This window comes from Pseudomonas sp. Eth.TT006 (assembly GCF_054456575.1).
The window spans coordinates 111,129-157,053 of record NZ_JBTJEN010000015.1 but is presented as its reverse complement, the minus strand read 5'-3'; the positions used below and the strand labels follow the sequence as shown (position 1 = coordinate 157,053).

45 protein-coding genes (1 of these 45 running past the window's edge) are annotated in these 45,925 nt (G+C 61.0%); all 45 read left to right on the top strand.

What is annotated here, in order from left to right:
- On the top strand, positions 1-1,419 hold a 1,419-nt coding region (locus ACXR0M_RS22275; RefSeq protein WP_458833878.1), incomplete at its 5' end, for a calcium-binding protein.
- A gap of 111 nt (positions 1,420-1,530) precedes the next feature.
- Complete coding sequence (locus tag ACXR0M_RS22270) at positions 1,531-3,519, top strand: calcium-binding protein (RefSeq protein WP_458833877.1); 1,989 nt, start codon at positions 1,531-1,533, stop codon at positions 3,517-3,519.
- A 255-nt stretch (positions 3,520-3,774) separates the two neighbouring features.
- Positions 3,775-4,548 (top strand): glucose-1-phosphate cytidylyltransferase, encoded by a 774-nt coding sequence (rfbF, locus tag ACXR0M_RS22265; protein WP_458833876.1) that lies wholly within the window; start codon positions 3,775-3,777, stop codon positions 4,546-4,548.
- The gene (gene rfbG / locus ACXR0M_RS22260) at positions 4,530-5,612 is read left to right on the top strand and encodes a CDP-glucose 4,6-dehydratase (protein ID WP_458833875.1); all 1,083 of its coding nucleotides are present in this window, start codon (positions 4,530-4,532) and stop codon (positions 5,610-5,612) included. Before rfbF ends, rfbG begins: the two co-directional genes overlap by 19 nt.
- Entirely contained in the window at positions 5,609-6,169 is a 561-nt protein-coding gene (gene rfbC / locus ACXR0M_RS22255; protein WP_458833874.1) for a dTDP-4-dehydrorhamnose 3,5-epimerase, read from the top strand. Before rfbG ends, rfbC begins: the two co-directional genes overlap by 4 nt.
- Positions 6,166-7,392 (top strand): methyltransferase domain-containing protein, encoded by a 1,227-nt coding sequence (locus ACXR0M_RS22250; RefSeq protein ID WP_458833873.1) that lies wholly within the window; start codon positions 6,166-6,168, stop codon positions 7,390-7,392. The genes rfbC and ACXR0M_RS22250 overlap by 4 nt, the downstream gene beginning before the upstream one ends.
- Complete coding sequence (locus ACXR0M_RS22245; RefSeq protein ID WP_458833872.1) at positions 7,389-8,240, top strand: NAD-dependent epimerase/dehydratase family protein; 852 nt, start codon at positions 7,389-7,391, stop codon at positions 8,238-8,240. Before ACXR0M_RS22250 ends, ACXR0M_RS22245 begins: the two co-directional genes overlap by 4 nt.
- Positions 8,237-9,310, top strand: a complete 1,074-nt coding sequence (locus ACXR0M_RS22240) for a class I SAM-dependent methyltransferase (protein WP_458833871.1) — start codon at positions 8,237-8,239, stop codon at positions 9,308-9,310. Before ACXR0M_RS22245 ends, ACXR0M_RS22240 begins: the two co-directional genes overlap by 4 nt.
- Positions 9,311-9,327: 17 nt before the next feature.
- On the top strand, positions 9,328-10,065 hold the full coding sequence (locus ACXR0M_RS22235) for a cephalosporin hydroxylase family protein (RefSeq protein WP_458833870.1): 738 nt from the start codon (positions 9,328-9,330) through the stop codon (positions 10,063-10,065).
- 55 nt (positions 10,066-10,120) lie between these two features.
- The gene (locus ACXR0M_RS22230) at positions 10,121-13,036 is read left to right on the top strand and encodes a glycosyltransferase family 2 protein (protein WP_458833869.1); all 2,916 of its coding nucleotides are present in this window, start codon (positions 10,121-10,123) and stop codon (positions 13,034-13,036) included.
- 30 nt (positions 13,037-13,066) lie between these two features.
- Entirely contained in the window at positions 13,067-14,068 is a 1,002-nt protein-coding gene (pseB, locus tag ACXR0M_RS22225; RefSeq protein WP_458833868.1) for a UDP-N-acetylglucosamine 4,6-dehydratase (inverting), read from the top strand.
- The gene (gene pseC, locus ACXR0M_RS22220) at positions 14,065-15,222 is read left to right on the top strand and encodes a UDP-4-amino-4,6-dideoxy-N-acetyl-beta-L-altrosamine transaminase (RefSeq protein ID WP_458833866.1); all 1,158 of its coding nucleotides are present in this window, start codon (positions 14,065-14,067) and stop codon (positions 15,220-15,222) included. Before pseB ends, pseC begins: the two co-directional genes overlap by 4 nt.
- 31 nt (positions 15,223-15,253) lie before the next feature.
- Complete coding sequence (locus tag ACXR0M_RS22215) at positions 15,254-15,874, top strand: pseudaminic acid biosynthesis-associated methylase (protein ID WP_458833865.1); 621 nt, start codon at positions 15,254-15,256, stop codon at positions 15,872-15,874.
- Complete coding sequence (gene pseF, locus ACXR0M_RS22210) at positions 15,871-16,566, top strand: pseudaminic acid cytidylyltransferase (protein WP_458833864.1); 696 nt, start codon at positions 15,871-15,873, stop codon at positions 16,564-16,566. The genes ACXR0M_RS22215 and pseF overlap by 4 nt, the downstream gene beginning before the upstream one ends.
- Positions 16,563-18,068, top strand: coding sequence for a UDP-2,4-diacetamido-2,4,6-trideoxy-beta-L-altropyranose hydrolase (gene pseG / locus ACXR0M_RS22205; RefSeq protein ID WP_458833863.1), 1,506 nt, complete (start codon positions 16,563-16,565; stop codon positions 18,066-18,068). Before pseF ends, pseG begins: the two co-directional genes overlap by 4 nt.
- Positions 18,061-19,113 carry a pseudaminic acid synthase gene (gene pseI / locus ACXR0M_RS22200; RefSeq protein ID WP_458833862.1) on the top strand — a complete coding sequence of 351 codons (1,053 nt, stop codon included), beginning with the start codon at positions 18,061-18,063 and terminating at the stop codon, positions 19,111-19,113. Before pseG ends, pseI begins: the two co-directional genes overlap by 8 nt.
- A 227-nt stretch (positions 19,114-19,340) precedes the next feature.
- A complete protein-coding gene (locus ACXR0M_RS22195; protein ID WP_458833861.1) occupies positions 19,341-20,267 on the top strand; it encodes a ketoacyl-ACP synthase III in 927 nt (308 codons plus the stop codon).
- Positions 20,268-20,352: 85 nt separating this feature from the next.
- Positions 20,353-21,642: a motility associated factor glycosyltransferase family protein gene (locus ACXR0M_RS22190; protein WP_458833860.1), complete on the top strand. Its 1,290-nt coding sequence runs from the start codon at positions 20,353-20,355 to the stop codon at positions 21,640-21,642.
- Positions 21,639-21,911: a hypothetical protein gene (locus tag ACXR0M_RS22185; RefSeq protein ID WP_458833859.1), complete on the top strand. Its 273-nt coding sequence runs from the start codon at positions 21,639-21,641 to the stop codon at positions 21,909-21,911. Before ACXR0M_RS22190 ends, ACXR0M_RS22185 begins: the two co-directional genes overlap by 4 nt.
- A gap of 237 nt (positions 21,912-22,148) precedes the next feature.
- On the top strand, positions 22,149-23,009 hold the full coding sequence (locus ACXR0M_RS22180; protein ID WP_007958307.1) for a flagellin domain-containing protein: 861 nt from the start codon (positions 22,149-22,151) through the stop codon (positions 23,007-23,009).
- A 73-nt stretch (positions 23,010-23,082) separates the two neighbouring features.
- Positions 23,083-23,439, top strand: a complete 357-nt coding sequence (locus ACXR0M_RS22175; protein WP_458833858.1) for a flagellar protein FlaG — start codon at positions 23,083-23,085, stop codon at positions 23,437-23,439.
- Between the two features lie 83 nt (positions 23,440-23,522).
- On the top strand, positions 23,523-24,995 hold the full coding sequence (gene fliD / locus ACXR0M_RS22170; RefSeq protein WP_458833883.1) for a flagellar filament capping protein FliD: 1,473 nt from the start codon (positions 23,523-23,525) through the stop codon (positions 24,993-24,995).
- A 129-nt stretch (positions 24,996-25,124) separates the two neighbouring features.
- Positions 25,125-25,523 carry a flagellar export chaperone FliS gene (fliS, locus tag ACXR0M_RS22165; RefSeq protein WP_458833857.1) on the top strand — a complete coding sequence of 133 codons (399 nt, stop codon included), beginning with the start codon at positions 25,125-25,127 and terminating at the stop codon, positions 25,521-25,523.
- A gap of 11 nt (positions 25,524-25,534) precedes the next feature.
- Complete coding sequence (gene fliT / locus ACXR0M_RS22160; protein ID WP_102355258.1) at positions 25,535-25,831, top strand: flagellar protein FliT; 297 nt, start codon at positions 25,535-25,537, stop codon at positions 25,829-25,831.
- Between the two features lie 172 nt (positions 25,832-26,003).
- Positions 26,004-27,479, top strand: a complete 1,476-nt coding sequence (locus tag ACXR0M_RS22155; protein WP_003222863.1) for a sigma-54 dependent transcriptional regulator — start codon at positions 26,004-26,006, stop codon at positions 27,477-27,479.
- 109 nt (positions 27,480-27,588) lie between these two features.
- A complete protein-coding gene (locus ACXR0M_RS22150; protein WP_458833856.1) occupies positions 27,589-28,797 on the top strand; it encodes a sensor histidine kinase in 1,209 nt (402 codons plus the stop codon).
- 5 nt (positions 28,798-28,802) lie between these two features.
- Entirely contained in the window at positions 28,803-30,194 is a 1,392-nt protein-coding gene (locus tag ACXR0M_RS22145) for a sigma-54-dependent transcriptional regulator (protein WP_458833882.1), read from the top strand.
- A gap of 248 nt (positions 30,195-30,442) precedes the next feature.
- Positions 30,443-30,772 carry a flagellar hook-basal body complex protein FliE gene (fliE, locus tag ACXR0M_RS22140; protein WP_458833855.1) on the top strand — a complete coding sequence of 110 codons (330 nt, stop codon included), beginning with the start codon at positions 30,443-30,445 and terminating at the stop codon, positions 30,770-30,772.
- 15 nt (positions 30,773-30,787) lie between these two features.
- The gene (gene fliF, locus ACXR0M_RS22135; RefSeq protein ID WP_458833854.1) at positions 30,788-32,575 is read left to right on the top strand and encodes a flagellar basal-body MS-ring/collar protein FliF; all 1,788 of its coding nucleotides are present in this window, start codon (positions 30,788-30,790) and stop codon (positions 32,573-32,575) included.
- Complete coding sequence (gene fliG / locus ACXR0M_RS22130) at positions 32,568-33,587, top strand: flagellar motor switch protein FliG (protein WP_007958288.1); 1,020 nt, start codon at positions 32,568-32,570, stop codon at positions 33,585-33,587. The genes fliF and fliG overlap by 8 nt, the downstream gene beginning before the upstream one ends.
- A 4-nt stretch (positions 33,588-33,591) precedes the next feature.
- Entirely contained in the window at positions 33,592-34,398 is an 807-nt protein-coding gene (gene fliH / locus ACXR0M_RS22125; protein WP_458833853.1) for a flagellar assembly protein FliH, read from the top strand.
- A complete protein-coding gene (fliI, locus tag ACXR0M_RS22120) occupies positions 34,388-35,746 on the top strand; it encodes a flagellar protein export ATPase FliI (protein WP_127651611.1) in 1,359 nt (452 codons plus the stop codon). The genes fliH and fliI overlap by 11 nt, the downstream gene beginning before the upstream one ends.
- A gap of 6 nt (positions 35,747-35,752) precedes the next feature.
- A complete protein-coding gene (gene fliJ / locus ACXR0M_RS22115) occupies positions 35,753-36,202 on the top strand; it encodes a flagellar export protein FliJ (RefSeq protein WP_458833852.1) in 450 nt (149 codons plus the stop codon).
- A gap of 190 nt (positions 36,203-36,392) precedes the next feature.
- Positions 36,393-36,698 (top strand): STAS domain-containing protein, encoded by a 306-nt coding sequence (locus ACXR0M_RS22110; RefSeq protein ID WP_458833851.1) that lies wholly within the window; start codon positions 36,393-36,395, stop codon positions 36,696-36,698.
- A gap of 5 nt (positions 36,699-36,703) precedes the next feature.
- A complete protein-coding gene (locus ACXR0M_RS22105; RefSeq protein WP_458833850.1) occupies positions 36,704-38,407 on the top strand; it encodes an ATP-binding SpoIIE family protein phosphatase in 1,704 nt (567 codons plus the stop codon).
- Between the two features lie 31 nt (positions 38,408-38,438).
- On the top strand, positions 38,439-38,786 hold the full coding sequence (locus tag ACXR0M_RS22100) for an Hpt domain-containing protein (RefSeq protein WP_458833849.1): 348 nt from the start codon (positions 38,439-38,441) through the stop codon (positions 38,784-38,786).
- A gap of 105 nt (positions 38,787-38,891) precedes the next feature.
- Entirely contained in the window at positions 38,892-40,274 is a 1,383-nt protein-coding gene (locus tag ACXR0M_RS22095) for a flagellar hook-length control protein FliK (RefSeq protein WP_458833848.1), read from the top strand.
- Positions 40,275-40,570: 296 nt separating this feature from the next.
- Positions 40,571-41,074, top strand: a complete 504-nt coding sequence (gene fliL / locus ACXR0M_RS22090) for a flagellar basal body-associated protein FliL (protein ID WP_458833847.1) — start codon at positions 40,571-40,573, stop codon at positions 41,072-41,074.
- 9 nt (positions 41,075-41,083) lie between these two features.
- The gene (gene fliM / locus ACXR0M_RS22085; protein ID WP_458833846.1) at positions 41,084-42,052 is read left to right on the top strand and encodes a flagellar motor switch protein FliM; all 969 of its coding nucleotides are present in this window, start codon (positions 41,084-41,086) and stop codon (positions 42,050-42,052) included.
- A 56-nt stretch (positions 42,053-42,108) separates the two neighbouring features.
- The gene (gene fliN, locus ACXR0M_RS22080; protein ID WP_458833845.1) at positions 42,109-42,567 is read left to right on the top strand and encodes a flagellar motor switch protein FliN; all 459 of its coding nucleotides are present in this window, start codon (positions 42,109-42,111) and stop codon (positions 42,565-42,567) included.
- The gene (fliO, locus tag ACXR0M_RS22075; RefSeq protein ID WP_458833844.1) at positions 42,568-43,020 is read left to right on the top strand and encodes a flagellar biosynthetic protein FliO; all 453 of its coding nucleotides are present in this window, start codon (positions 42,568-42,570) and stop codon (positions 43,018-43,020) included. It abuts the gene before it with no gap.
- Positions 43,020-43,778: a flagellar type III secretion system pore protein FliP gene (gene fliP / locus ACXR0M_RS22070; RefSeq protein WP_458833843.1), complete on the top strand. Its 759-nt coding sequence runs from the start codon at positions 43,020-43,022 to the stop codon at positions 43,776-43,778. The genes fliO and fliP overlap by 1 nt, the downstream gene beginning before the upstream one ends.
- Complete coding sequence (gene fliQ, locus ACXR0M_RS22065) at positions 43,775-44,044, top strand: flagellar biosynthesis protein FliQ (RefSeq protein ID WP_041072975.1); 270 nt, start codon at positions 43,775-43,777, stop codon at positions 44,042-44,044. The genes fliP and fliQ overlap by 4 nt, the downstream gene beginning before the upstream one ends.
- Before the next feature lie 3 nt (positions 44,045-44,047).
- Positions 44,048-44,833: a flagellar biosynthetic protein FliR gene (gene fliR, locus ACXR0M_RS22060; protein ID WP_458833842.1), complete on the top strand. Its 786-nt coding sequence runs from the start codon at positions 44,048-44,050 to the stop codon at positions 44,831-44,833.
- Positions 44,834-44,836: 3 nt separating this feature from the next.
- Positions 44,837-45,925 carry the 5' portion of a flagellar biosynthesis protein FlhB gene (flhB, locus tag ACXR0M_RS22055; protein ID WP_458833841.1) on the top strand. It continues 51 nt past the right edge of the window, so 1,089 of the gene's 1,140 nt are visible here — the first part of the coding sequence; the start codon lies at positions 44,837-44,839; the stop codon falls past the right edge of the window.

Here is a 45,925-nt window from a genome sequence, read left to right as displayed (position 1 = left end):
GAGGAGGCCGGTGGCGGCGAGGACGAGCTGCGAGTCACTGTGGTCAAACCGGGTGGAACGATTCTGGCCGATAACATCGAGCGCTTGACCTTTATTGGTACCGGCGCTCACACAGGTTATGGCAACGATCTGGACAACATCATCACCGGTGGCTCCGGCAACGACACGTTGTACGGTGGTGCGGGCGCGGATCAGTTCATTGGCGGTGCCGGTTATGACTTCGCTGGCTATCTGGACAGCAAGGTTGGCTTGACAATCAACCTTAAAACGGGCGTACACACCGGGATTGCAACGGGCGATACCTATACCGACATCGAAGCGATTCGCGGTTCAAACTTCAACGATATCTTCTACGGCGCTCCTTCGGCGATGGGGCTGGACGGTGCCGGTGGCCAGGATGTGGTCACCTATGAACTGGCCGACAGCGCCGTGGGAATCGATCTGAGCTCGGGTGTCCACACGGGCGATGCCGCGGGTGACACGTTCGTCAACATCGAGTTTTTCCAGGGCAGTAACTTCAACGACACGCTGCTGGGGTCGCGCCTGGGCGACGTCTTCATTGGCGGTGCTGGCGCGGATGTCATCGACGGTCGCGAAGGTCAGGACAGCGCCCTGTATATCACCAGTACAACGGGCGTCACTATCAACCTGCAATCCGGCGTCAATCAGGGCGGTGATGCCGAGGGCGATGTGCTGAGCAATATCGAGCGCGTGGTAGGCAGTCATCTCAATGACAGCCTGACGGGCGATGCCGGGGTCAATTATCTGGAAGGTGGTTTGGGAAATGACGTCATCTACGGTGGTGACGGCAATGACTACCTCTATGGCGGACTGGTTTCCTCGATCGGCCCGTACAGCCTCGATGGCCTGACCAACGGCCCGCAGGCTGACACCTTGTATGGCGGTAATGGCAACGACACTATCGTCACCGCTGCCAATGATCAGGGCAGTCGCGCGTATGGTGAGGCGGGGGGCGATGTCATTACCGTCGCACAGGGGATGGCTGATGGCGGTGAAGGCAACGATCTGTTGACAGGTACAGGCACAGGTTTCCTGCTGTTCGGTGGTACCGGTGATGACAGGCTGGTGCTGCAGGGCGGCGGTTCGGCGTTCGGTGGCGAGGGCAATGACACCTACACTGTCAGTACGCGGTCGCTGGTAACGATTCAGGACGACGGAGCCAGCCAGGGTGACAAGCTGATCCTGGCGAATATCAGTTCGCTCGAGTTGCTGGTTGATCGCGTCGGCGATGATCTCTACCTGCACCGCTCGACCTTCGCTGCCGGTCAGGCACCAGCAGAGGGCGTGCGTCTGAAAGACTGGTTCGCCGGTTCCGACACCATCGAGCAGATCGAGACAGCCGATCATCAAATCATCAATCTGCCGGCCAACAGTGACGCATTCGCGATGTTTGGCTGACCGCTGAAATACGCACCTGCAATCGTATCGTGCGATTGCAGGTGCGCATGGGAAGGCGATCCGGCCTGCGAGGGCCGGGTTTCAGATCCAACAACACAGGGAAGAAGGCAAATGGCTGTAGTGAATGGAACGAGCGACGCGGATGTGCTCCTGGGCACCGATGGCAATGACGAGCTCCATGGACTGGAGTCCGACGACCAACTGCTGGCCAGTGCGGGATCCGACGTGCTGGACGGCGGTGACGGTTTTGACACAGTGAACTATTACGGAATGAGTTCGGGACTCAGCGTCGAATTTGGCGCTGGCTCGGCGACGGTTACCGGGGCTGACGGCAAGGTCGATACGCTGGTGTCGGTGGAGAAGGTGGTCGGCAGCTTCTACAACGACACACTCACCACGTCCGTGGCCGGCGTGACGCTGGATGGCAGTGGCGGTGACGATGTGTACAACGTCAACGCCGAAGGCGTGACCCTCATTGAGGAAAACAACGGTGGCTACGACGAACTGCGCACCAGCCTCAACACCATCAAGCTGGACCCGTTCATCGAGAAACTGACCTTCACCGGCACCGGTAATTTCAAGGGTTACGGTAACGCCAGTGACAACGAAATCGTCGCCGGCGCGGGCAACGACTGGCTGTGGGGTGGAGCCGGTGCCGATCACTTCGTCGGTGGTGACGGTTACGATACCGTCAGCTACACCGACAGTCTTGAGGGTGTGCGAGTCCTGGACTTCGCCAATTTCGATGGTTTGAGCATTGCCTATGGCGACAGCTTCACCGGCATCGAGGCGATCCAGGGTTCGAACTTCGATGACGTGGTATATCTGCTTGACAACACGATGACCGTGGATGGCGCCGACGGCTACGACACCGTGAGCTATCGCCACTCCTGGGATGGCGTCAATATCGACGTCGGCTCGCGTGCCGCTGCCCCGGGTGTCACGTTGTCGAACGTGGAGCACGTGATCGGTTCTTCATTCGCTGATCATCTCACCGCCAACGTGAGCGGCGTGACGCTGGAAGGTGGCTCGGGTGACGACGTCTACACCCTCAACAGCGTCGGTGTGTCCATCAAGGAAATCGACGGCTACATGGGCGGCACCGATCAGCTGTACACCAGCCTGGCGTCGATGCACATGGACCCGTTCATTGAAAACATGACCTACACCGGCACCGCAGACTTCACCGGCTACGGCAACGACGAAGTCAACACCATCGTTTCCGGTGCCGGCAATGACGTGTTGCTGGGCGGTGCAGGGGGTGACCATTTCGAAGGCGGCGCCGGTATCGACATCGTCAGCTACGACGACAGCACCGAGGGCTTGAATGCCTCCCTGAGCTGGGGCCCGCAGAGCGGTATCGCGCTCTACGACACTTACATCGATATCGAAGGCCTGCGCGGCAGCCAGTACAACGATTCGCTGCAAGGCAACTGGGAAGACAACGTTCTCGAGGGCGGTGCCGGCGATGACCAGATTATCGGTGGCGATGGCAACGACCATATCTATGGCGGCCTGACATCCGGTCTGGATAAGGCCGGGCAATCCGACACGCTGGCGGGCGGCGCGGGGGATGATGTCATCGTCGCTGCGAGTAATGACCTGTTCACCTGGGCCAGTGGTGATGACGGCAACGACACCATCACGCTGGGCCGGGGCGTGGCCTTTGGCGGTGAAGGTAACGATGTGCTGACCGCGACGGGCAGCAACTACATACTGAACGGCGACGGCGGGAATGATCTGCTGATTCTCAATCTTGCCGGCCAGTCGTCTGCCGGCGGCAGCGCCTACGGTGGCCAAGGCGACGACACCTACCTGGTCAACACCAGCGGGCTGGTGACGATTCAGGATTACGGCCTGGATATCGGTGACACCCTGATCCTCAACACCATCGCCAACGCCAGCCAGTTGAATGTCACCCGGATCGGCAATGACGCTTACCTGCACAGTGCCAACGACGGCAGTATCGGGTTGCCGGACAATGGCGTAAAACTGGCGGATTGGTATGCCGGTTTCAATACCATTGAGCACCTGCAGACTGCCGACGGCCAGGTCTATGACCTGCCTGCGACGATCGACGGGTTCGCCATGTTCGGCTGATCGCTCAAGCGGTTGATGTAGCGCAAGCAAAGGGATGGATCCGCGACTGGATTCATCCCTTTTTTCATGCCTCATCGCGCCCCTGAGCCAATGCCTGCGGAGCTGGCGCGTTTCCTGCAAGTCCCCTTCAAATCGCCATAAAACGAGCGCTCGCGGTCATCGCAGCGACGCCGTCAACGGCAAAAGGTTTAGCCAGACGGCCTGCAACGCTCAACAAAGCCCTGCGCAGCCCGGTGAAGAACAAGAGGGGAGACGATGAAGGCAGTAATTTTGGCGGGTGGCCTCGGCACGCGCATCAGTGAAGAGTCGCACCTCAAGCCCAAGCCGATGATCGAGATCGGTGGCAAGCCAATTCTCTGGCACATCATGAAGCAGTATTCCGCCCACGGAATCCACGACTTCGTGATCTGCCTGGGCTACAAGGGCTATGCGATCAAGGACTTCTTCGCCAACTACTTCCTGCACACCTCCGACGTCACCTTCGACATGCGCAACAACCGCATGGACGTGCACCAGAACTACAGCGAGCCGTGGAGCGTCACCCTGATCGACACCGGCGAGGAAACCATGACCGGTGGCCGTTTGCTGCGGGCCGGGCGTTACCTCAAGGATGAAGAGGCATTCTGCTTCACCTACGGCGATGGCGTTTCCGACATCAACATCGCGCAACTGGTCGACTACCACAAAGCCCACGGCCGCCTGGCGACCGTCACCGCCGTGCAGCCGCCGGGGCGTTATGGCGCCCTTGAGCGCCAGGGCGATCAGGTCCTCGGTTTCACCGAAAAACCACGCGGCGACGGAGGCTGGATCAACGGCGGTTTCTTCGTGCTGTCGCCCAAAGTCCTGTCTTACATCGCTGGCGATGAAACCACCTGGGAAGCCGAGCCGCTGGCGCGTCTGGCTGCGGATGAACAGCTGAACGCCTTCGAACACGAAGGCTTCTGGCACCCGATGGACACCCTGCGCGACAAGAACCACCTCGAAGCACTGTGGCAGAGCGGGGAGGCCCCATGGAAGCAATGGGCCTGAGTGCGGATTTCTGGCGCGGCAAACGCGTACTGATCACCGGTCACACCGGTTTCAAAGGCAGCTGGCTGACCCTGTGGCTGCAAAGCCTCGGCGCGCAAGTCAGCGGCTTTTCCCTCGATCCGTCGACTGAACCGAGCCTGTTCGAATTGGCCCGGGTGCACGAAGGCATCAACGATCAACGCGGTGATCTGCGGGATCTCGGCGCGCTGCTGGAGATCATTGCCGACACCGAGCCGGAAATCGTTCTGCATCTGGCGGCGCAGCCGCTGGTGCGTGAGGGCTACCGCGATCCGCTGGGCACCTATTCCAGCAACGTCATGGGCACGCTCAATCTGCTCGAAGCGATTCGTCAGGTCGGCTGCGTGCGCGCCTGCGTGCTGGTCACCACTGACAAGGTTTACGCCAATCGGGAATGGCTGTGGCCGTACCGCGAAGACGAAGCCCTCGGTGGCCACGATCCTTACAGCAGCAGCAAGGCTTGCTGCGAACTGTTGGCGCAGTCTTACGCTGCGTCGTTCTGGCCGGCCGACAAGTACGCCGAACACGGTCTGGCCCTGGCCACCGCGCGTGCCGGCAATGTCCTTGGTGGCGGCGACTTCGCTCCGGAACGGCTGATTCCCGACGTGCTCAAAGCCTGGACCGCAGACGAGCCGGTGACCCTGCGCTACCCGCAGGCCGTGCGCCCGTGGCAGCACGCGCTGGAGCCGCTGGCCGGTTACCTGCAACTGGCCGCCGGCCTCTATGAAGATGGCCCGGAGTACGCCGGGGCGTGGAACTTCGGTCCGGGCGAAGCGGACATGTGCAGCGTCGGCGAAGTGGTCGAACAGCTCGCCAATCGCTGGCCGCAGGCAGCGGGTCTGCGCATCGAGAAAAGCGAATTGCACGAAGCCGGCCTGTTGCGTCTGGACAGCAGCCGCGCGCGGCAACTGCTGGGTTGGCAACCGCGCTGGACCTTGCAGCAATGCCTGACCCAAACCCTCGACTGGCACCTGGCGTGGCAGAACGGCGATGACATGCGCGCCGTGACCCTCGGCCAACTGAACCTGTACCGAGGCGTGCTGTGAGCGAGTTTTCCCTGCAAGCGTTGCCGCTGGCCGGGCTGTTCAGCGTCCAGCACAAGCGTTTCGAAGATCAGCGCGGGCACTTCGCCCGGTTGTTCTGCGAGGGCAGTCTGAAGGCGTTCGGCAGCGAATTTCACATCCGCCAGATCAACCATTCCTGCACCCGTGAGCAGGGCAGTGTGCGCGGTCTGCATTATCAGAATGCCAATGCGCCGGAAGCCAAGCTGATCACCTGCCTGCGCGGCGAAGTGTGGGACGTGGCGGTGGATCTGCGCCCGGATTCCGCGACCTTTCTGCAGTGGCACGCCGAGCACCTCAAGGCCGGCGATGGTCGCAGTCTGTTGATTCCGGCCGGCTTCGCCCACGGGTTTCAGACCCTCAGCGCCGATGCCGAATTGCTTTACCTGCACAGCACCGATTACGCGCCGGAGCATGAGGGCGGGCTGTCGGTGAATGATCCACGGCTGGCGATTGCCTGGCCGTTGCCTGTCAATAATTTGTCAGCGCGCGATTCCAGCCATCCCGCGCTCGATCAACACTTCGCCGGAGTGCGTGTATGAACTGCCGTGGGTGCGCCGCACCGCTGAGCCTGCCGCTGATTGATCTGGGTACTTCGCCACCGTCCAACGCCTACGTGCACGCCGATCGCCTGGAGCAGGCCGAGCAATGGGTGCCGTTGAAGGTCGCGGTGTGCCAGCAATGCTGGCTGGTGCAGACCGAGGACTACACCCGCGCCGACAGCCTGTTCGACGCCGAATACGCCTATTTCAGTTCGTTCTCCAGCACCTGGCTGGCGCATGCCGAGCGTTATGTGGCCGAGATGGTCGAGCGCTTTGGGCTGAATGCCGACAGTCGTGTGGTCGAAGTCGCAGCCAACGACGGTTACCTGCTGCAGTACGTCGCCGGACGTGGCATTCCTTGCCTTGGCGTCGAGCCGACCCGTAGCACTGCGCAAGCGGCGCGGGAAAAGGGTCTGGAAATTCGCGAGCTGTTCTTCGGTCGCGACACCGCCGCGCAGCTGCGCAGCGAAGGCTGGGGCGCCGACCTGATGGCCGCGAATAACGTGCTCGCGCATGTACCGGACATCAATGACTTCCTCGGTGGTTTCGCCGCGCTGCTCAAGCCGACCGGCGTCGCCACCTTCGAATTTCCGCAACTGCTGACGCTGATGGCCGGCGCGCAGTTCGACACGCTGTATCACGAACACTATTCCTATCTGTCGCTGACCGCGGTGCAGACCCTGTGCGAGCGCAACGGCCTGGAGGTGTTTGACGTCAGTCAATTGAGCACCCACGGCGGTTCGTTGCGGGTGTTCGTACAGCGCCAGGACGGCCAGCGTCGCCCGGTGCAGCCGGCGGTGCAGCAGCAGTTGCAGGCCGAACAGGACGCCGGGGTGAAAACCGCCGGGTACTACGCGACCCTCGCACCGGCTGCCCAACGCATCAAACATGAGCTGCTGCGCTTTCTGTTGCAGGCCAAGGCCGACGGCAAACGTGTGGTCGGCTATGGCGCTGCGGCCAAGGGCAACACCTTGCTCAACTACGCCGGGGTCAAACCCGATCTGCTGGCGTGGGTGGCCGATGCCAACCCGCACAAGCAGGGCAAGTTCCTGCCCGGCAGCCGCATCCCGATTGTCGCGCCGGCGCAGATCGAGATCGAGAAACCGGATTACGTGCTGGTGCTGCCGTGGAACCTGCTGCACGAAGTCAGTCAGCAACTGGCGCAGGTGCGCCAGTGGGACGCGCGCTTCGTGATCGCCGTGCCTGAGTTGAAAGTCCTGTGAAGGTGCTGGTCACCGGTGCGACCGGTTTTGTCGGGCGGCATCTGGTTACAGCATTGCTGGCCCGCGGTTGCACCGTGCGCGCCGTGGCACGTGATGCAGCGAAAGCCGCGAGCATGCCGTGGATCAACGAGGTCGAGTTCATCAGTGCAGATATTCACGCTGCTGAACTGGATATCGCCGCGTTGACCAAAGGCGTCGACGTACTCGCTCATCTGGCCTGGCCGGGGCTGCCGAACTACCGTGCGCTGTTTCACTTCGAGCACAACCTGATGGCCGACTACCGCTTTATCAAAAGCGCAGTCGAGGCGGGCGTGCCGCAAGTATTGGTCACCGGCACCTGTTTCGAATACGGCATGCAGAGCGGGCCGCTGGGTGAGCAGCACGCCGCGCAGCCGGCCAACCCTTATGGTCTGGCCAAGCACACCCTGCACCTGTTTTTGCAGAATCTGCAGCAGGAACATCCGTTCATCCTGCAATGGGCGCGGCTGTTTTATCTGCATGGCGAAGGGCAGAACCCCAACAGCCTGCTGGCGGCGCTGGACCGGGCGATCGATGCCGGTGAGTCCGCCTTCAACATGTCGGCCGGCGAGCAGCTGCGTGACTTTCTGGCCATTGAAAGCGCTGCCGGTTATCTCGCGGCGATTGTGCAAAAACGCGACTTCAATGGCGTGATCAATTGCGCCAGCGGCGAGCCGGTGTCTGTGCGCGCGCTGGTTGAACGGCGTCTGCGCGAGCGCGGTGCGGCACTGAATCTGAACCTCGGTCACTACCCGTACCCGACCCACGAACCAATGGCGTTCTGGGCGCAGACCGAGCGTTTGCAACAGCTACTGGGAGAGCCGCAATGAGGCACGAGTTATATCGGGTCAACGACCTGCCGGTGTTGCAGAACCGTACCTTTGCCGATGCCGAGTCAGCCAAAGCCTCGGCCCGCGCCGACATGCTGCTGGTGCAGGATGAACGCAGCGGCCTGATCTTCAACGCCGCGTTCGATGCCGACAAGCTCAGCTATGACGCTGACTACCAGAACGAGCAGGCGCACTCCGGCCAGTTCCAGAAGCACTTGAGTGACGTCGAAGGCATCATCGCCAGACACTTCAAGGGCCAGGAACTGATCGAGGTCGGCTGCGGCAAAGGTTACTTCCTTGAATTGCTCAAGGGCCTTGGCTATTCGATCACCGGCATTGATCCGGCCTACGAAGGTACGAATACCGACGTGATCAAGGCGCCGTTCACCCGTGGCCTCGGCCTGGCGGCGGACGCCATCGTCTTGCGCCATGTGCTGGAGCACATCGAAGACCCGGTGAATTTCCTGTCGGTGATCGCCGAGGCTAATCAGGGCGGCGGGCAGATCTACATCGAAGTGCCGTGCTTCGACTGGATCCTCGAACACAAGGCGTGGTTCGACCTGTTCTATGAGCACGTCAATTATTTCCGTCTCGATGACCTGCGCCGGATGTTCGGCACCGTGCACGAGGCCGGCCACCTGTTCGGCGGCCAGTATCTGTACATCGTCGCCGACCTGTCGACGTTGCGCCTGACCCCGGAGCAGCCGGTGCCACGCCTGACCCTGCCGGACGGTTTCACTGCCAGCCTTGAACGCGCGGTGCAGATCATCCAGGCCGCCCCCGAGCAGGGTTCGGCGATCTGGGGCGCCTCGTCCAAAGGCGTGATCTATTCGCTGTTCCTGCAGCGCGCCGGTGTTGCGGTGGACCGCGTGGTGGACATCAACCCGGCCAAGCAGGGGCGTTATCTGCCGCTGAGCGGCGCGCGGGTGTCCTCGCCGCAGGAGGCGATGGATGCGCTGCCCGAAGGTGCGCACCTGTTTGTGATGAATTCCAATTACCTCGAAGAGATCAAGCGGATGACCGGTGGACGTTACGTCTATCACGCCGTCGACAGCGCTTCGTTTCAGTGACCCTTGAGATTATCAAAATGACCGACAACAGCATCAACCAAGCCTTCGAAGCCGAATGCCGCGAGCAGATCGCCCAGCAGGGTGACGACCAGAAGCTGACGGGCCTGGCCCGTGATTTCTTCAACGAATCGGCCAAGCACAAGTACAGCTACCACTTCTCGTGGATGGGGCGCCCGATCATCCAGTTGCCGCAGGACATGATGGCGATGCAGGAGATCATCTGGCAGGTCAAACCGGATCTGGTCATCGAGTGCGGCATCGCCCACGGCGGTTCGATCATCTACTACGCCTCGTTGCTGGAGCTGCAAGGTCACGGCGAAGTGCTGGGCATCGACCTCGATATCCGCCCGCACAACCGTGAAGCGATCGAAAGCCACCCGATGGCCAAGCGCATCATGATGATCGAAGGCTCGAGCATCGACCCGGCCATCGCTGCCCAGGTGCAGGCGGCGGCCAAAGGCAAAAAGGTCATTCTGGTGCTCGACTCCAATCACACCCACGACCATGTGCTCGAAGAGCTGCGCCTGTATGCGCCACTGGTTTCGGTCGACAGCTACTGCGTGGTGATGGACACCGTGGTTGAAGACATGCCGGCCGACTTCTTCCCCGATCGTCCATGGGGCCCAGGTGACAACCCGAAAACTGCCGTGTGGAAATACCTGGAAGAAAACCAGGATTTCGAGATCGACGTTCAGCTGCAGAACAAGCTGCTGATCACCGTGGCGCCGGACGGCTATCTGCGTCGCGTTCGTTAATTCGCAACATCACCAAAGCGTTATCTCGGCGAGTCGCCGGTTGTGGAGAGAAGTTATGCAAGGCAAGTACAGTTCTGAACTGACGCTACCGCTCAACGAGCTGTTGACCGTGGTGCTGATTACTCACAATCGGCCGGCGTTCTTGCGTCGGGCGGTGAAGTATTACAGCAGCTTGCCCTGCCGGATCATGGTCCTGGACTCCACGCCCGAGCGGCCGGAGGGGGATTTTTCTGCCGTCGATTATCACCACGTGCCGCAGTTCGCCTATTGGGGCATGCAGGCCAAACTGGCTTATGGTGTAGAGCAGTTGACCACGCCGTATATGGTGCTGGCAGCCGACGATGACTTCATTCTGCACGACTCGCTGGCCGAATCCGTCGGTTTCCTGCAGGCGAACCCGGACTACGGCATGTGCCACGGTTATTGCCTGATGTACCTGACGCTTTCCGGCGGCGTGAGCTACTACCGCCGCGACAAGAAAGTTCAGGAAGACTATGCGTCCGAGCGGGCTCAGGATCGAGTCATCGATTACATGAGCCAGTACATCCCGCCGTTCTATGCCGTGACCCGTACCGACCTGATGAAAACCTGGCACTCGGCATTGCCGCCGGGGACCAATTTCCAGTGGCAGGAAATCGGTCACGTGTACTTCCTGCTGGCGAGTGCCAAGGCGCGGATCCTGCCAATGCCTTACGTGGTACGCGAGATCAACTATGGCAACTCCGAGCACAGCACCGAGGTGTATCACTCGCTGACCTATGTGGATGGCAAATCGGTTGCCGAACGTGAAGCGTTTGCCGAGTTCCTCGCCGCGCTGCCTACCGGCATCAAGGATCTTGATGCGCAACAGGGCAAGGCATTTGCCTTGCAAAGTTTCGAGGCAATGGTCGACAGCCTGCAAAGTGGCCGGGCACTGACGGCGGAACTGATTATCCAGTCCACCTGGAATCAGTCGCTCAAGGTCCCTGATCGTCGGTTCGGGCCTTTGCAGTACGTCGAGATGCCGTTTTACAACCAGCCGTTTTTCGATCGTCTGGCACAGTTCGAATTCATGCTGCACGCCATGCCGGCCGGGCGCGTTCAGTTGCAGGGACTGGAAGGCGTGTGGACCCGTCAGGCGCATTTGCTGCAAGCGCGCAACAACGACACGGCAGAAAGCGTTCTGGATCGTTTGTGGCAGGCGCACGACCTCAATGCGTTCAACCGCACCGTGGTCAAGCGTCTGGCGCAGCAGCTGGAGCTGGCCGGCGAGGATGCAGAGGCGCAGAAAATACGTGACTGGAATGCCCGGCTTGAGGCATTGACGCTGGAAGACCACCATCAGGTGTTTGATCGCATGCAGTCCGGGCGCCTGCTCAAGTGGCTGGATTCGCGCCGGCCGGATGCCGCTCAGGCGACAGCGATTGCCGGGCACCTGGCGGTCAATGGCGGTGGTCCGCAGTTCGGCATTTTTCTGCTGGATCTGGACGATGATATCGACAAGTTGCAGGTCAGCCTCGACAGCCTGCTCGAAGGTCCATGCAAGGCCTTCCGGATTGTCGTCTTCACCACCGGCGAAGCGCCGGCAGCCACCACGGCGCAGAACACTCTGCACTTTGTCCGGGTGACACCGGCCAACCTGGTCGACAAACTCAATCAGAGCGCCAGTCAGTCTCCTTGCGACTGGTTGTTGCTGGCCGAGGCGGGGGATGAGTTCACCGCCAGTGGCTTGTTGCGTGCCAGTCTGGAGTTGATGGCTGCCGGCGATTGCCGGGCAGTGTCCACCGACGAGATCCAGCGCGGCGAGAAGGGCGCGCTGCTGGATGTGTTCCGTCCAGGCTTCAATCTCGACCTGCTGTTGAGTCTGCCGGGGCTGATGGCGCGGCACTGGCTGGTGCGGCGTGACGCGCTGATCGAAGTTGGCGGTTACCGCGCCGATTTCAACAAGGCTCTGGAATTCGACGTGCTGTTGCGCATCATCGAAGAGCACGGTTTGAACACGCTGGCCCATCTCGACGAGCCGCTGCTGATCAGCGAGGCCGCGTCGCTGGAAGAGAACGCTCATGAGCGCCTTGCGCTCCTGCGCCATCTGGGCAATCGCGGCTACAAAGCCAAGGTCACCTCGGCGGTGCCTGGCATTTACCAGATCGACTACCACCACAGCGAACGTCCTCTGGTGTCCATCGTGATTCCCGCAGGTAACGACTTGCCAGCTCTGCAACGCTGCCTGGAAGGGGTGCAACTGCGCACCCGTTATCACCATTACGAAATTCTGATCGCCACCACCGCCACGCAATCGGCTGAGGTCAACGACTGGCTCGGTACCTGCCAGCATCCGAAAGTCCAGGTGCTGCGCGCCGAGCAATCGCTGAGTGTTGCAGCGCTGATCAACGCCGCCAGCCGTCAGGCACAGGGTGAATATCTGGTATTGCTCGCCGCCGACGCCGAAGTGGTCAACCCGAACTGGCTGGACTCGCTGCTCAATCATGCCCTGCGTCCGGAAGTCGGCGTGGTCGGGCCGAAGGTGGTCGATCGCGACGGCAAAGTCAGCCAGGCCGGTCTGATCCTTGGCATGAACGGCGGCGTGGGTTCGGCGTTTGTCGGCGAAAAACACGACGCCGACGGTTACCTGTATCGGTTGTCGGTGGACCAGAACTGCTCGGCGGTATCGAACGTGTGTCTGATGGTGCGCAAAGCACTGTTCGATGCGCTGGGCGGCCTGGACGACAGTACCTTCAATGACGGCTTGCATGATGTCGATCTGTGCCTGAACGCGGCTCAGGCCGGTTACCTGACGGTGTGGACGCCGGCGGTGCAGGTTCTGCATCAGGGCGATATCGCCCAGGCGCCGCAGGCACTGGCTGCCCTGCAGGAAAAATGGGCCGCCGCGTTTGCTCAGGATCAAGCCTACAACGCCAACCTGAGCCTGACCGGCAAAGGCTATGGCCTGAACGACAGCGCATCGCTGGACTGGGCGCAGTTGCTCGCTTGAGCCGGGTGCACAAGGAACGGGATTCACACTATGTTCAACGGTAAATCGATTTTCATCTCCGGCGGCACCGGCTCGTTCGGCCGCCAGTTCATCGCCCGCCTGCTTGAGCAATACCAGCCCAAGCGCGTGGTGGTGTTCTCCCGCGATGAACTCAAGCAGTACGAAATGCAGCAGACGTTCAATGCGCCGTGCATGCGTTACTTCCTCGGTGACGTGCGCGACGCCGACCGTCTGCGCCAGGCCATGCGCGGCATCGACTACGTGGTCCACGCGGCGGCGCTCAAGCAGGTGCCGGCGGCGGAATACAACCCGACCGAGTGCATCCGCACCAACGTCAACGGCGCGGAAAATATCATCGCCGCCGCCATCGACAACGGCGTGAAGAAAGTCGTCGCGCTGTCCACCGACAAGGCCGCCAGCCCGATCAATCTGTACGGCGCCACCAAGTTGCTGTCGGACAAACTGTTCGTTGCCGCCAACAACATTGCCGGTGAACAACAGACGCGTTTTGCCGTGGTGCGCTACGGCAACGTCGCCGGCTCTCGCGGTTCGGTAGTGCCGTTTTTCAGCAAGCTGATTGCCGATGGCGCGACGGAGCTGCCAATCACCGACGAGCGCATGACCCGGTTCTGGATCACCCTTGATCACGGTGTGCAGTTTGTTCTCGACAGCTTCGCGCGCATGCACGGCGGCGAAGTGTTCGTACCGAAGATCCCGTCGATCCGCATTGTCGATCTGGCGCGCGGCATGGCCGAGCAGTTGCCACACAAAAATGTCGGCATCCGTCCGGGAGAGAAGCTGCACGAGTTGATGGTGCCGCTGGACGATGCGCGGATGACCCTGGAGTTCGAAGACCATTACACCATCCAGCCGTCGATTCGCTTCACCAGCGTCGATGTCGATTTTGCCGTTGACCAGCTTGGCGAGCGTGGCCGTCCGGTGAGCGAGGATTTCGAATATCGCTCGGACACCAACCCGCACTTCCTCTCGGTCGGGCAGATCGCCGACCTGCACGCGAAGCTTTCGGCATGATTCCCTACGGTCGGCAGAGCGTCGATCAGGCGGACATCGATGCGGTGCTCGAAGTGCTGCAATCGGACTGGCTGACCCAGGGGCCGAGCATCGAACGCTTCGAACAGGCCATGGCCGAACGTTGCCAGGCGGACTTCGCGGTCGCGGTGTGCAACGCCACGGCGGCGCTGCACATTGCCTGCCTGGCGGCCTGCCTTGGCCCGGGCGACCGTTTGTGGACCACGCCCAACACCTTTCTGGCTTCGGCCAACTGCGGGCGCTATTGCGGCGCCGAGGTGGATTTTGTCGACATCGATCCGCTGACCTGGAACCTCGATGCCTTTGCCCTTGCGGCGAAACTCGATCAGGCCGAGCGCGACGGTAGGTTGCCGAAAGTGCTGGTGGCGGTGGCGTTCTCCGGGCAGAGCTGCGACATGCGCCGCATCGCCGAACTGGCCGAACGCTACAACTTCACCGTGATCGAGGACGCCTCGCACGCCGTGGGCGCGCGCTACGCCGGGCGCCCGGTGGGTTGCGGAGAATTTGCGGCGATGACCGTGTTCAGTTTCCACCCGGTGAAGATCATCACCAGTGGCGAAGGCGGCATGGTCCTGACCAATCGTCCGCAACTGGCCGAGCGCCTGCAGCGCCTGCGCAGCCACGGCATGACCCGTGACCCGCAACAGATGACTGAACCCAGCCACGGCCCGTGGTATTACCAGCAGATCGAGCTGGGCTTCAATTACCGCATCACCGATTTGCAGGCCGCACTGGGCCTGTCGCAACTGGGCAAGCTGGATGACTTCATCGCGCGCCGCCGCGAATTGGCGGCGCGCTACGACCGCTTGCTGGCGTACCTGCCGCTGACCTTGCCCAGTGCTCAGCCAGAGGCGGAGTCGGCGTGGCATCTGTACGTGGTGCGGCTGCAGACCGAGCGTGTCGGCCTGACTCACCGCCAGGTGTTCGAAGGCTTGCGCGCGGCCGGGATCGGCGTGAACCTGCACTACATTCCCGTGCATTTGCAGCCGTACTACCGTGACCTGGGTTTCGCCGAGGGCGACTTCCCTGAAGCCGAACGTTATTACGCCGAGGCGATCAGCCTGCCGCTGTACCCGTTGCTCAGCGAGGAGCAGCAGGATCATGTGGTCGAGCAATTGCGTCGGCTGACCGAATAAATTCCGCTGCGGCGGTGGATGAGAGCGTGCGATGCGTGATCTGAGTGAGCAGGAAAAATTCTGGCAGGGCGAGTTCGGCAACCAGTACGTTGCCCGCAACGTTGGCCAGCCGTTGGTGGCGGCCAATCTGGCGCTGTTCGCCAAGGCCTTGAGCCGCACCGCGCGTATCGACAGCGTGGTGGAGCTGGGCACCAATGCCGGCAACAACCTGCAGGCGCTGCATCAACTGCTGCCGCAGAGTGAACTGTTCGGCGTCGAAATCAATGCAAGCGCCTGTGCTCAGGCGCGGGCACTGGGCATTGCGCAGATCTGGCAGGGTTCGCTGTTCGACTTTTCCCGCGAGCGCACCTATGACCTGACCCTGAGCAAAGGCGTGCTGATCCACTTGGCGCCGGAGTTGCTGGCGGATGCCTACGCGCAGTTGTACACCTTGAGCCAGCGCTACATCCTGATTGCCGAGTACTACAACCCGGCGCCGGTCGAAGTGTCGTATCGCGGCAACAGCGGCAAGCTGTTCAAGCGCGATTTCGCCGGGGAGATGCTTGATCGATATGCCGATCTGCATTTGCTTGATTACGGCTTTGGCTACCACCGTGATCCGCAATTTCCGCTGGACGACATCACCTGGTTCCTTCTGGAAAAACGCCGTTGAGCAGCGTCGCAATCATCCCGGCCCGGGGCGGCAGCAAGCGCATCCCGCGCAAGAATCTGCTGCCGTTCGACGGCGTGCCGATGATTGTCCGCTCGATTCGTACGGCGCAGGATTGCGGCCTGTTCGATCAGGTCGTGGTCAGCACCGATGACGCCGAAATTGCCGAGCTGGCGCTGGCCCACGGTGCGCAGGTGCCGTTCCTGCGCCCGGCTGAACTGGCCGATGATTTCACCGGTACTGCGGCGGTGATCGTGCATGCCTTGCAGCAACTGCCGGCTTTCGATTACGCCTGCTGCGTGTACGCCACCGCACCGTTGTTGCAGGCGCGATTTCTACGCGAGGGGTTCGAGTTGCTGCAGCAACAACCGGACAAAGCTTTCGCGTTCTCGGTGTGCAGTTTTGGTTTCCCGGTGCAGCGCGCGCTGACCCTCGACGGGCAGGGCGCACTGAGCGCGTTGTACCCCGAGTTTCGCAACACTCGCTCGCAGGATCTGCCGCAAGCCTTTCAGGACGCCGGCCAGTTCTACTGGGGGCGCAGCGAGGCGTGGCTGCGTGGCGAGGTGCTGTATTCGCCGGCAAGTCTGCCGGTGATTGTGCCGCGGTATCTGGTGCAGGACATCGATACGCTTGAAGACTGGACGCGCGCCGAATACCTTTACGCCGCATTGAAGGCTGGCGGAGAAGTTTCATGAGAGTGTTGATCCGCGCTGACGCCTCGCCGACCATCGGCAGTGGGCACATTGCCCGTTGTCTGACACTGGCGCGGGTGCTGCGCAAACAGGGCAGTCATGTTGCATTTGCCTGCAGGCGGCTGCCCGGGCATCGCCTCGATGCGCTGAGCGCCGAAGGTTTCGAAACCTTCGCCTTGCCCGAGCGCTACCCTGCAGAAGACCCACAACAGGCCATCGAATCGATGCTGCCGTGGCAGGCCGATATCGAGGCATTGGCGACGCTGCTGGAGGGGCACGCTGGATTCGACTGGATCATCGTCGACCATTACGGCCTCGATCATCATTGGCAAACCGCTGCCCGCCAATGGGCGCCGCGGATCGCTGCAGTGGACGATCTCGCTACTCGCCGTTACAGCGTTGATCTGTTGCTCAATCAGAACCTTTCCGGCCTCAGCGAAAACTACGCACCGCTGCTGCCTGCCGGTTGCCGTACTTTGCTCGGTCCGCGTTACGCCATGCTGCGCGAAGAGTTCGCGTGCCCGGCGATCGAGATCAAACCGAAAGCCCGCCGCGTGCTGGTGAATTTCGGCGGCTTCGATGCGGCGATGCAGACCCATCACGCGATGCTCGCGCTGCAGGATTTCACCGAGCTGGAAGTGGATTTCGTCGCCGGTGCCGACAACCCGGCGTGGGCGCAGATGCAAGCGCTGGCCGAGACGCGGCCGCACTGGCGCCTGCACAGTTTTGTCAGCGATTTTCAGCAGCGCATGAACGCTGCCGATCTGTTCATCGGTGCCGGCGGCGGTACCAGTTGGGAGCGCGCGGCGTTGGGCCTGCCGACGATCTGCATCGCGGTGTCGAACAACCAGCAGTTCAACGGCGAGAGGATGGCGGCAGCCGGCGCGCATGTGTTCCTGGGTGCCCGTGAACAGGTCAGTGTCGAGCAACTGCGCGATGCCATCGGCTTTGTCGCCGGTAACTTCTATCTGCGCCAGAGCCTGGCCGAGCGTTCACGGCAACTGGTCGATGGGCGCGGGGCGTTGCGCGTGGCGGCGGCGCTGGCCGGTGCGGTACTCAAGCTGCGCGTGGCGACCCTCGACGATGCGCAATTGTTGTTCGCCGGGCGCAATGCCGAGGCCGTGCGGCGTTGGTCGATGGGCAGTGACACGATCGAGTGGTCGCAGCATTTGAATTGGCTGGAAGCCAGCCTGGGCAATCCGCAGCGCCTGCTGTTGATTGCCGAGGCCGACGACGGCCCGGTGGGCGTGCTGCGTTATGACCCGCGCGGCCTTGAGGCCGAAGTGTCGGTGTATCTGCTGGAAGGGCGGTTCGGTCTCGGCTGGGGCAGGGCGCTGCTGGCGCACGGCGAGGCGTTTGTCCACGCCCATTGGCCGCAACTGACCCGCATCAGCGCGCAAGTCCTGCCGGGCAATCGGCCCTCACTGAAGGTATTTGCTGACGCCGGATTCACCCAGAGTGCCTGCGCGTTCACCAAGGTTTTGAAGGAACCCCGCGATGAGTAGTTTCAAGATTGGCGAGCGTCTGATTGGCGCTGATGCGCCGCCGTTCATCATTGCCGAGATGAGCGGCAACCATAACCAGTCGCTGGACGTGGCCCTGCAGATCGTCGAAGCGGCGGCCAGGGCCGGCGCGCACGCCTTGAAGCTGCAGACCTACACCGCCGAGACCATGACCCTGGACCTGGCCGAGGGTGAGTTTTTCATCAAGGATCCGGGCAGCCTGTGGGCCGGGACCTCGCTGTACGACTTGTATGAGAAAGCCCATACACCGTGGGAGTGGCACGCACCGATTTTCGCCCGGGCCAAAGAACTGGGGATGCTCGCGTTCTCGACGCCGTTCGATGATTCGGCGGTGGATTTTCTCGAAAGTCTTGATGTTCCGGCCTACAAGATCGCCAGTTTCGAAAACACCGATCTGCCGCTGATCCGCCGCGTCGCTGCGACCGGCAAGCCGCTGATCATTTCCACCGGCATGGCCAGCATCGCCGAACTCGACGAAACCGTGCGCGCCGCCCGCGAGGCCGGGTGCCAGGATCTGGTGCTGCTCAAATGCACCAGCACCTACCCGGCGACCCCGCTCAACAGCAATGTGCGCACGATCCCGCATCTGCGTGAATTGTTTGGTTGCGAAGTAGGGCTGTCCGATCACTCGATGGGGGTTGGCGTGTCGGTGGCCGCTGTGGCGCTTGGCGCGACGGTGGTGGAAAAGCATTTCACCCTCGACCGTTTGGCAGGCGGCGTGGATGCCAGCTTCTCGCTGGAACCGGCGGAACTCGCCAGTCTGGTCATCGAAACCGAACGTGCCTGGCAAGCCATGGGCCAGGTGCGGTACGGCGTCACCGAGGCCGAGCGCAAGTCGCTGGTCTATCGCCGTTCGCTGTACGTCACCGCCGACATGGCCGCCGGGGAACCCTTCACGGCGGCCAATCTGCGCGCGATTCGCCCCGGTCTCGGTCTGCCGCCCAAGCACACCGAAGCCGTCCTCGGTCGCCGCGCTCGTGAGGCGATCAAACGCGGTACGCCGTTAGACTGGTCGCTGGTCGAATAAGCCGATCTGCAGCCGATTCGGCAAAATAGCGTGACCTGCGAGTCATAACGCGCATCTTCACTGTATTGTATTGAGCGGGGGAGATGGCGCCTGGCCGGGTATCGGTTGCAGTGATAGCCCTTTGCGCTCCCCGAGGCTGCCCGTCGTGGCGGCCGTTTTTTGTTTGTCGGCGCCCCTCGAATCCTTGCGAGCGGTGGTTTTGGGCTGTTTTTTATTGGGAAGCCGTAATGATTGGCATAAAAAGCATTGCGAGCTACGTTCCTGTAGCCGGCGTGGACAATTACGCACAAGGTGCAAAATTCGAGAAGGATGAAGAATTCATCCTTGGCAAGATCGGTTCGGCCTTCCTGCCGCGCAAAGAGGCTGAACAGGAAACCTCCGATCTGTGCGTTGAAGCGGCCAATGCGCTGTTTGCCAGCAATCCGCAACTCAAGCGTGAGTCGATCGACGCGCTGATCGTGGTCACCCAGAACGGTGACGAAGAAGGTCTGCCGCACACCGCAGCCATCGTCCAGGACAAGCTCGGTCTGCCGACCAACGTGGCGGCATTCGATATTTCCCTGGGCTGCTCCGGCTACGTCTACGGCATCTACGCGATCAAGGGTTTCATGGAAGCCGCCGGCCTGAAAAACGGTCTGCTGATCACCGCTGACCCGTATTCGAAAATCGTCGACCCGGAAGACCGCAACACCACCATGCTGTTCGGCGATGCCGCCACCGCCACCTGGATGGGCGAAGAGCCGACCTGGGCGCTGGGCAAGGCCAAGTTCGGCACTGACGGTTCCGGAGCACCGCACCTGAAAGTCACCGATGGCGTGTTCTTCATGAACGGGCGTCAGGTGTTCAATTTCGCGTTGCTCAAAGTGCCGGCGCATTTGCACGAGCTGCTGGATGACTCCGGCCTCAAGCCTGATGACATTGATGCGTTCTGCATTCACCAGGGCAGTGCGGCGATTGTCGATGCCGTGGCGCGGCGTTTCGAAGGCGAGCCGGAGAAGTTCATCAAGGACATGGTCGAGACCGGTAATACCGTATCGTCGAGCGTACCGCTGCTGCTGGAAAAGCACGTACTCGATTCCGACTGGCAACGCATTGCCATCAGCGGTTTCGGCGTTGGTCTGTCGTGGGGCTCGGCGATCATCTATCGCCCGTAAGCTGAAGCAAAACGGCGGATACAAAAATAGCGTTCAAGGTTACCCTTGAACGCTATTTTTTTGCCTGAATGGAGCGCGTCGCGCCATGAGCGAGTTTTTTCAAGCCAATGCCGAAGTGTTGCAGCGACGCTGGCCAGCGTTGTTCGAGCGGTTGATGGCTGAAGACAGCTCGGCGGTTCAGGCCGAGCTGGTGCAGGGTTTGGGCTCGACGCTCAGCGTGAACGGCGTGCAACTGACCAGTCGCCATGACCGGGTTCATGAAGCGCGTCTGCAGGCCGCCAGCCTGCCGGAACACCCCCAGTTGCATGTCTACGGCACCGGGCTGGGCGATCTGCCAACGGTGCTGCTGGAGCGTGCCGGGCTGGAGCAACTATATGTGCATGTGCTGAACGGCGCGCTGTTCGCCTTGGTGCTGCAGTTGCTCGATCAGCGTCAATGGCTGCAAGACCCGCGCGTGCAGCTGTTCTACGCCGGTGATCTGTCGGACATCTGCACGCCGTTTTTCGCCCTGCCGGCCGAGATGCTGCTGGCCGATGACTTCAACGCGAAGATCCGCGACCGGCTGGTTAACGAAGTCCATCTGAGTTTCAACAATCGCGAATTCGACGTGCAGTCGCCATTCATTCAGCAGCGCTTGCAGGACTGCCTGCCGCTGTTGCTGGCAGATGACGATGTCGCGCAATTGTTTGGCAGTGCCTGTGGCCGGGAAATTTATGTGATCGGCACCGGGCCGACGCTGGAGGGACATTTCGAGCGTCTGGCCGCCATCCGCGCGCAGGCCGAGCGCCCATTGTTCCTGTGTGTCGACACCGCCTACCGGCCACTGCGCGAGCGCGGGATCGTGCCGGATCTGGTGGTCACCATCGATCAGCGCATCAGCTTCCGGCATTTGCCGTTCGAGGACTCCGCTGGCATCCCGCTGGTGTATTTGCCGATGAGTGATCCGGCGGTGCTGACAGCCTGGCAGGGCAAGCGCTACGGCGGTTACTCGGCCAGCCCGGTGTATGCCGCCTTGCGTGAGCAGTACCCGCGTGGGCAACTGCATGTCGGTGGCAGTGTGATTCACCCGGCGGTGGACCTGGCGGTGAAGATGGGCGCGGCGCGCATCACTCTGTTTGGCGCCGACTTCGCCTTTCCGATGAACAAGACCCATGCCGGCTGGAGCGACGGTGAGCTGGGGCCGGGCGTCGATCAGGCGCGGCACTGGGTACAGGATGGCAACGGTCAGCGGGTCAGCACCCAACTGAATTTTCGTGGCTATCTGTGTGTGCTGGAGCGTTATATCGCCGCGCATCCGCAAGTGCAGTTCTTCAATAGCAGTCGAGCGGGCGCAATGATCGCCGGAACGCAGTTCAATCAGGAGTTTGTGCAATGACGACGATTGAGCGCTGCGTCGACGAATGCCGTCAGTGTGCCGGGCTGTTTCGTCTGGGGCGTGATGTCGAGGCGGCGCTGGAGATGGTCGATGTGTTCGAGGGCGCGCAGCAGTTGCTGGTAACTGCGCCTGCGCCGACTCAACAGGCCTGGGCCGTTGTACTCACGCAGATGCTCGATTGTCAGGAACGTCAGGACTGGTTGGGGCTGGCTGACTGGATGGAGTTCGAGTTGACCGAACTGTTGCAAAAAGCACGATTGGCAGATTGACCGACCGCGCTGGTCCGCGGCTTTGCGCGAAGGTCGATTTTATGACGTCATTTTTTCGTGGCGAGGAGGGCGCTAAGCCCTTGTTTTCTTTGGGGTGGCAGGGTGATGGCAAATTTTTTTCAAAAAGCCCTCAAGCAACCTGCCAACCCGACGATAACTATTACGAAGGTTCTCTAGGCCATACCCGGCGGTTGCCAGGGCCGGAAGCCGCAGTACCCAACCAACGAGGAATTCGTCATGGCTTTAACAGTAAACACCAACACCACGTCGTTGAACGTTCAGAAGAACCTGAACCGCGCTTCCGACGCTCTGTCGACTTCGATGCAGCGCCTGTCTTCCGGCCTGAAAATCAACAGCGCTAAAGACGACGCCGCTGGCCTGCAGATCTCGAACCGTATGTCCTCGCAGATCCGTGGTAACACCCAAGCCATCCAGAACGCCAACGACGGTATCTCCGTTGCCCAGACCGCTGAAGGCGCTCTGCAAGCTTCGACCGACATCCTGCAGCGTATGCGTGAACTGGCTGTTAAAGCACGTAACGGTACCAACGGCACTGCTGACCAGACCGCAACCAACGCTGAATTCGCTCAGATGTCTGACGAAATCACCCGTATCTCGGCTGCTACCAACCTGAACGGCAAAAACCTGCTGGACGGTTCGGCTGGTACTGTGACCCTGCAAGTTGGCGCAAACACCGGTTCGGCTAACCACATCGACCTGGTACTGAGCTCCAAGTTCGACGCCGTCAGCCTGTCGGTAGGCAGCGGTACTGTAGTTCTGACCGGTACTACCGGTACTGGCGCTGGTTCTGCTTCGCAGAACATCGACAACGCGATCACTGCAATCGACGCCGCTATCGCTGCAATCGGTGCAACTCGTGCCAGCCTGGGTGCTTCGCAAAACCGTCTGACCAGCACCATCCAGAACTTGCAGAACATCACCGAGAACACCACTGCTGCACAAGGTCGCGTACAAGATACCGACTTCGCCGCAGAGACTGCTAACCTGACCAAGCAGCAAACCCTGCAACAGGCTTCGACCTCTGTTCTGGCTCAAGCCAACCAACTGCCTTCCGCTGTACTGAAGCTGCTTCAGTAATTTCGGAATGAGTTTGGGCGGGGGGGTGCGCTGGTCGCGCTCTCTCGCCTTTTTACGTTAAGAGGTGATGGGCATGGACATGAGCGTAAAGCTTAACGTGTCTTATCCGGCTCCCAAGCCAGTGCCGCCGGTTGCTGACAAACCGTCAGAGACGCCTAAGGTTGCCAAGACTGAAGCGCCGGTTGCTGATAAGAGTCCTGACAGGGACGACGCCAAATTGAAACTGGCGGTGCAGGAGATCGAGAAGTTCGTACAATCGATCAAGCGCAATCTGGAATTCTCCATCGATGAGCATTCCGGAAAGGTTATTGTCAAAGTGATCGCAAGCGAGACGGGTGAGGTGGTACGCCAGATCCCCTCCGCAGAAGCCCTCAAGCTGGCAGACAGCCTCGCCAACGCAAGCCATGTGTTGTTCGACGCCAAGGTCTGATAGCTGGCATGAATAGTGTTTGTCTTTCTTTAATGACGCCTGGAAGGGTCAAAAGTCTGGCAACAATCTGAAGGGAGATGTACATGGCAAGTCCAATTCTACCGGGTTCCGGACTGGGTTCCGGCCTGGACATCGGCGCGATCGTGACCGCGCTGGTCAACGCCGACAAGTCGCCAAAGCAGACGCAGATCGATTCCGCGACCAAAACCAATACCCTGAAGATTTCCGGTGTCGGTACGTTGAAAAGTGCGCTGACCGCGTACCAGACGGCGATGAACAATCTGGGCAGCAAGACCAGCCCCGCATTTGCCGGCTTCGCGGCAACCTCAAGCAACACGGCGATTCTCGGCGCTACCTCGGATAACACCGCGGTTTCGGGGACCTACAACGTTGTTGTCAATCAGTTGGCCACGGGCTCGAAAGTTGCCAGTGCTTCTTTCGCCGGCGGTGCCTCCAGTGCCATTCCGAGTGGTACCCTGAAAATCAGTCAGAATGGCATTGATTACAATGTCACGATCCCGGCCAATGCGACCTTGCAGAGCACCCGTGACGCCATCAACACGGCTCAGGGCGCCAATGGCATTTCTGCCAACATCGTGACCGACAGCAACGGTGCCTCGCGCCTGGTGCTCAGTTCGAACAAGACGGGCGCAGGTTCTGACCTCTCCGTCAGCGGTATTGCCGGTCTGGAGATCGACGGCACTCAGACGATGGGTACCAATCCGGCGGCAGGTGCATCCGGTAGCGTCAACGGTCTTGCACAAGACGCCAAGGTGACCATCGACGGCCTTCAGGTTTCCAGCAAGAGCAACACCGTCAGTGGTGCGATCAGCGGCTTGACCCTGAATCTGACCACTGTCAGCCCTGTCGTCAATAACGTGGCGACGCCGACCGTTGTCAGCGTTGATACCAATACCAAGGGTCTACAGGCCTCGGTTCAGGCGTTCGTTGATGCCTACAACACCCTGAAGACCACCATAGACACCCTGTCGAAGGCGACCCCGGATGCTGATGGCAAGCTGACGGTTCAGGCTGCTTTCACTGGTGACTCCCTGCCGCGCTCGCTGATCTCCGACGTCCGTGGCGAGTTGACAGCTCCTGGTGCAGGTGCAAGTGGTGCTTTGTCCTACCTGTCGGAGATCGGTGTGATGACCGACCGCCTCACCGGCAACCTGACGTTTGATACTGCTGCGTTCACCAAAACCATGAGTCAGCCGGGGAAGGCTGGTCAGGTACAGCAGATTTTCACCGGCACCAACGATACCAATGGTCTGCTGGCGCGCATGAAGAAAGCGGTGGACCCCTATCTGAACGCTCCTGCGGGTAGCAGCCCTACCGCCAAAGGCTTGCTGGATCAACGCATGGCGATCCTGAACAACAACACCAGGAGCCTGACCAGTCAGCAAACGGCGCTGGATCTGCGTGTTGCCAACCTGACCAAGACGTTGACCGCCAAGTACAACGCCATGGATTTGTTGGTCGGGCAGATGAAGGCGACAGCCAGCAACATCACGTCGTTCTTCAGCTCGCTGAACGCTCAGCAATCCGCGAAGTAACCCGCAAGAACGACAAAAACCCGGCTACGCTTTATCGGCGTGCGCCGGGTTTTTGTCTTTTGATCTAAAGTTCTGTGGCTCGTTGGCGATACACTGGTTATACGAGTCAATGTGGCAATGAGGTAGAACATGAACCCAATGTTAGCCCTTCGGCAATATCAGAAAGTCGGTGCGCACGCCCAGACCTCCGAGGCAAGCCCGCACCGCCTGGTACAGATGCTGATGGAAGGTGGCCTGTCGCGTATCGCTCAGGCCAAGGGCGCCATCGAGCGCAAGGATATTCCGGCCAAGTGCACCGCTATCAGTAAAGCCATTGGGATTGTCAGTGGTCTGCGTGAAGGTCTGGATCTGGAAAATAGCGCCGAGGCGTTGGCCGATCTGGACGGGTTGTATATTTACATGATGAAGCGTCTCGCCGAGGCGAACATCAACAGCGACCCGCGCATTCTCGATGAGGTTGCCGGCTTGCTGGGCACGGTCAAGGAAGGCTGGGATGCAATCGCGCCTGCGCCGGCTCCGCAGTTCTGAAGGAGATCGTCATGAGTCTTGTATTGCAGCGAATCGCCGATACCCGTGAAGCGTTGGTCAGCGCGCTGGCCGAGCGTAACTGGGAGGCTATTGGCGAGCTGGACCTGGCTTGCCGTTCCTGCATGGAAGACGTCATGGCCGAAGCTTCGCTGGATGAGGAGGCGTTGCGCAGTCACCTTGAGGAGTTGCTCCATGTGTACAAGGAGCTTCTTGAGGCGGCCATGGGTGAGCGGCAGGCGATAGCCAACGAGATGTCGCAGATCACCCAGGCGCAAAAAGCGGCAAAGGTTTACCATCTGTTTGGTTAATTAACCCTCAGTTAATCCAAAGATGTGCGCCATAAATTTGACTGTGAACGGTTTTTTGACTTAACTAGTGGCTGTTTCCAGATTTCGGGCGTCTACAGGCACTAGGTGTCCTGCAAGCGTCTCGCTTGCCCCATTTTTCGGGCATTGAGTTGACTAGGGAAGTTGCTATTGCATGTGGCGTGAAACCAAAATTCTGCTGATCGATGACGATAGCGTTCGCCGCCGCGACCTGGCGGTGATTTTAAATTTTCTCGGCGAAGAAAATTTACCCTGCGGCAGCCATGACTGGCAGCAGGCGGTCGGCTCTTTGTCATCAAGTCGTGAGGTCATCTGTGTACTGATCGGGACGGTCAATGCTCCGGGTGCACTTTTGGGCTTGTTAAAGACACTCTCAACCTGGGATGAGTTCCTTCCGGTTTTGTTGATGGGCGATAATTCTTCCGTTGACTTGCCTGAGGACCAGCGTCGTCGAGTGCTTTCGACCCTCGAAATGCCGCCCAGCTACAGCAAGTTGCTCGACTCCCTGCACCGTGCCCAGGTCTATCGCGAGATGTACGACCAGGCCCGCGAGCGCGGGCGTCATCGCGAACCCAATCTGTTCCGCAGCCTCGTCGGCACCAGCCGGGCGATCCAGCACGTGCGCCAGATGATGCAGCAAGTGGCCGACACCGACGCCAGTGTGCTGATCCTCGGCGAGTCCGGTACCGGCAAGGAAGTAGTTGCACGCAACCTGCATTACCACTCCAAGCGCCGTGATGCGCCGTTCGTCCCGGTGAACTGCGGGGCAATCCCCGCCGAGTTGCTGGAAAGCGAACTGTTCGGTCACGAGAAGGGCGCCTTCACCGGCGCGATCACCAGCCGTGCCGGGCGCTTCGAACTGGCCAACGGCGGTACGCTGTTCCTCGACGAAATCGGCGACATGCCGCTGCCGATGCAGGTCAAACTGTTGCGCGTCTTGCAGGAGCGCACCTTCGAACGCGTGGGCAGCAACAAGACCCAGAGCGTCGACGTCCGGATCATTGCCGCGACTCACAAGAATCTCGAAAGCATGATTGAGATCGGCACCTTCCGCGAAGACCTCTACTATCGCCTGAACGTGTTCCCGATCGAGATGGCGCCGCTGCGTGAGCGCGTCGAAGACATTCCGCTGTTGATGAACGAACTGATCTCGCGCATGGAGCATGAGAAGCGCGGCTCGATCCGTTTCAACTCGGCAGCGATCATGTCGCTGTGCCGCCACGGCTGGCCGGGCAACGTCCGCGAGCTGGCCAACCTGGTGGAGCGCATGGCGATCATGCACCCGTACGGGGTGATCGGCGTGGTCGAGTTGCCGAAGAAATTCCGCTACGTCGACGACGAAGACGAGCAGATGGTCGACAGCCTGCGCAGCGATCTCGAAGAGCGCGTGGCGATCAACGGCCATACGCCGGACTTCACCGCCAACGCCATGCTGCCGCCGGAAGGTCTGGACCTCAAGGACTACCTCGGTGGTCTGGAGCAGGGCCTGATCCAGCAGGCGCTGGACGATGCCAACGGTATCGTGGCGCGTGCCGCCGAACGTCTGCGTATCCGTCGCACCACGCTGGTGGAAAAGATGCGCAAGTACGGCATGAGCCGGCGTGAAGGAGACGAACAGGCGGATGATTGACGCCTGTTTTTCAAGTTCTTCATTTATAAGCTGTTTTTTTTAGGCACGGGTATTGCTATAGCCCTCGCAACGTTCCGTTTAACTGACGGTCAGCCAGCGAGAGAACACAATGCCCCAAGCCCAGCTGTCTTCTGCCTCTCATGCCGAGGGGCAATCATCGTCCGTCGAGCAGGCGAGCCGTCAGGGCCTTGAGCACGCGTTCGCGCTGTTTAATCAGATGTCCAGCCAGCTGACCGACTCCTACAGCATGCTCGAGGCCCGGGTTACCGAGCTCAAGGGCGAGCTGGCGGTAGTCAGTGCTCAACGCATGCAGGAACTGGCCGAGAAAGAACGTCTGGCCAACCGTCTGCAAAACCTCCTTGATCTGTTGCCAGGTGGCGTCATCGTGATTGACGGCCACGGCATCGTCCGTGAAGCCAATCCGGCGGCGATCGAACTGCTCGGGCTACCACTGGAAGGTGAGTTGTGGCGCCACGTCATTGCCCGTTGCTTCGCTCCACGTGAAGACGACGGTCACGAAATTTCCCTGAAAAATGGTCGACGCCTGTCGATTGCCACCCGCTCGCTGGACGCCGAGCCGGGGCAGTTGGTGCTGCTCAACGACCTGACAGAAACCCGTCATCTGCAAGATCAACTGGCGCGCCACGAGCGTCTGTCTTCCCTGGGGCGCATGGTCGCCTCGCTGGCCCATCAGATTCGCACGCCGCTGTCCGCTGCCTTGCTCTACGCCAGTCATTTGACTGAGCAGGAACTGCCGGTCGCCACCCAGCAGCGCTTCGCCGGACGCTTGAAGGAGCGCCTGCATGAACTCGAGCACCAGGTGCGCGACATGCTGGTATTTGCCCGTGGCGAGCTGCCGCTGACTGATCGCATTACCCCAAATGCCCTGATGCAGTCGCTGCAAGCTGCGGCGCTGACTCATGTGCAGGACCTGCCAATTCGCTGGCAGTGCGACAGTCACGCCGGCGAATTACTGTGCAACCGCGACACCTTGGTCGGAGCCATCCTGAATCTGCTTGAAAACGCCATTCAGGCCAGCAACGGCAACGTGCGTCTTAAAGTGCACTGCTACAGCCGCGACAACACGCTGCGCTTGTGCGTCAGCGACAGTGGCAGCGGTATCGAGCCGCTAGTCCTCGAGCGACTTGGCGAACCGTTTTTCACCACTAAAGTCACCGGTACCGGACTTGGCCTGACCGTGGTCAAAGCCGTGGCGCGGGCGCATCAGGGAGAATTGCAGCTGCGCTCGCGAGTCGGGCGCGGTACCTGCGCGCAGGTGATCCTGCCGTTGTTTTCCGCTGCACAGGGAGCTGAGTGAGCATCATGGGCATCAAGGTTCTGCTGGTCGAGGATGACCGCTCTTTGCGCGAAGCGCTGGCCGATACGCTGTTGCTGGCAGGCCACGACTACCACGCGGTCGGCAGCGCCGAAGAAGCGCTGAAAGCGGTCGAGCGCGAAGCCTTCAGTCTGGTGGTCAGTGACGTCAACATGCCCGGCATGGATGGCCATCAACTGCTTGGATTGCTGCGTGCCCGGCAGCCGCAATTGCCGGTGCTGCTGATGACCGCCCATGGCGCGGTCGAGCGCGCGGTGGATGCGATGCGACAGGGCGCGGCGGATTATCTGGTCAAGCCTTTCGAACCCAAGGCGCTGCTGGACCTGGTTGCGCGGCATGCGCTGGGCAGCATCAGTCTTGCTGACAGTGAAGGGCCGGTGGCGGTCGAGCCGGCCAGTGCACAGTTGCTGGAGCTGGCGGCGCGGGTCGCGCGCAGCGACTCCACGGTGTTGATCTCTGGCGAGTCCGGCACCGGCAAGGAAGTGTTGGCGCGCTACATTCATCAACACTCTCACCGTGCCAACCAGCCGTTCATCGCGATCAATTGCGCGGCGATTCCCGACAACATGCTCGAAGCCACGCTGTTTGGGCATGAGAAAGGTTCGTTCACCGGCGCCATCGCGGCGCAGGCCGGCAAGTTCGAACAAGCCGATGGCGGCACCATTCTGCTCGACGAAATTTCCGAGATGCCGCTGGGCCTGCAGGCCAAGTTGCTGCGGGTGCTGCAGGAGCGCGAAGTCGAGCGGGTCGGCGCGCGCAAGCCGATCACCCTGGATATCCGTGTGGTCGCGACCACCAACCGTGATCTGGCCGGCGAGGTGGCAGCGGGGCGTTTTCGTGAGGATCTGTTCTACCGTCTGTCAGTTTTCCCCCTGGCCTGGCGTCCACTTCGCGAGCGCACTGCCGATATCTTGCCGCTAGCGGAGCGGTTACTGAACAAACACGTCAATAAAATGAAGCATGCGGCGGCGAAACTTTCGCCGGCGGCGCAGGCGTGCCTGACCCATTACCCATGGCCGGGCAATGTGCGCGAGTTGGATAACGCCATTCAGCGGGCATTGATTCTGCAGCAGGGCGGGTTGATCCAGCCTCAGGATTTCTGTCTGAGCGGCGCCGTGACATTTGCCGCAGCGCCGGTTACCGCACCGCTGCAAACCCAGGTGCGCGAGGTTGATGTCGAGGCCGAATCCGCCGGTGCGCTGGGCGATGACCTGCGTCGCCGGGAGTTTCAGATGATCATCGACACCCTGCGCAGCGAGCGGGGTCGCCGTAAGGAAGCCGCCGAAAAGCTCGGGATCAGCCCGCGAACCCTGCGCTACAAACTGGCGCAAATGCGCGATGCGGGGATGGATGTCGAAGGTTACTTGTTCGCCACCTGAATTAACCCGGAACCCATTGTGGGAGGGGCTTGCTCCCGAAGAGGATGTGTCAGTCGATATTTATGCAGCTGACACACCGCTTTCGGGATCAAGCCCCCTCCCACAGCAGTTTTGCGTAACTCGTCATTGATGAGGCGCCCCGATTGGCTTTTGTGGAAGAAATCCGCCGAGCTGGCACCCTTGTTGCTAATACCTGTGTACCGCCGAGTGAGTGTCAAAAAATTGCGGGCCGCCCTAGAGAGTAGACCATGAGCCAAGGTATTGAATTTAATCGGTTGATGATGGACATGAAGGCCATGAAAATGGACGCCATGGCCGCGCCAAAATCGACTGCCGCCGTCCCTGAACTGGCTGGCAGCAGCTTTTCCGACATGCTCGGGCAGGCCATCAACAAAGTCAGCGATACCCAGCAGGCGTCGACTCAACTGGCCAACGCATTTGAAGTCGGCAAGAGCGGCGTCGACCTGACCGACGTGATGATCGCCTCGCAGAAAGCCAGCGTGTCGTTCCAGGCTCTGACCCAGGTGCGCAACAAGCTGGTTCAGGCTTATCAAGACATCATGCAGATGCCGGTTTAAGGACGAGATTGAGTCATGGCAGAAGCAGTCGCCGATAACGTTCCGGCCAAGGCCACCCCGATAGACGGCAAACCGCCGCTGTTCGGCCTGTCCTTCCTGGAAAATCTCTCCCAGATGACCATGCTGCGTCAGGTGGGCCTGTTGGTCGGCCTGGCTGCGAGCGTGGCGATTGGTTTTGCCGTGGTGCTGTGGTCGCAGCAGCCGGATTACCGTCCGTTGTACGGCAGCCTGGCCGGCATGGACGCCAAACAGGTCATGGACACCCTGGCCTCGGCTGATATCCCTTATACCGTCGAACCGAATTCCGGCGCCTTGTTGGTCAAGGCCGATGACTTGTCCCGTGCGCGGTTGAAGCTCGCGGCTGCTGGTGTCACTCCCAGCGACGGCAACATCGGTTTTGAAATCCTCGACAAGGAACAGGGTCTGGGCACCAGCCAGTTCATGGAAGCGACCCGTTACCGTCGTGGTCTGGAAGGCGAACTGGCGCGCACCATTTCCAGCCTGAACAACGTCAAGGGCGCGCGCGTGCATTTGGCGATTCCGAAGAGCTCGGTGTTCGTGCGTGATGAACGCAAGCCAAGCGCATCCGTGCTGGTCGAGTTGTACTCCGGGCGTTCGCTGGAGCCGGGTCAGGTGCTGGCGATCATCAACCTGGTGGCGACCTCGGTGCCCGAGTTGAGCAAATCGCAGATTACCGTCGTCGATCAGAAGGGCAACCTGCTCTCCGATCAGGCGGAGAACTCCGAAATGACCATGGCCGGCAAGCAGTTCGATTACAGCCGGCGCATGGAAAGCATGCTCACCCAGCGCGTGCACAACATTCTGCAACCGGTACTGGGCAACGATCGTTACAAGGCTGAAGTCTCGGCCGACATCGATTTCAGTGCTGTCGAATCTACTGCCGAGCAGTTCAACCCCGATCAACCGGCGTTGCGCAGCGAGCAGTCGGTCAACGAACAACGCACCGCCAGCAATGGCCCGCAAGGTGTGCCGGGTGCCCTGAGCAACCAGCCGCCTTCGCCAGCCTCGGCCCCGCAAACCACCGGTGGCGCCGCAGCGCCGGCCGGCATGATTCAGCCTGGTCAGCCATTGGTGGATGCCAACGGTCAGCAGATCATGGACCCGGCCACCGGCCAGCCGATGCTCGCGCCGTACCCGGCGGACAAGCGTCAACAATCGACCAAGAACTTCGAGCTCGACCGTTCCATCAGCCACACCAAACAGCAGCAGGGTCGCCTGAATCGTCTGTCGGTGTCGGTGGTGGTTGACGATCAGGTCAAGGTCAACGCGGCCAACGGTGAAACCACCCGTGCGCCGTGGAGTGCCGATGAACTGGCGCGCTTCACCCGTCTGGTGCAGGACGCGGTCGGCTTCGACGCCAGCCGTGGCGACAGCGTCAGCGTGATCAACATGCCGTTCTCCGCCGAGCGCGGTGAAGTGATTGCCGATATTCCGTTCTACTCCCAGCCATGGTTCTGGGACATCGTCAAACAAGTGCTGGGTGTGTTGTTCATCCTGGTGCTGGTGTTTGGTGTGCTGCGTCCGGTGTTGAACAACATCACCGGCGGCGGCAAAGGCAAGGAGCTGGCCGGTCTGGGCAGCGACGTGGAACTCGGTGGCATGGGCGGCCTGGACGGCGAACTGGCCAACGACCGCGTGAGCCTCGGTGGTCCGCAGAGCATTCTGTTGCCTAGCCCGAGCGAGGGTTATGACGCGCAACTGAATGCAATCAAGAGTCTGGTGGCAGAAGATCCGGGTCGCGTCGCCCAGGTCGTGAAAGAGTGGATTAACGCAGATGAGTGATAACCGAGCCGCTGTCGCTAAATTGTCCCGGGTCGACAAAGCCGCGATTCTGCTGCTGTCCCTGGGTTCGACCGATGCCGCGCAAGTGCTGCGCCACATGGGTCCCAAAGAGGTTCAGCGCGTCGGCGTGGCCATGGCGCAGATGGGCAACGTCCATCGCGAGCAGGTCGAGCAGGTCATGAGCGAGTTCGTCGACATCGTCGGCGACCAGACCAGCCTCGGTGTCGGCTCCGACGACTACGTGCGCAAAATGCTTACCCAGGCGCTGGGCGAAGACAAGGCCAACGGCCTGATCGACCGCATCCTGCTCGGTGGCAACACCAGCGGCCTAGACAGCCTGAAATGGATGGAACCGCGTGCCGTTGCCGACGTGATCCGCTACGAACACCCGCAGATCCAGGCGATCGTGGTTGCCTACCTCGACCCGGATCAGGCCGGTGAGGTGCTCGGCAACTTCGACCACAAGGTGCGTCTGGACATCATCCTGCGCGTCTCGTCGTTGAACACCGTGCAGCCGGCCGCGCTGAAAGAACTGAACCAGATTCTCGAGAAGCAGTTCTCCGGCAACTCGAATGCTTCGCGCACCACCCTGGGTGGCATCAAGCGCGCGGCGGACATCATGAACTTCCTCGACAGCTCGATCGAAGGCCAGCTCATGGACTCGATCCGCGAAGTCGACGAAGACCTGTCCGGTCAGATCGAAGACCTCATGTTCGTGTTCAACAACCTTGCCGATGTCGACGACCGTGGCATCCAGGCGCTGTTGCGCGAAGTCTCCTCCGACGTGCTGGTACTGGCGCTCAAGGGCTCCGACGAAGGCGTCAAAGAGAAGATCTTCAAGAACATGTCCAAACGTGCTGCCGAACTGTTGCGCGACGACCTCGAGGCCAAAGGCCCGGTGCGCGTCAGCGACGTCGAAACCGCGCAGAAGGAAATCCTCACCATTGCCCGTCGTATGGCCGAAGCCGGCGAAATCGTCCTCGGCGGCAAAGGTGGCGAGGAAATGATCTAAGCCCATGGACAAGCACGACGACGATGTGACGGATCTGATCCGTGCCCGCGATGTTCGCAGTTTCGAATCCTGGGCGCTGCCCAGCTTCGATCCGCCAAAACCGGAACCCGAGCCAGAACCGGAGCCCGAACCGCCGGAAATGGAAGAAGTGCCGCTGGAGGAAGTCCAGCCACTGACGCTGGAAGAACTCGAAAGCATCCGTCAGGAGGCTTACAACGAGGGCTTCGGCATCGGCGAGAAAGAGGGTTTTCACAGCGCCACGCTGAAGGTGCGTCAGGAGGCCGAAGTGGCGCTGGCGGCGAAGCTGGCCAGCCTCGAGCAACTGATGACCCACCTGTTCGAGCCTATCGCCGAGCAGGACACGCAGATCGAAAAGGCCTTGGTCGACCTCGTGCAGCACATCGCCAAACAGGTGATCAAGCGCGAACTGGCGATTGATTCCAGCCAGATCGAACACGTCATGCGCGATGCGCTCAAGCTGCTGCCGCTGGGCGTGGACAATGTGCGTCTGTACGTCAACCCGCAGGACTTCGAGCAGGCCAAGGCCCTGCGCGAGCGTCACGAGGAGTCCTGGCGCATCGTCGAGGATGAGTCGCTGATGCCCGGTGGTTGCCGGGTTGAGACCGCGCACAGCCGGATCGACGCCAGCATCGAGACCCGCGTGACCCAAGTCATGGGCAAGCTGTTCGATCAGTTGCACGAGCAGGCCTTGCACCCGGCCGCGCCGGATCTGACCCTGGACCTGCCTGAAACGTCAGCCCCGACGCCAGTTTCTGACGAGCCGCCTGCGGACCTCTCCGATGCGCCTTGAACGCACCAGCTTCGCCAAGCGCCTCAGCAGTTATGCCGAGGCCGTCGAGATTGCCGGTGCGCCAATTCTTGAAGGCCGCCTGCTGCGCATGGTCGGCCTGACCCTCGAAGCCGAAGGCCTGCGCGCCGCCATGGGCACGCGCTGCCTGGTGATCAATGACGACAGCTATCACCCGTCCCAGGTAGAAGCCGAAGTCATGGGCTTTTCCGGCAGCAAAGTATTCCTGATGCCGGTTGGCAGCGTCGCCGGCATTGCCCCTGGCGCCCGCGTGGTGCCTCTGGCGGAAACCGGTCGCCTGCCGATGGGCATGAGCATGCTCGGTCGCGTACTGGACGGCGCCGGGCGGGCGCTGGACGGCAAGGGCGGGATGAAAGCCGAAGACTGGGTGCCGATGGACGGCCCGACGATCAACCCGCTCAACCGCGACCCGATCCACGTACCGTTGGACGTCGGCATCCGTTGCATTAACGGTTTGCTGACGGTCGGCCGCGGTCAGCGTCTGGGCCTGTTCGCCGGTACCGGTGTTGGTAAGTCGGTATTGCTGGGGATGATGACGCGCTTCACCGAGGCCGACATCATTGTCGTCGGCCTGATCGGTGAGCGCGGTCGAGAAGTCAAAGAGTTCATCGAGCACATTCTAGGTGAAGAAGGCCTCAAACGTTCGGTGGTGGTCGCCTCGCCAGCGGACGATGCGCCGCTGATGCGTCTGCGGGCAGCGATGTACTGCACGCGGATCGCCGAGTATTTCCGCGACAAGGGCAAAAATGTCCTGTTGCTGATGGATTCGCTGACCCGTTTCGCCCAGGCCCAGCGGGAAATCGCGCTGGCCATCGGCGAACCGCCCGCGACCAAGGGTTATCCGCCCTCAGTGTTCGCCAAGTTGCCGAAACTGGTGGAGCGCGCCGGTAATGCGGAGAAGGGCGGTGGTTCGATCACCGCGTTCTACACCGTGTTGTCCGAAGGCGACGATCAGCAGGACCCGATCGCCGACTCGGCGCGGGGTGTGCTCGACGGTCACATTGTGCTGTCGCGGCGTCTGGCCGAAGAGGGGCACTATCCGGCCATCGACATCGAAGCCTCGATCAGCCGGGTGATGCCGGCCGTGGTTTCGGCGGAACACATGCAGCGCGCGCAGTATTTCAAACAGCTGTGGTCGCGCTACCAGCAGAGTCGCGACCTGATCAGCGTCGGTGCCTACGTGGCCGGCGGCGACCGCGAGACCGATCTGGCGATCTCGCTGCAGCCGCAACTGACCCGCTACCAGCGCCAGGGGCTGAACGACAAGATCAACATGGGTGAAAGCCAAGCGTATCTGGAAACCCTGTTCGCGCCGGCGGCAGGCGGATAACCGGCCATGGCCGTAAGTCGTGCCGCACGTCTGGCGCCGGTGGTGGAAATGGCCGAGCAGGCCGAGAAAACCGCCGTGCAGCGCCTGGGTTACTTTCAGGGCCAGGTCAAAGTGGCCGAAAGCAAACTCGCCGACCTCGACGCCTTTCGTCTGGATTATCAGGAGCAGTGGATCGTTCGTGGCAGCGACGGGGTTTCCGGGCAATGGCTGCTGGGCTATCACGGCTTTCTCGCGCAGCTGGACACCGCTATCGATCAGCAGCGACAGAGCCTGATCTGGCACCAGAACAACCTGATCAAGGCGCGGGATGCCTGGCAGCAGGCGTTCGCCAAGGTCGAGGGCCTGCGCAAGCTGGTGCAGCGTTATCGCGAAGAGGCGCAACGCCTCGAGGACAAGCGCGAGCAGAAGTTGCTGGACGAATTGTCCCAGCGTTTGCCGCGACGGGATCCGTTCTAAGCCGCGCCACCAAATACTGTGGGAGCGGGCTTGCTCGCGAATGCAATCGCTCGGTTGACTGAAGTGTTGACTGGCACGCCGCCTTCGCGAGCAAGCTCGCTCCCACATTGGATCTGGCTCTGCGCCTTGCCCCAATCCTGTCCAGATGCTAAACCTTGTACACATTCGTCAATGACAAGGAAGCCAGTCAATGTCAGTCGTTACAGAAGTCTCCCCGGATGGTCAAAAGCTGACGATTTCGATCAAGGGACGGTTCGATTTTGGGCGCCATCAGGAGTTTCGCGAGTCCTATGAGCATCTTGCGAAGAAGCCCGATTCCATTGTGGTCGACCTGAAAGACGCCACGTATCTCGACAGCTCCGCACTGGGCATGCTGCTCCTGCTGCGGGATCACGCCGGCGGCGACAGTGCTGATGTGCAGGTAATCAACAGCAACTCCGACGTGCGCAAGATCCTCGCCATCTCCAATTTCGACAAACTGTTCGACATCAGTTGACCGCCATGCAGGCGCAAGAGCCGCTGACGATCCTGATTGCCGAAGACAGCGCCGCTGATCGCCTGCTGTTGTCGACCATCGTCCGTCGTCAAGGCCATGAAGTGCTGACGGCGAGCAATGGCGCCGAAGCAGTCGAAGTCTTTGGTCGGCAGCAGCCGCATCTGGTGCTGATGGACGCGATGATGCCGGTGATGGACGGCTTTGAGGCGGCGCGGCAGATCAAGGCGCTGGCGGGGGAAACCCTGGTGCCGATCATCTTCCTGACCTCGCTGACCGAAAGCGAAGCGCTGGCCCGTTGCCTGGACGCCGGGGGTGACGACTTTCTGGCGAAGCCTTACAACCAGGTGATCCTCGCCGCCAAAATCAAGGCGATGGATCGCTTGCGTCGCTTGCAAGCCACGGTACTGCAACAACGCGACCTGATCGCCAGGCATCACGATTACCTGCTCAACGAACAGCGCGTCGCCAAAGCGGTGTTCGACAAGGTCGCGCATTCCGGCTGCCTGAGTGCGCCGAACATTCGCTATCTGCAATCACCCTATGCGCTGTTCAACGGCGATCTGCTGTTGGCGGCGTACACTCCCGCTGGCGACATGCATGTGCTGCTCGGTGATTTCACCGGTCACGGCCTGCCGGCAGCGGTGGGGGCGATGCCGCTGGCTGAAGTGTTTTACGGGATGACCGCCAAGGGCTACGGCCTGGCCGAGACCCTGCGTGAGATGAACGCCAAGCTCAAGCGCATCCTGCCAGTAGACATGTTTTGCTGCGCGACCATGCTCTGCCTGAGTTTCCAGCGGCGGTCGGTGGAGGTCTGGAACGGCGGCATGCCTGACGGTTATCTGCACCGGATTGCCACCGGCGAGCGCGTGCCGCTGGCTGCGCGGCATTTGCCGTTGGGGGTGCTCAGTCCACAAGCGTTCGATGATCGCACCGAAGTGCAAACGATGGCGGTCGGCGACCGGGTGTTCCTGCTCTCCGATGGGGTGATCGATACTACCGACGCTGATGACCGACTGTTTGGGGTCGAGCGCCTGCAGCAACTGTTTGCCGCCAACCGTGAGCCGGACAACCTGTTTGCCGAGATCGAGCAGGCCCTGCACGCCTTTCGTGGCGAGCCCCGCGACGATGTGAGCATGGTCGAGATCAGGCTGCCGGACGTGGCGCAGGTGATGCCGTCGGTACCGGTGTATTCCGACAGCGGCCAATCGTCTCCGCTGGATTGGTCGGTGAGCTTCGAGTTTCGCGGCGCCACGCTCAAACGCTTCAACCCGTTACCGTATCTGCTGCAGTTGTTGCAGGAGGTGCATGGCTTGCGCAGTCAGAGCGGCGCGATCTACAGCGTGCTCGCCGAGCTGTATTCCAATGCGCTGGAGCACGGCGTACTGGGTCTGGATTCCAGTCTCAAACGCGATGCTGCAGGATTTGCCCGCTACTACGAGCAGCGCAATGAGCGGCTGGAGGCGTTGCAGGACGGTTACGTGCGGGTGCATTTGCTGGTGCAGCCCCAAGGGGCGGGAGGTTGTCTGGTCATCCGCGTCGAGGACAGCGGCAAGGGCTTCGACGTCGCCAAGGTAATGGAGCGGCCACTGGACGGTGTCCGTCTGTCGGGGCGGGGCGTCAGTCTGGTCCGGCAATTGGGGCTTAACGCCAGTTGGTCGGACGAAGGTCGTAGTGCCTGCGTGGAGTTTTCCTGGAAGATTCAGGCATAATTCGCGCAATTCTTGATCAAGGAGTGAACAAGTGTCTGACACGCATATTGATCGCGACGCGCTGAGCGTGCTGCGCGAAGTCATGGAGGATGGTTATCCGGAGCTTCTGGATACCTTTCTGACCGATTCCGAAAGCCGCTTGGCTGAGCTGCACAAGACTGTGGATGCCAAGGATTTGTCTGAAGTCGCCCACAGCTTCAAGGGCAGCGCCAGCAACATGGGCGCTCTGCGCTTGGCGGCGCTTTGCCAGGAGCTGGAATCGCAAGCCAAGGACAAAACGCCGACGGAAATCGACAAGCTGGTGGCTGATATCAGCAGCGAGTTTGCCGAAGTGCGACCGGTCTACGAAGACGAGCGCCAGCACGCACTGACCCATTGATCCTGCCGTCCGGCGCTTTTCTACAGCGCCGGACAAGTCTGGCCCGACACTTGCAGTAATCGCCATCAACTGTACCTACGATTCCAGTGCAGCGGAGACCGTGTCATGCCTGCGACCCCCAATGTTCTTCTTCAATCTGCTGCCCAGGCCAAGGCGCAAGCTGCGGCTGCGAAAGCGCCGGCCGTGGCCGCAGACACCGGGGACAAGGCCTCAAGCTTCGCTCAGGTGTTCGCCGATCAAGGCCCGAAAAAGGTCCTCGCCAGTAGCGATAATTCGTTGAAACCGGCGCGTGACAAGGTCGCCGACACCAGCAATAAACCGGACGCCGGCAAGTCGTCCCCTGCCGCTGCGCAACAGACCGTTGCCGATAGCGGCAACGCCTTGCCTGCCGACAAGACGGCCTCGACGCCATCCGATGAGCAGGCTGCCAGCGACGATGCGGCCACCGACACCACGCAGACCCCGGTGGCCGACACCGCTCTGGTTGATCCGGCACTGGATCCGGCTCTGGCGCAAACCGTCCAGCCCTTGGTGACCACGCCCGTGGTGCCAGCCCCGGTCGTTGAAGCGCCGGCAGCGGCCACAACCGAAACGCCAGTGGTGGCCGCTGCCGTTGCGCCAGCGGTGGTCAAAGATCCGGCGGCCGTCACCGACAACACTTTTGATCCGGCAGCCGATCCGCTCGACTCGCTACCAGCGGTGCGCATGGCAATGGAGCAGGGCGGGCATATATCTGCCAGCAGCCAATCCCAGCCTAAAGCCGCGCCGACGCAAACCCAGGCCGACGGTGAATTGACTTCGGCGCAGACTTTCGCTGCCGGCATGGCCAGCATGCTCGATGTGCAAGCCGACAAGGACAGCACCAGCCAGAACGGCGAGAAAACCTTCAGCGGCCTGATTGACGATGGCCTCAAAGACCTCAAGTCGGCCACCAGCGACACCCGCGTCGATGATTTTGCCAATCGTCTGGCGGCGCTGACCCAGGCGGCCACGCCGAAAACCGCCAACGCGGTGCCGGTGAACCAGCCGATCGCCATGCATCAAAGCGGCTGGACCGAGGAAATCGTCAACCGCGTCATGTACCTGTCGAGCGCCAACCTCAAGGCCGCCGATATTCAACTGCAGCCGGCAGAGCTTGGGCGTCTGGATATCCGGGTGAACATGGTTCCGGATCAGCAGACCCAAGTCACGTTCATGAGCGCGCATCCAAGCGTGCGCGAAGCACTGGACGGCCAGATGCATCGCCTGCGTGACATGTTCACTCAGCAGGGCATGGGTCAGGTTGACGTCAACGTCTCCGATCAGAGTCGTGGCTGGCAGGGTCAGCAGGGACAGGAGCAGGCGCAGCAGGGCCAGAGTGGACGTACCAGCGCTGCCGGTGGTCGTCTGGATTCGGCTGATGAAGAATTGGCACCTGCGGCTGTTGCGGAAGCCGCTGCGCAAACCACCAGCGTGATTGGCTCCAGCGCTGTCGACTACTACGCCTGACCAAATCAAAAGCCCCTCACCCTAGCCCTCTCCCAGAGGGAGAGGGGACCAATTGGGGGGATGCTTGCGAAGTACGCCGACCTGATACTTTTGCTGTGAATCCATAATCGACTCGGTATCTCAGGTCGATGTTTGACGCTTGACACCTCACCCCAGCCCTCTCCCTCCGGGAGAGGGCTGGGGTGAGGGTTGCTTTTGACTTCTGCTGTCTCTGCCAATACCGACACTTCTGGCATAACACTTGCTCTTGCCTTGCCGTGCGACTGTGAAAACCCGATTAGTGACGGATTATTGGCATGGCGAAGAGCGAAACCGCAGCAGTGAAAGACCCCGCAACCAAAGGCAAACTCAAGCTGATCATTGTGATCGTGCTGGCGCTGCTGCTGGCCATTGGCGCATCCGTGGGGGCGACCTGGTTCTTCATGCACGGTGCCCAGAGCAAGCCTGCCGCAGCGGCCGAAACGGCGCCGGTCGGCAAGCAGCCGGCGATCTTCGAGCCGATGGCGCCGGCGTTCGTCGCCAACTACAACCAGAACGGCCGTCAGCGCTACATGCAAGTGAGCATCACCATGCTGGCGCGTAACCAGGCCGATCTGGAAGCGCTGAAAGTGCACATGCCGGTGATCCGCAACAACCTGGTGATGCTCTTCTCCGGTCAGGACTTCGCCACGCTGGCGACCCCGGTCGGGCAGGAAATGCTGCGCCAGAAGGCCACAGCCAGCGTCCAGGAAGTGGCGCAGAAAGAGCTGGGCAAAGTGGTAATCGAACAGTTGCTTTTCACTAATTTCGTACTGCAGTAGGAACACGACATGGCCGTGCAGGATCTGCTGTCCCAGGATGAAATCGACGCGCTGTTGCACGGCGTCGACGATGGTCTGGTACAGACCGATAACGCTGCCGAACCCGGCAGTGTCAAAAGCTACGACCTGACCAGCCAGGATCGCATCGTCCGTGGACGCATGCCGACTCTGGAAATGATCAACGAGCGTTTTGCCCGTTACACCCGCATCAGCATGTTCAACATGCTGCGCCGCTCGGCGGACGTTGCCGTCGGTGGCGTTCAGGTGATGAAGTTCGGCGAATACGTGCACTCGCTGTACGTGCCGACCAGCCTCAACCTGGTCAAGATCAAACCGTTGCGCGGCACCGCGCTGTTCATCCTCGACGCCAAACTGGTGTTCAAGCTGGTGGACAACTTCTTCGGCGGCGACGGCCGTCACGCCAAGATCGAAGGGCGTGAATTCACCCCGACCGAACTGCGCGTGGTGCGCATGGTGCTGGAGCAGGCTTTCGTCGATCTGAAAGAAGCCTGGCAGGCGATCATGGAAGTCAATTTCGAGTACATCAACTCGGAAGTGAACCCGGCCATGGCCAACATCGTCGGCCCGAGCGAGGCGATCGTCGTCTCGACGTTCCACATCGAACTCGACGGCGGTGGCGGTGATCTGCACGTGACCATGCCGTACTCGATGATCGAGCCGGTGCGCGAAATGCTCGACGCCGGTTTCCAGTCGGACCTCGACGATCAGGACGAGCGCTGGGTCAACGCCCTGCGTCAGGACGTGCTCGATGTCGACGTGCCGATCGGCGCCACCGTGGCCCGCCGCCAGTTGAAGCTGCGCGACATCCTGCACATGCAACCGGGGGATGTGATCCCGGTCGAGTTGCCGGAAGACATGATCATGCGCGCCAACGGCGTACCGGCCTTCAAGGTCAAGATGGGCTCGCACAAAGGCAACCTCGCGTTGCAGGTGATTGAGCCGATCGAGCGTCGCTGAAGCGGCGCTCCAACCCCCAAGCATTTAACTGAATTTTTGCCCGCCGAGGACAAATGATGAACGACGAAATGAACGCCCAGGACGATCAGGCACTGGCCGACGAATGGGCTGCGGCCCTGGAAGAGACCGGTGATGGCAGTCAGGCTGACATCGACGCACTGCTGGCCGCCGACGCCGGCACCGCAAGCTCCAACCGTCTGCCGATGGAAGAGTTCGGCAGCGTGCCGAAGAACCACGATCCGGTAACCCTCGACGGCCCGAACCTCGACGTGATTCTCGACATCCCGGTGTCGATCTCGATGGAAGTGGGCAGCACCGACATCAACATTCGCAACCTGCTGCAACTCAACCAGGGTTCGGTGATCGAGCTCGATCGTCTGGCCGGCGAGCCGCTGGACGTGCTGGTCAACGGCACGCTGATTGCGCACGGTGAAGTGGTGGTGGTCAACGAGAAGTTCGGCATCCGCCTGACCGACGTGATCAGCCCAAGCGAACGCATCAAGAAGCTGCGCTGAGTGAAACGCTTTCTCTGGGCATTGCTGGCATTGCCATTGAGCGTGCTGGCCGCCGAACCGTCGACGGCGCATACCGTGCCGGCTGCCACTGCGCCAATGGTCAACAGCGGCGTGGCCGGGCAGTTGACGCAACTGGTGTTCGGTCTGTTGCTGGTCCTGGGGCTGATTTTCTTCCTCGCCTGGCTGTTGCGCCGGGTGCAGCAGGCAGGCCCGGCGGGCAAGGGTCAGCTGATCGAACTGATCAGCTCGCGCGCCCTCGGCCCACGCGACCGGCTGGTACTGGTGCAGGTCGGCAACGAGCAGATTCTGCTGGGCCTGAGTCCCGGCACCATCACCGCGCTGCATGTACTCAAGGAACCGGTGCAGGTGCCGGACACCAGCGAAAAAGCGACCCCGGAATTTGCCCAGCATCTGCTGAAGATTCTCGGCAAGGATCAGAAGGATAAGAAGTAATGGGTGCGCTCCGCATCGTCTTGACGCTGGCCCTGATGCTGGCGGCGCCGCTGGCGTTCGCCGCCGATCCGTTGTCGATCCCGGCGATCACGCTCGGCACCAACGCCAATGGCGCGCAGGAATACTCGGTCAGCCTGCAGATCCTGCTGATCATGACCGCCCTGAGCTTCATTCCGGCGGCCGTGATTCTGATGACCAGTTTCACCCGGATCATCATCGTCTTTTCGATCCTGCGTCAGGCCCTCGGCCTGCAACAGACGCCGTCGAACCAGATCCTCACCGGCATGGCGCTGTTCCTGACCATGTTCATCATGGCCCCGGTGTTCGACCGGGTGAACAATGATGCGCTGCAGCCATACCTGGCGGAAAAACTCACCGCGCAGCAAGCGGTGGAAAAGGCCCAGGTGCCGATCAAGGACTTCATGCTCGCCCAGACCCGCACCAGCGATCTGGAGCTGTTCATGCGCCTGTCCAAACGCACGGACATCGCCACTCCGGATCAGGCACCGCTGACCATTCTGGTGCCGGCGTTCGTCACTTCCGAGCTTAAAACCGCATTCCAGATCGGCTTCATGATCTTTATCCCGTTCCTGATCATCGACCTGGTCGTGGCCAGTGTGCTGATGGCGATGGGTATGATGATGCTGTCACCACTGATCATTTCGCTGCCGTTCAAGATCATGCTGTTTGTGCTGGTGGATGGCTGGGCGCTGATCATCGGTACCCTGGCCAGCAGTTTCGGAGGTGTTTCGCCATGACGCCGGAAGTCGCGGTCGATATCTTTCGTGAAGCGCTGTGGCTGACCACGCTGATGGTCGCGATTCTGGTGGTGCCGAGCCTGTTGGTCGGCCTGCTGGTGGCGATGTTCCAGGCCGCGACGCAGATCAACGAACAGACCCTGAGCTTCCTGCCGCGTCTGCTGGTGATGCTGGTGACCCTGATTGTCGGTGGTCCGTGGATCGTGCAGACGTTCATGGAATACATCATTCAGCTGTACAAAAACATCCCGATGGTCATCGGCTAAGCCATGCAATCGCTGCTTCAGCTGACCGACACCCAGATCAGTAGCTGGGTAGCGTCGTTCATGTTGCCGCTGTTTCGCGTCGCCTCGATGCTGATGGTCATGCCGGTGTTCGGCACGACCCTGGTATCGCGCCGGGTGCGCCTGTATTTCGCCGTGGCCATTACCGTGTGCATTGCCCCGGGCCTGCCGCCGATGCCAGCGGTCAGTCCGCTGGATCTCAGCGGTTTGCTGCTGATCGCCGAGCAGATTCTGGTGGGTGCGGTGCTGGGGTTTTCCCTGCAACTGTTCTTCCAGGCTTTCGCCGTGGCCGGGCAAATTGTCGCGATCCAGATGGGCATGGGCTTCGCCTCGATGGTCGACCCGGCCAACGGTGTCTCGGTGGCGGTGATCGGCCAGTTCTTCACCATGCTGGTGACCTTGCTGTTCCTGTCGATGAACGGCCACCTGGTGGTGTTCGAAGTGCTCACCGAAAGCTTCACCACGCTGCCGGTCGGCGGCGGCCTGATGACAGCGCAATACTGGGAACTGGCCGGCAAACTCGGCTGGATCCTCGGGGCTGCGTTGTTGCTGGTGCTGCCGGCGGTCACCGCGTTGCTGGTGGTCAACATCGCGTTCGGCGTGATGACCCGCGCCGCGCCGCAACTGAACATCTTCTCCATCGGTTTTCCGCTGACCCTGGTGCTGGGCCTGTTCATTGTCTGGGTCGGTCTGGCGGACATTCTCAATCAGTATCAGCCGCTGGCCGCCGAGGCCTTGCAGTTGCTACGTGAACTGGCACGGGCGCGCTGAGTCATGGCAGAGAGCGAAAGCGGTCAGGACAAAACAGAAGACCCCACGGAGAAACGCAAAAAGGACTCCCGGGAGAAGGGCGAGATCGCCCGCTCCAAAGAGCTCAACACCCTCGCGGTGATGCTCGCCGGCGCCAGTGGCCTGTTGATTTTCGGCGGCATGCTGGCGGAGGAGCTGATGCACCTGATGCGGCTGAATTTCTCCCTGTCGCGGGAAGTGATCATGGACGAGAAATCCATGGGCACGTTCCTGCTGATCTCCGGCAAGATCGCGCTGTTGGCGATTCAGCCGATCATGATCACCCTGTTGCTGGCCGCGCTGATTGGTCCGATTTCCCTCGGGGGCTGGCTGTTCGCGGCTGGCTCCCTGGCCCCCAAGTTCAGCCGGATGAACCCGGCATCGGGCCTGAAGCGGATGTTTTCGTTCAAGGCCGTGATCGAACTGCTCAAGGCCCTGGCCAAGTTTCTGATTACCCTGGGCGTGGCGCTGGTGGTGTTGTCCTCGGACGTCGATGACTTCTTGCGCATCGCCCACGAACCGCTTGAGTCGGCGATCATTCACAGCGTGACGCTGGTGGGCTGGAGTTCGCTGTGGCTGGCCTGCGGCCTGATCATCATCGCCGCGGTCGACGTGCCGGTGCAGCTGTGGGAAGCCCACAAGAAACTGCTGATGACCAAGCAGGAAGTGCGCGACGAGCACAAGGATCAGGAAGGCCGGCCAGAGGTCAAGCAGCGCATCCGCCAGACTCAGCGCGAGATGTCGCAGCGGCGGATGATGGCGGCGATCCCCGACGCCGACGTGGTCATCACCAACCCGACCCACTACGCTGTCGCACTCAAGTACGACTCGGAGAAGGGTGGGGCGCCGGTGCTGCTGGCCAAGGGCAGCGACTTCCTTGCGCTGAAGATCCGCGAAATCGCCGTGGCCAACAACGTCATGTTGCTGGAATCGCCGGGGCTGGCGCGTTCGATCTATTACTCCACCGAACTGGAACAGGAAATCCCCGGCGGCCTGTACCTCGCGGTCGCGCAGGTGCTGGCCTACGTCTACCAGATTCGCCAGTACCGCGCGGGCAAGGGCAAGCGTCCGGAT

What these genes read in the sequence shown, in the direction of transcription:
- ACXR0M_RS22190 (WP_458833860.1), top strand. Translation starts at nt 20,353, where the DNA reads ATGAGCGAGTTTTTTCAAGCCAATGCCGAAGTGTTGCAGCGACGCTGG.
- ACXR0M_RS22240 (WP_458833871.1), top strand. Translation starts at nt 8,237, where the DNA reads ATGAGGCACGAGTTATATCGGGTCAACGACCTGCCGGTGTTGCAGAAC.
- ACXR0M_RS22195 (WP_458833861.1), top strand. Translation starts at nt 19,341, where the DNA reads ATGATTGGCATAAAAAGCATTGCGAGCTACGTTCCTGTAGCCGGCGTG.
- fliP (WP_458833843.1), top strand. Translation starts at nt 43,020, where the DNA reads ATGGGTGCGCTCCGCATCGTCTTGACGCTGGCCCTGATGCTGGCGGCG.
- rfbG (WP_458833875.1), top strand. Translation starts at nt 4,530, where the DNA reads ATGGAAGCAATGGGCCTGAGTGCGGATTTCTGGCGCGGCAAACGCGTA.
- pseG (WP_458833863.1), top strand. Translation starts at nt 16,563, where the DNA reads ATGAGAGTGTTGATCCGCGCTGACGCCTCGCCGACCATCGGCAGTGGG.
- ACXR0M_RS22150 (WP_458833856.1), top strand. Translation starts at nt 27,589, where the DNA reads ATGCCCCAAGCCCAGCTGTCTTCTGCCTCTCATGCCGAGGGGCAATCA.
- fliD (WP_458833883.1), top strand. Translation starts at nt 23,523, where the DNA reads ATGGCAAGTCCAATTCTACCGGGTTCCGGACTGGGTTCCGGCCTGGAC.
- pseI (WP_458833862.1), top strand. Translation starts at nt 18,061, where the DNA reads ATGAGTAGTTTCAAGATTGGCGAGCGTCTGATTGGCGCTGATGCGCCG.
- fliJ (WP_458833852.1), top strand. Translation starts at nt 35,753, where the DNA reads ATGGCCGTAAGTCGTGCCGCACGTCTGGCGCCGGTGGTGGAAATGGCC.
- ACXR0M_RS22105 (WP_458833850.1), top strand. Translation starts at nt 36,704, where the DNA reads ATGCAGGCGCAAGAGCCGCTGACGATCCTGATTGCCGAAGACAGCGCC.
- ACXR0M_RS22175 (WP_458833858.1), top strand. Translation starts at nt 23,083, where the DNA reads ATGGACATGAGCGTAAAGCTTAACGTGTCTTATCCGGCTCCCAAGCCA.
- fliQ (WP_041072975.1), top strand. Translation starts at nt 43,775, where the DNA reads ATGACGCCGGAAGTCGCGGTCGATATCTTTCGTGAAGCGCTGTGGCTG.
- fliL (WP_458833847.1), top strand. Translation starts at nt 40,571, where the DNA reads ATGGCGAAGAGCGAAACCGCAGCAGTGAAAGACCCCGCAACCAAAGGC.
- ACXR0M_RS22215 (WP_458833865.1), top strand. Translation starts at nt 15,254, where the DNA reads ATGCGTGATCTGAGTGAGCAGGAAAAATTCTGGCAGGGCGAGTTCGGC.
- rfbF (WP_458833876.1), top strand. Translation starts at nt 3,775, where the DNA reads ATGAAGGCAGTAATTTTGGCGGGTGGCCTCGGCACGCGCATCAGTGAA.
- pseC (WP_458833866.1), top strand. Translation starts at nt 14,065, where the DNA reads ATGATTCCCTACGGTCGGCAGAGCGTCGATCAGGCGGACATCGATGCG.
- ACXR0M_RS22180 (WP_007958307.1), top strand. Translation starts at nt 22,149, where the DNA reads ATGGCTTTAACAGTAAACACCAACACCACGTCGTTGAACGTTCAGAAG.
- ACXR0M_RS22145 (WP_458833882.1), top strand. Translation starts at nt 28,803, where the DNA reads ATGGGCATCAAGGTTCTGCTGGTCGAGGATGACCGCTCTTTGCGCGAA.
- fliI (WP_127651611.1), top strand. Translation starts at nt 34,388, where the DNA reads ATGCGCCTTGAACGCACCAGCTTCGCCAAGCGCCTCAGCAGTTATGCC.
- fliM (WP_458833846.1), top strand. Translation starts at nt 41,084, where the DNA reads ATGGCCGTGCAGGATCTGCTGTCCCAGGATGAAATCGACGCGCTGTTG.
- ACXR0M_RS22235 (WP_458833870.1), top strand. Translation starts at nt 9,328, where the DNA reads ATGACCGACAACAGCATCAACCAAGCCTTCGAAGCCGAATGCCGCGAG.
- ACXR0M_RS22230 (WP_458833869.1), top strand. Translation starts at nt 10,121, where the DNA reads ATGCAAGGCAAGTACAGTTCTGAACTGACGCTACCGCTCAACGAGCTG.
- ACXR0M_RS22110 (WP_458833851.1), top strand. Translation starts at nt 36,393, where the DNA reads ATGTCAGTCGTTACAGAAGTCTCCCCGGATGGTCAAAAGCTGACGATT.
- fliN (WP_458833845.1), top strand. Translation starts at nt 42,109, where the DNA reads ATGAACGACGAAATGAACGCCCAGGACGATCAGGCACTGGCCGACGAA.
- fliH (WP_458833853.1), top strand. Translation starts at nt 33,592, where the DNA reads ATGGACAAGCACGACGACGATGTGACGGATCTGATCCGTGCCCGCGAT.
- ACXR0M_RS22270 (WP_458833877.1), top strand. Translation starts at nt 1,531, where the DNA reads ATGGCTGTAGTGAATGGAACGAGCGACGCGGATGTGCTCCTGGGCACC.
- ACXR0M_RS22095 (WP_458833848.1), top strand. Translation starts at nt 38,892, where the DNA reads ATGCCTGCGACCCCCAATGTTCTTCTTCAATCTGCTGCCCAGGCCAAG.
- fliG (WP_007958288.1), top strand. Translation starts at nt 32,568, where the DNA reads ATGAGTGATAACCGAGCCGCTGTCGCTAAATTGTCCCGGGTCGACAAA.
- ACXR0M_RS22250 (WP_458833873.1), top strand. Translation starts at nt 6,166, where the DNA reads ATGAACTGCCGTGGGTGCGCCGCACCGCTGAGCCTGCCGCTGATTGAT.
- fliE (WP_458833855.1), top strand. Translation starts at nt 30,443, where the DNA reads ATGAGCCAAGGTATTGAATTTAATCGGTTGATGATGGACATGAAGGCC.
- fliS (WP_458833857.1), top strand. Translation starts at nt 25,125, where the DNA reads ATGAACCCAATGTTAGCCCTTCGGCAATATCAGAAAGTCGGTGCGCAC.
- ACXR0M_RS22155 (WP_003222863.1), top strand. Translation starts at nt 26,004, where the DNA reads ATGTGGCGTGAAACCAAAATTCTGCTGATCGATGACGATAGCGTTCGC.
- fliR (WP_458833842.1), top strand. Translation starts at nt 44,048, where the DNA reads ATGCAATCGCTGCTTCAGCTGACCGACACCCAGATCAGTAGCTGGGTA.
- fliF (WP_458833854.1), top strand. Translation starts at nt 30,788, where the DNA reads ATGGCAGAAGCAGTCGCCGATAACGTTCCGGCCAAGGCCACCCCGATA.
- pseB (WP_458833868.1), top strand. Translation starts at nt 13,067, where the DNA reads ATGTTCAACGGTAAATCGATTTTCATCTCCGGCGGCACCGGCTCGTTC.
- fliT (WP_102355258.1), top strand. Translation starts at nt 25,535, where the DNA reads ATGAGTCTTGTATTGCAGCGAATCGCCGATACCCGTGAAGCGTTGGTC.
- ACXR0M_RS22185 (WP_458833859.1), top strand. Translation starts at nt 21,639, where the DNA reads ATGACGACGATTGAGCGCTGCGTCGACGAATGCCGTCAGTGTGCCGGG.